Source organism: Brevibacillus sp. JNUCC-41, from assembly GCF_014844095.1.
GTDB lineage: Bacteria > Bacillota > Bacilli > Bacillales > DSM-1321 > Peribacillus > Peribacillus aracenensis.
The window spans coordinates 230,686-288,356 of the sequence record NZ_CP062163.1; the positions used below are offsets into that span (position 1 = coordinate 230,686).

Here is a 57,671-nt window from a genome sequence, read left to right on the forward strand (position 1 = left end):
ATTCGACGCTTGCATTAATGACGCCTTCCCGATCATATCCATACGCTTTTAATTCCGGATAATGTGTCGTTGCAATCACACGTGCTCCGCGCTTATACACTTCATCCAAAATGGAAATGGCCAAAGCAGCACCTTCCTGTGGATCAGTTCCCGCTCCAAGCTCATCGAATAAAACAAGGCTGTCAAAATCGACATGCTTAAGGATATCGACAATATTGACCATATGCGAGGAGAATGTACTTAAGCTTTGTTCAATCGACTGTTCATCGCCAATATCAGCATAAACGGAGGAAAACACAGCCGTTTCGGAACCATCCAGCGCAGGGATTTGCAGACCGGACTGGGCCATTAACGTACAGAGGCCAATCGTTTTCAGGGTAACCGTCTTACCACCTGTATTCGGACCGGTGATGACGATTGTCGTAAATTCATCACCAAGAAAAATATCATTGGCCACGACAACATCACTCGGAATGAGCGGGTGTTTCGCTTTGAATAATTTCACGCGCCCCTCATCATTCAGAATCGGCTTGGATCCTTTTATCGCTTTTGCATACTTTGCCTTGGCTACAAGGAAATCGATATGGGCAAGCACTTTGACATTATGAAGCAATTCAGGAGTGTACGCACCGACTTTTTCCGATAGTTCGACCAATATCCGTTCTATTTCCTGCGTTTCCTTCACTCGGGTTTCCTGCAGGGCATTATTCAGCTGAACGATTGCTTGTGGTTCAATGAACAACGTCTGTCCTGATGAGGATTGATCATGGATGATCCCGCCATACACACTCCGGTATTCCTGTTTTACCGGGATGACGAAACGGTCATTCCGGATGGTGATGATGGCATCGGATAACATTGTTGATGCATTGGAAGAACGGATCATGCTTTCTAGTTTTTCCCTGACGCGGCTTTCGTTCGTCCGAATTTGGTTTCTTAGGGTGCGAAGCTTGTCGCTGGCAGAATCCATCACTTCGCCATGTTCGCTTACTGCATACGTAATTTCCTGCTGCAAATCTATCAATGGATGAAGGGAATCGATATATTCGGCCAAAAGCGGAACATCAATTTCCTGCTCTGCAAGTTCTTCAAAGAAACGGCTTAGGATCCTGCCGGCACGAATCGTACTCGCAAGTTCCATCAATTCCATCGGTGAGAGCATTCCGCCAATCTGTGCCCTTTTTGCATGCGGACGGATATCAAAGATCCCGCCCAATGGCAAGTTACCTTTCAACCGGACGATTTTGGCTGACTCATCCGTTTCTTTCTGCCATCTCGACACCTCTTCAAAATCCGTGGAAGGCATCAATTGCTCTGCCTTCTCTTTTCCTATGGATGAGGATGCGTGTGAAATTAATTGTTCTTTTATTTTATGAAATTCCAATGTTTTTAAAGCTTTATTATGCATGGAGTTAAAGCTCCTCCTTATTTATGGGCAAATAGTTAATCATTTCTCTTTAAAAACGCCAATAATCCGTCCGTATCCCTTGCATTAAGAACCGTTGATTCTTTAATCCAGCCTTTTTTGGCTGATGAAACCCCAACAGGCATATGTTCAAGCATGTCGATGCTGTGGGCATCCGTATTGATCACGATCGGAACGCCTGCTTCCTGTGCCTTGCGCAGATGGGGAGGTGCCAAATCCAATCGGTTCGGGTTCGCATTCAATTCCAAGGCAGTATTCGTTTCACGGGCCAGTTCGATCAGCATCTCTATATCAACATCATATCCGGTTCGTCTGCCGATGATCCTTCCCGTTGGATGGGCAATGATATCTACATGCGGATTATTCAAAGCCGTTTTTAAGCGCTCCATGATCGTTTCCCGGGGCTGTGAAAAGCTTGAGTGAATCGATGCAATCACCAAATCCATCTCTGCAAGCAGCTCATCGTCATAATCAAGGGTCCCGTCAGGAAGTATATCCATTTCAATCCCTGAAAGAACGGTAAAGTCAGTGTATTTTTCATTTAGCTCATGGATGATACGTTTTTGTTCACGCAAACGTTCCGCGGTCAAGCCGTTCGCCACTTTCAGATATTGCGAATGATCAGTGATGGCCATATACCGATACCCTTTTGCACGGCATGCTTCAATCATTTCTTCAATCGTATGGGCACCATCACTCCATGTGGTATGCATATGCAGGTCACCTTTGATGGCCTCTAAAGATATGAGAGGTTCATTAGCATCATAATGCTCCACTTCCGTTCCGTCTTCACGCAGTTCTGGCGGAATGAAAGGAAGACCAAAATGATTATAAAATTGTTCTTCCGTTTCAAACGTCAATATATCACCGGTTTCAGCCACTTCCACCCCATATTCGCTGATTTTCTCGCCGCGGTCTTTAGCAAGCTGGCGCATCCGCACATTGTGATCCTTCGAACCTGTAAAATGATGGAGTGTCGTGATGAATTCCTGATCCTTCACGATTCGGAAATCGACAGAAATATCATATTCATAATCAAGCACGACCGATACTTTTGTATCACCTGCTGCAATCACCTGCTTTATTCCCGTTAATGCAAGCAATTGATCCTTAACTTCTTCGGGATGATCTGTCGAGATGATGAAATCGAGGTCCTTGATGGTTTCCCTCATACGCCGGATGCTGCCGGCCCTGGAAGAACGGATGATGTATTCCATGTTAGCGAGGGCCGTTTCAATATCATCCGCAATCGGCCTCATGAAAGCAAGGGGCAGCCGGTCGGGCCTTGAACCCGCCTCGGCAATTGCAGATAGGATCTTCTCTTCCGTCTTTTTGCCGAAACCGGCAAGCGCCGCGACCCTGCCTTCTTCACAGGCGATTTTAAGATCATTCACATCATTGACATGCAGCTCTTTATGAAGCTTGGCAATTTTCTTCCCGCCCAGACCTTGAAGCTGCAGAAGCGGAATCAATCCTTTTGGCACCTGCTCCTGCAGCTCTTCAAGCACGGTCGATTTCCCTTCATTCATATACTCTTCGATGACGGAGGCCGTTCCTTTCCCGATTCCATTTAAAGCGGTAAAGTCCTCGATGGCGGAAAGGCTCCGGTCATCCGTTTCCAAGGCGCCCGCTGCCTTTCGGAAAGCTGAAACCTTGAACGGGTTCTCTCCTTTTAGTTCCATATATATTGCAATCTTTTCTAATAGTTTAATGATATCTTTTTTATTAATTGTCATTTAATTCACCGCCAAAAAAATTAGTAGGGTGTCCATTGTTCACTTTCTTAAAGATACCTTTCTTGGAGGTAAAGTACAAGCAGTCAGGTTCTTAACTTTCGAATCAAATAGGGGGAGGTTACATCCTGCCACATAAAAGGGGCCTCCCCCGTTCAAAGTATGGGAATCCAGGACTTTGAGAAAGGGAGACAGGCCCTCTTATACTGACATTAAGATTGTTTTACACCCTGAAACCAAAGTTCCTTCACTTGCTCGGAAAGGAACGGCGTATGTTTCACGATCGATTCTGCCAGAAATGAGCCAGTTAATGGTTTCTGGATGGAATCCATTGGCAGCATGGCAGCTATATATAATATAATAAACATGATAAGATAAACTTCGAGAAAACCCAATATCCCTCCACCCCAGCGATTCAGCTGCTTTAATATCGGTAGGTGGGTGATGAAATTGAGCATGGATCCTATCATTTGCCAAAGGATCTTGGCAGCAAAGAAAATGATAGCAAAGGCAATTGCATTGTAATACGCCGTATCAAGCCCGACTGTATCGAAAAACATATTAAGGGTCGAGGAATCACCCATCGTTGGGAACGGAATCCACAATTTCAAATTGGGAGCAAGATCTCCGTAAAATACATAAGCGACGATGAAGGCTACAATGAACCCTGTCATATGAACCGCTTGTAAAATGAAGCCACGCTTTAAACCGATTAATAAACCGATTAAAAGAATGGCCAGAATTGCTAAATCAAGCATGTACTCAGTCCTTCTCTCTCTTTAATTCCAGTTGAAGCTGGTCTAGTTCATCTTTTAATTTAATATATTCGTGGATGGTATTCACGGCCGTTAGCACCGCTAGCTTGCTTGTATCCAAGTATGGATTTTTCATCCTGATCTCTCTCATTTTTTCGTCAACCATCGAAGCGACCAGGCGCATATGACTTGCGCTTTCTGTGCCGACGATTGTATATGGTTGTCCGTATATATCAACTGTTGTTTTATTTCGTTTATCGTCTGACAAAATGATGCCCCCAATCTAAACAATCCTAATTCTATCATATCATGAAGTTTTTCGTCACGAAAGAGAGTACATCGTCATTTCTCGCATAAAAATTTCAATAATTTGTCAAACGAAAGCGGATTTAGGAAGAAGATCACCTAATAAACAAAATGAAGATAGGAGCTAACCCATTATGTCCCATGTTGTTTTACTTATCAATCCTGAACAAATAAAAGCGATGAAGGCCCATTATTCTTCATCCTTGGCCGCCAAGCTGCCGCCTGGGAGCATCTTTTCCGCAAAACCGCCGCTATGTACGGTGACAGCCTATAAATCCGGTAAGGTCCTTTTTCAAGGTAAGAATGCCGAACTAGAAGCGGGAAAATGGCAAAAAGGCACCACTGCTGCGGCTCCAAAGAAAAAAACGGCATCCTCTGCATCGGTCAAGGCCCATCGATATTCGCCGCCTGCAAATATCGGAACCATGTCAGTGATCGGTTCCGATGAGGTCGGGACAGGAGACTATTTCGGCCCGATCACCGTCGTAGCCGTATATGCAAAAAAGGAGCAACTCTCACTATTGAAGGAGCTTGGTGTCCAGGATTCCAAAAATCTGAAAGATCCACAGATCATCGAAATTGCTAAACAGATTAAGGATGTAGTGCCCTTCAGCCTGCTCACATGCGACAACCCGAAATATAATGCGCTGCAGGCAAAGGGAATGTCACAAGGTAAAATGAAAGCACTCCTCCATAACCAAGCAATCAAGCATCTCATGCAAAAAATCCAGCCGGAACAAGCGGAAGCGGTCCTTATTGATCAATTCGCTCAACCAGAGGTATTTTTCAATTACCTCAAAGGCCAAGAACTATTCCAGGCTAATGCCACCTATCTATGTACAAAAGCGGAAGGCATTCATCTTGGAGTAGCAGCCGCATCCATCATTGCCCGATATGCATTCGTCAAACGCTTTGACTTGCTGAGTGAAAAAGCCGGATTCAAAATCCCTAAAGGTGCCGGATTTGCAGTCGATGAAGCAGCTGCAAGATTGATTCATGAAAAAGGAATCGATTCATTACACGAATTCACGAAAACCCACTTTGCCAACACAGAAAAAGCGAAGCGACTATTTCAACAGAAATATCATAAATAGAAGAAAGCGGCTGACCTTCCGGAATAGCCGCCTTTAACTTGTGAGTTTGTGACTCGTGAGTTTGCGCCATTTACTCGGGAGTTTACGCTGTTTACTCGGGAGTTTGCGCTGTTTACTCTTGAGTTTGCGCTGTTTACTCGTGAGTTTGTGCCATTTACTCGTGAGTTTACGCTGTTTACTCGTGAGTTTGCGCTGTTTACTCGTGAGTTCACGCCATTTACTCGTGAGTTTGCGCTGTTTACTCGTGAGTTTGCGCTGTTTACTCGTGAGTTTGCGCTGTTTACTCGTGAGTTCACGCTGTTTACTCGTAAAATCAAAATAGACAGCTCCCCATGTTTCAGGGAGCTGTCTTTTTGGTTTTATCCTCTTAGTTCTGCGCCAGCTTTTTCTTTAACGGCTTCAAGAACTTTATCGTGTGCTTTTGTAATGTCTTCGTCCGTTAGAGTACGTTCCGGGTCGAAGTATTTCAGTGAGTAGGCAATGGATTTCTTGCCTTCCTCCATTCTTTCACCTTCGTATAAGTCGAAGATGCTTACTTCTTTCAGCAGTTTGCCACCGGCTTCTTCAATAATATCCTGAATGTCCCCGGCTTTCGTAGCTTGATCCACAACGAGCGCGATATCGCGCGTGGTCGATGGATAGCGCGGAATGGTTTGGTACGCAATCGGAGCGACTTCGGCTTCGGCCAATGCTTTTAAGGAAAGTTCGAAAATGTATGTTTCTTTAATATCCAAGTCTTTTTGGACAGTTGGGTGCACTTGGCCGATAAAGCCAATCACTTCACCATTCAATAGTACTTCCGCTGTCCGTCCTGGATGCATGTCGTTGATTTTCGCTTGGCGATAACTGATTTGATCAGCTAATCCAAGTGTGTCGAATAATGCTTCGATCACGCCTTTGGCTACAAAGAAATCCACTGGTTTCTTTTCACCTTGCCATAGATGTGACTCCCATAGACCGGTGATTGCTCCAGCAATATGTTCTTTTTCTTCAGGCAGTTCTTGTTCGTCACGCTTAAAGAATACCGAACCGATTTCATACAGTGCCAGTGAATCAATTTGGCGGGCATTGTTATATTTCACGACTTCAAGCAATTGAGGCACGATGCTTAAACGCAGCTGGCTTCTTTCTTCACTCATTGGCATTGCTAATCGAATGGATTCTCTTGCTTCCAAAGCGAATTGGGACGCTTTTTCCTGGCTTGTCAGTGAATAGGTTACCGCTTGATAAAGGCCTGCGCCTTCAAGTGTACGGCGTGCTTTCCGCCGTTTAATTTGATAATCAGTCAATTGGCCTGGGACAGCAGCACCGATCGGCAGTGTAGCGGGAATATTATCATATCCATATAGACGTGCAGCCTCTTCGACTAAATCAGCTTCAATCGTAATATCGCCACGGCGCGTCGGAACGGTGATTGTGAATGTTTCATTGTCAAGTTCCACGCCAAATTGCAGACGCTTGAAGATCGATTCCACAACTGATGCGGTCATGTCTGTTCCAAGAAGTGTGTTGATTTTTTCAAGAGTGATGCTAATGACCGCAGGTTCCATTGTCAATTCATCAACTTCTGCTGCTCCTTGTAAGACTGTTCCGCCTGCATATTGTGCAATCAATTGTGCAGCACGTTCTCCAGCTTCACGTACACGGGCCGGGTCGACACCTTTTTCAAAGCGGGCACTAGCTTCACTGCGTAATCCATGGTCCTTTGAGGCTTTACGAACCACTGTACCTGCAAAATATGCACTTTCAATGATGATGTTCGTCGTATCATTTTTCACTTCGGAATCCGCTCCGCCCATCACACCAGCTATCGCTACTGGCTCGCTGCCATTTGTGATCACTAAATGGTCAGGTGTCAAAGTGCGTTCCGCTTCATCCAATGTTACGATTTTTTCAGCATCCTTCGCTCTGCGGATGACGATTTCCTTTGAACCAAAGCGGTCATAATCAAAGGCATGGAGCGGTTGGCCGTATTCAAGTAAAATGTAGTTCGTGATATCCACCACATTATTATGAGGTCGGATACCTGCAGACATCAACCTAGTCTGCATCCAAAGTGGTGAAGGTCCGACCTTGACATCCTTGATGATTTTAGCAATGTATATCGGGTTATCTTCTTTCGCTTCAACTTTGACACTGATATAATCAGTTGCTTTTTCAGCTGCCTCTTCTTTCTCGACAACCGGCCATTTCACTTCCCGGCCTAAAATGGCTGCCACTTCGTATGCAACACCAAGCATGCTCAATGCATCTGAACGGTTCGGAGTCAGCCCAAGTTCCAGCACTTCATCACTTAAACCAAGTTCCTCCAATGCATCTTTACCTACTTCCACATCATTAGGGAAGACGAAGATACCTGTAGCATAATCCTTGGAAACGAGCTTGGATTCGAAGCCCAATTCCTGAAGCGAGCAAATCATCCCGTGCGATTCCTCTCCACGAAGTTTCGCTTTCTTAATTTTGAAATTACCTGGAAGGACTGCGCCAACAGTAGCGACAGCGACTTTTTGGCCTTTATCGACATTCGGTGCTCCACAGATGATCTGAACGGGATTTTCGGCCCCGATATCAACTTGGCATTTATTCAATTTATCCGCATTTGGATGCTGTTCACGTTCAATGACATGCCCGATGACGACCCCTTTTAGCCCTTCACTTTTCTTTTCCACCCCTTCAACCTCAATGCCGCTTTTCGTGATTTTGTCAGCTAGCTCCGTCGCATTGATGCCTGAAAGGTCAACATAATCTTGTAACCATTTATATGACACAAACATGGTAGGTCCTCCTTTTTAAAATAAAAATTTATGCTTCATGATGGTTGAATTGTTTTAAGAATCGAACATCATTCGTATAGAAATGACGGATATCATCCACACCATACTTCAACATGGCAATCCGCTCCACGCCGATTCCAAATGCGAATCCAGAGTATTTCTTGGAATCGAAGCCAGCCATTTCAAGGACGTTCGGATGAACGATCCCGCCGCCAAGCACTTCGATCCAGCCTGTTTGTTTACATACGCTGCAGCCTTTACCACCACAGATTTTACAAGAAATATCCACTTCGACGGAAGGCTCCGTAAATGGGAAGAAACTTGGACGAAGTCGGATTTCACGGTCTTGCCCAAATACTTTTTTCGCAAATACATCAAGCGTCCCTTTCAGGTCGCTCATGCTGATGTTCTCATCGATGACCAAGCCCTCAATTTGCTGGAATTGATGGGAGTGTGTAGCGTCATCGTTATCACGGCGATATACTTTTCCTGGGCAAATGATTTTAACAGGTCCTTGACCTTTATGTTTTTCCATCGTTCTGGCTTGAACAGGTGAAGTGTGCGTACGCATCAGGATTTCGTCCGTTATGTAGAAGGAATCCTGCATATCACGTGCCGGATGGCTTTTCGGCAAGTTAAGTGCCTCGAAGTTGTAGTAGTCGCTTTCGACTTCAGGACCTTCCGCAACGGTATAGCCCATACCGATGAATAAGTCTTCGATTTCTTCCACGACACGTGTTAATGGATGTAGATTCCCCTTGTTAACCGGACGTCCAGGAAGTGTGACGTCAATCGTTTCAGTTGCCAGCTTTGCATTGACTGCCGCAGTTTCAAGTGCTTTTTGTTTCTCCTCGATCTTTGTTGCAATCGCTTCCCTTACATCATTGGCCAGTGCCCCAATTTTTGGGCGTTCTTCGGCAGATAATTTACCCATGCCGCGCAATACCTCAGTGATTGGCCCTTTTTTCCCTAAATAAGCAACTCGGACTTCATTCAGTTCTTTTAATTCGGAAGCGGCGGCAACTTTTTGCAACGCTTCTTCCTGCAGTTCTAGTAAACGTTCCTGCATCATGTCTTCCTCCTTTATTTTCCTTTTGTAAAAATGAACACAAAAAAACCCCAATCCCTAAAGGGACGAGGTTTATGTATCGCGGTACCACCCTTATTAGTGCACGAACAAAAAAACTTCTGCACTCACTTCATTAAAAAATAACGGCTCTTCACCGGAACATTTTTCAGACATCATGTCTTCCCAATGCCAACTCGAAAGGTGAATTCCCTTAAGCAGTGCCATAAAAATGCTTTCAGTCAAGGCATTTTTTCCCTGGATATGGTTAACTTAAGCTACTACTCTTTGTCATCGTTGTTTTCATTATAAAATTCTGTTTTATTATATTATAATTCTTCGGCCGTTTCAAATCGATTTTCGTAAATAGTACATTAAAATCCCGGCAGCGATCCCCACATTCAATGATTCGCTTTTTCCGTAGATGGGAATATAAAGGTTTTTAGTCGTTTTCTCCAGTAATCCCTTCGATACTCCTTGGCCTTCATTACCGACCAGAAGGGCAAATCGTGAAGACTTTTCCACTTCTTCGAATGGCGATGCGCCTTCTAATGCCGTGCCATATACCGGTGTGCCGCTTTCCTTCAGCTCATCGATGATTTCGGAAAGGTTCCCTTTAATGACAGGCATATGGAAGAGGCTCCCTTGCGTCGAACGGACCACTTTGGGATTATACAAGTCAGCACACCCTTCGCCAAGTATGACCGCATCGATTCCAGCTGCATCCGCTGTCCTGATCATCGTTCCAATATTCCCCGGATCTTGTACGGCATCGATCAACAATAATTTATCCGGATTGATGGACGCCATGCTCGTTGATTTCTGTTCACAAACCGCAGCAATTCCTTGAGGAGCTTCGGTATCACAAATCGCCTTCATAATATCATTTTTCACATAAATGAGTTCTGTGCCTTCCACCTTAAAATGGGCAGGCATTTCAGTTTCTTCATTGATGATCACTTCCAGGACGATTTCTTCTTTTAAGGCTTCTTCAACTAGGTGATAACCCTCGACTAAATATTTACCTGTTTTATCTCGTTCTTTTTTCGTCAAAAGTTTTTTCCATTGCTTAACTTGCGGGTTTTTTAAGGATTCAATATATTTCAAGGGTAAACGCTCCTTTAACTTCACACTGATTTTCCTATTATAACGCAATTCACATACATATTGCATGTGAGTTTGTGAAATGCTATGAATGTCAGTCATTATGTGTTAGAGGAGGAATAATTATGAATTTAAACTTACGTAATGCGATCATCCAAAATGTATCTGGAAATTCGCAAGAGCAGCTGGAAGACACGATTGTCGATGCCATACAAAATGGCGAGGAAAAAATGCTTCCTGGATTGGGAGTATTATTCGAGGTCATCTGGCAAAATTCATCTGAGCAGGAAAAACAGGAAATGATCACTGCTCTCGAATCAGGATTAAAAAAATAACAGCCTTCAGAGGCTGTTATTTTTTTGATTTCGCTTCGCAAGCCTTCAGTTCTTCGATGGAGACTTCTTCATCAAGCAGCAAGATGAATTTTTTTGCGCTCACTTCTTCAAGCATCGTTTTTGTCTCATCATAAGAGTAGCCGTATTTCGTGAAAAAGCTGCGTAAATCTCCAGATCCTTCATCTGTGAAGTAGTGGAAGATTCTTAAAAAAAGAGTGTCCTCCTTATCCTGATTGGCGATGATCAGGATATCCGTATGTTCATTTCCAAGCTGCACATGATTTTTTATATTAGCTGCTACTGTCATTTGGGTGCCAGATACGCCTTTAGCTTTTAAGTCTTGAATTGCAGCAAGTAGTTCCGGATTAGAGTCAAAAACACCATATACGTTTTTTTCCATGTTTCTTCCCCTCCTTGTTACTCTACTTAAAATAAAATACCTTTGTCATTATACCTTGCAGCTTTAACAATAAACAAGCAAATAGTCCATTGAGAATTCCTGACTAACCCTTTGCCTAAAGGTTTTTTAAAAAAAACAGCCTGGTTCAGTTTGCAGATAAAAGGGTTGGGAAAATATATCCTTCATCAAACGAACCAACTGAACCAAAGCAAGGAAAGCGAGTGCCAGAAAATCAACATCCCAATTTTACAAGCCATAAAGAAACTGCAGACAAACTCGATTTTCATCTAGTTTGTCTACAGTCTGAACAGCCTTGTGCAGGCAGTTATTTTGCGTATTACAGATTGTCGGTATTGATTCGATTTTTGATGTATTCATCCTGCAAGACTTCCTCTTGCTGCCTGCTGGCATTCGGGCTCATGGTCCGATCCAGTGATCCTTGAGCATCAAGGGCATTATCAGTATCGGAAGAAAACGGGTCTGGATGAGGGTCGCTTGCAAGTTGCCCTTCATGATTCCCTGTTTTTTTCTTCTTGAATTTTTCTGTGGAGTTCCCCCGGATTTCCCTTTGTTGAGCTCGTTTTGTATCGAGCTCTTCATTTTCAAAGATGTTCGCAGAATTCCCATGAAGTTCTTCGCTTCTTCCTGGCTGTGCTTCCACTTCCCCTGTTTGATAGGCATTCGCTGTTGTTTCAGGAAAAAGGTTCGGATCCGGATTGTTCACCACCCCTGTTTTAAGCGGATTCTCTAAAGGTTCGTCCGTATCCTCCATGCGATTGGAATCTATGCTCTCACTTGCTGAGACGGTTTCCGATTCATCTAACAGAATCAGGAACTTTCCTGCCTCCACTTCATTTATATAAGCGGTGGCTTCACTATCGGCAAGCCCTAACTCACCTAGCCGGTTCCTTATATCTTCAGAACCCTCATTCAGGAAAAAGTGTTTCATCTTATCAATGAAGGAATCCTCATTAGAATTAGTAACGACGTCGACATCCGGATCACGCTTTTGATTGACGAAATCCAAATCTTCTTTCTTATCTGCCATTACCGTTATTTCTCCTTCACGGACCCCCTTTTCCTTGAGGGATTGAATAGCCTGGATTATTTCTCTTTCCGTATTAAAAACACCATATAATGTTTTTCCCATGCATCTTCCTCCTCCTATTATTCCGAAATTTCTTCTTATGTGTATGTATACCCTGATGGGTGCCAATTAAACAAAAAGGTTGCCTTTCCTGGGCTCGTACTTTTAATAAGTCTTTAAAACCTAAAAGAAGCCTGCAGTTATAAAACTGCAGGCCACTTTTCTTCACTCTTAGAAGCGGTCGGTTCTACGTTCAGTTGCCTGTTTCTCATTTACGATCGAATCATCTGTACTATCAAGCTGGATGTCTTCCTTTTTAAGAGTATCCTGAACTTGTTCCGTTTCTTGTACAGCATGTTTCTTGATGACAATTTCATCTGTGACGACTGGTTTTTTCGAAACTTCCAATTTTTCTTCAACAACGGGAATCCGTAATGTTTCCCCATCTTCAATGCTTCCAGTTTCCAGATCCGGTTCACGCCCTGAAACTGATCTATGCTCGACTGTCACTTCTTCGTGTTCAACAGGGACATTAATCGTTTTATGCTGTTCACTGACTTCTTTGTTAATGACGACTTCACCAGTCTGTACTCTTTCTTTATCAATGTTCAGCTGTTCTTCCCGAAGTTTAAGCGTCCTTTCATCCTCTGGCAATTCACGTCCTTGTCCGTTGACTCCATAAACATCTGCTTTATTTAATGCATCTGTTCTTTCAGTGCCATTATAAAGTTGGTTGGTGGAATTTGTATCAAGCCGTGTAGCGGCAGTATCCATATTTCCGATCGTGAATTTATCTCTTGCCGTTCCAAGATGGCCTTCACCTTCTTCTACCAGAACCAAGACTTTTCCATTTTCCACATCAAAGACATGTTCAGCCGCTTCACTATTCGAAAGTCCTGCATTCGCCAATCTTGTCGAAAGGTCTGCCGTATCATCCGGCATGAAGAAACGTGCCACCTTGTCCATAAATGATTCGTCATTAGGAACATTCGTCATTGTATGAACATCCGTTTCGCGTTGAGTGTTCGTGAAATCCAATGTTTCTTCCTTGTCTGCGACGACCGTGATATCGTCCCCTTCAAAGCCCTTTGCCTTAAGTGCATTTATTGCCTGGATCACTTCTGCATTTGATTCATATACTCCATATACTGTTTTATTCATTTTACATTCCTCCTTAGGTTTTGTTGTTTCGTTTAGTGGATGCTATGTATAAACTCTACCCGCTATGAACCTAAGTAAACGAGGAATCAATATTTCATTTTTGTTATATCATTTACAATTCGTTCTCAGCACAGAACGCTTTTTCAATTGAAATCCAGCCTTTTCAAGGGTTTCCCCATTTATAAAAATGTAATGTTTAACCAAATAATGCTATTTCATTTTTCTTTTCTTCTATTATAAAGCCACAGCCTTTATTAGCAGGTCTGCAATATGCACCGCTTTCGTACATTCCCCCAAGTTTTCCCTCTCAATCCCCAATTGCATTTGTAATAGACAGCCCGGGTTTGCCGTGACAACAATATCGGCCTGTGTCGTTTTCGTGTGCTCCATTTTGGAGTCGAGAATATTCATGGACATCTCTGATTCAACAATATTATAAATCCCAGCGGAGCCGCAGCATCGATCGGCATCCTTCATTTCCTTGAAATCAATCCCTTCTATCGATTGAAGGAGAATTCGCGGAGCCAAGGAGGTGTTCATAACATTCCGTAAGTGACAGGAATCCTGAAAAGTGACCGATTGAGCCGGCAGTTTCAAGCGAACTTTTTCCTGAAAACGCAAATCAACAAGAATCTGACTTATATCTTTCAACTTATTTTTAAATGCGATTGCACGGTCATGCCATTCCGATTCGCCTTGGAGTAAATGGTCATAATCTATGAGAAAAGCTCCACAGCCGCCTGCATTCGTAATGATATAATCAACTTCCTCCGCTTCAAAAGCTTCTATATTACGCTTGGCCAGTTGCTTTGCACCTGCTTTTTCACCACTGTGCCCATGCAGCGCCCCGCAACATGCCTGGGATTTCGGAATCACGATTTCACATCCGGCCAGCTGAAGAAGCTTTAGTGTGGCCTTGTTCGTTTCCAAAAACATCGTATCCATCAAGCAGCCGGAAAAAAAAGCCACCTTTTTGAGCGGCGTTCCGATTGCAGGCAGCCCGGTTGGCCTATTTTTCATTTCTGATTTTTTCGGGACTTTCGGCAGCACCTTTTCCATGGTTGCCAAATTATTCGGAAGCATGTTGAGGACTCCCGTTTTTCGGGCCATGTATTGCAGACCTGATCTCTGATAGAAGCCAAGCAAACTCGTCATGGCCTGCATTCGCTCCTGATGCGGGAATAATCCACTAAAAACGGCATTACGGATCGTTTTTACAGGGTAACTGTGCTTTTTATTCTGATGGATGATATCCCTTGCTTCTTCAAGAAGATGCCCATATTTCACACCTGAAGGACACACAGGTTCACAAGCCCTGCAGCCGAGGCAAAGGCTCAATGAACGTTCTACATCTTCATCGGGCTCAATCACACCATCCGCCACCGCTTTCATAAGTGCAATCCGGCCCCTTGGTGAATGGGATTCCTTCAGCCCCGATTCGATGTATGTCGGGCAGTGGGGTAAGCAAAAGCCGCAGCGCATACAATTCAACAATTCATCTTCGTTCATTTTTTCAGCGAATTGCCTGGCGATGGTTTCCCTTTCTTGAACTGTCGTCATGAAGAAACCACCACCCTTTTCCTGGTTTCTTTGGCAAATACTTTGCCGGGATTCATGATGTTATTGGGATCGAAAGCTTGTTTAATCGCTCTCATGGCATCAATCCCTTCTTTCTTCAGCTTCCATTCAAGATAAGGGGCCTTCATCGCCCCTACACCATGTTCACCGGTAATCGTCCCGCCAAGGTCGATAGCCGCGGCAAAAATGTCGGCAAAAGCGAGCTCCACTCTCTCCATTTCGTCATGATCACGAGCGTCGGTAATGCACGTTGGATGCAGGTTCCCATCCCCAGCATGGCCGAAAGTGCAAATGTCCACGTTATGCTTGACAGCGATCTCATTAATCGCTTTAACCATCTTGGCAATTTCCGACCGTGGAACGGTGGCATCTTCCAAAATGGTCGTCGGCTTGAGGCGTGCCAGAGCAGAGAGGGCTGTCCGTCTTGCGGTTTTCAAGGCGGCAGCGTCAGATTCCGTTTCGGCAATTTCCACGGAAACCGCCTTTTCCTGTAGACAGATATCGGCCATCCTTTTCATATCGCGTTCCACTACTTCACTCGGACCATCTTGTTCAATCAGCAGGACGGCTTCCACATTGGTGGGCAAACCGATTTTCGCGAAGTCCTCAACCACGATCAACGTCGGCCGATCCAGAAATTCCAATGTAACAGGAATGATTTTATTTGAAATGATTTTGGCCACTGACTGGGCTGCGGCATCCAGATCTTGATATAAGGCAAGCATCGTCTTTGTCGTTTCAGGCATTGGGATCAGCTTTAAGACCGCTTCCGTAACGATTCCCAAGGTCCCTTCTGACCCGACAAAAAGTTTCGTTAAATCATATCCGGCTACATCTTTGGCAAGCTTGCCCCCTGTTCGAATGATGTCCCCATTCGGAAGGACCAATTCTAGCCCGATGACATAATCACGGGTGACTCCGTACTTTAATCCTCGCAGTCCACCAGAGTTCTCATTAATGTTTCCGCCAATAGTGGAGATTTTCATCGAACTGGGATCCGGCGGATAAAATAATCCCTTCTCTTCAACTGCTGAAATCAAGTCCAATGTGATAAGCCCAGGCTGTACGGTCGCCGTCAAGTTCTCCTCATCTACTTCAAGTAATGAATTCATTCGATTGAATAAAAGGACAAGCCCCCCCTCTGTCGGGCAAGTGCCTCCGCTTAAATTCGTCCCAGACCCGCGTGGAACGATCGGAACATGGTATTCGTTGCAAACTTTGACGATGGCTGCGACTTCAGCTGTGCAGCCCGGTTTAATGACAGCATCAGGCATCGCTTGAAACCCTGGTGTTGCATCATATGAATAGACTAGGCATTCCACTTTCGAGTCATCGAAATTCTCCTTACCGACGATGGTAAGAAGCAGCTGCTTAACCTGTTTTGTTAACATGTACATCCTCCTCATATAAACATAGGAAATTCGAGATTTTTTATATGATGTAAGTATAAGAAAGAAAACACTCAATCATCTATGTATGAACATATAGAATTTAGAGCTTTCCATAGAATTAATTTGTATGTTTATCCAATATACTTAATGCTAGATACATAGTGACTAAATCGTCTAGCTTCCTGGGATTCAGGCTGGTCAAATCTTCTATGCGCTTGAGCCTGTAATGGAGGGTATTGATATGGATATGCAGGGCTCTAGCCGTCTCCTTTAAGGATAAATCACATGCAAAATACATGGAAAGGGTTTTAAGCAGCTCTTCATTAGGAAGCAACTCCTGAATCGTCCGGGATAAATATTCCTGTCTTGTTTCAGCGGTAACTTCATCAAGCAGGACCTCAAGCTTCAAGTCCTCGTCAAATATGATCCCCGATGAAGGAAGCGCGATTTTCAAAGAACGTTCCGCTTTAAAAAACGCTGACCTGAAAGCGGATCCCGATGCACGCGAACTAACTCCTGCACACACTTTATAACCCGAGCTCTCTTCCAGCTTTTTTTGGAGTTTACTTAATTTCTTTAATTGCTGGATTTTTGAACCGATGAAATTGGCTATAGAAAGAATGACGAATTGATTCCTCCCCCATCGGACTGCAATGTCATTGGGGTGCTGCTGTCCCATGTATATCTGAAGCGTTCTCCACACATGAGGTTCAATGATTTCCTCAGTCTTAAATTCACCAAGGGTGATGATCCGGTCTGCATGAACATCGACCCCAAGCAACTTGGCCTTCTGAAGGAAAAGCTCATTGAACGTCTGCAGCTGATGCCATTCAAATACAAAGAATTCCATCAGACGTGATTGGGATTCTGCTTGTTCGATATGATAGCTTTCCTGAATGAACATCTCCGTCATCTTTTTTAAAAGTTCCGCATAGGGGGAAACATGTTTGGGGTCGCCTGTAATGCCAATCACACAAACTGCTTCCTGGTTGAAGAAAATAGGTAGATTTATACCTGCCTTCACGCCTTTCCAACTTCGTTCATCCTGTTTATTGATGATCAATTTCTCACGATTTTTGAAAGCGTGGATAGCTCCTTCATGATAACCTCCAATACGGCTATTATCAGTGCTGGCGATAATCGTTCCAGCATGATCAATAATGATGATTTCCTCATCAATCAGTTTCCTAACCTCATGAACCAATTTTCCTGCCACAGCTGTCAATTGCATGATATGTCCTCCTTTTTTGATTGGCCTTGAAAATATTTCGAGGCTCCCCTATGAAAAGGGAGCCTCATTCTACTTATGGAATCATCCAGGAAAGGACGCCATTTTGCAAGAAGGTAATCACACAAACTAGCAGCAATAAAAATAAACTATGTTTGAGCGTGAATCTCAATAATTCCGATTCCCTGCCCGCCAATCCAACGGCAGCACATGCAATCGCTATCGATTGGGGGGAAATCATCTTTCCGGTGACCCCTCCGGAAGAGTTCGCCCCAAGTGCCAAGACCGGCTCCATCCCCACTTTAAGTGCGGTCACTTTTTGCAGACTGCCAAATAAGAGGTTGGCTGATGTATCCGAGCCGGTAATGAACACACCCAGCCAGCCGAGAACCGGTGCGAAAAACGGAAATAAATCACCCGATTTTGCAAGGGTCATCCCTAATGTGGTCGACATGCCTGAAGCATTCGTTACATAGGCAAAAGCCACCACGGCAGAAATCATCAAGATTGGTTTTGCCAACTCTTTCATCGCCTCAACAAAGGTGCTATAAACGTCTTTTGCAGACATGTGTGCGATGAACTTCGTTACGAAGGCAGCCAGTAAAATCGCAGTCCCGGCCGCTCCGAGCAGTTCTATTTTATAGAAAGCGGCAATCGGCAATCCATCGCTTCCGATTATCGCATTATGCAGACCTGGGACTTCGATTTGGAAGGTTAATAGTTTCCCGATTTCATTGATTCCGCCAAGCCATGCATTGTTGCCTTCATAATGTCCGGAGAGCGCCGGTTTAATTGGGTTCATCCCCCAGATTGTTATGAAAAGCGTTAACAGAAGGAATGGTGACCAAGCATGGAAAATCTGCCATTTCGTGTATTTTGTTTCCGATTCGGCTGTAGTTAAAGGTTCGACAGCTGCAGCCGTTTCCTCGGATGCAAAGCGAAAGATCGTTTTAGGTTTCCAGAATTTCAGGAAAATCGCCAATGCAAATAGTGACACTAACGCGGAAAGGATGTCCGGTAATTCCGGCCCAAGAAAATTTGAACTTAAGTACTGTGTGATGGCAAAGGAAAATCCGGAAACCAATATTGCCGGCAAGACTTCAAGCGACCTTTTCCACCCAGTCATGATTAAAATGAGATATAGCGGAATGAAAGCCGAAAGGAATGGCAATTGGCGGCCGACCATTTTTGAAATCTCCATGGCGGCTATGCCAGTTGGGCCTTCCATGGCAATGATCGGTATTCCAACCGCCCCGAATGCTACCGGAGCGGTATTCGCGATCAAGCAAATCCCGGCTGCATATAGCGGGTTAAATCCAAGACCGACCAAAAGCGCGGCAGAAATGGCAACCGGTGCCCCAAATCCCGCGGCGCCTTCTAAAAAGGCCCCGAAAGAAAATGCCACCAATAGTGCCTGGAGGCGGCGGTCTTCCGTAAGCGAAAGCACCGAAGAACGAATGATATTGAATTGTCCGCTTTTAACAGTCATTTTGTACAAAAATACGGAAGTGATGATTATCCATCCGATTGGCAGCAGCCCATATACGGCTCCTTGTGAAGCGGACATCACTGCTTTTCCTGCAGGCATTCCATATATCAATACAGCCACTGCAAGAGCTACAAGCAACGTGGTTATACCTGCCATGTAACCTTTCATACGTTTGATGGTAAGCGCCCAGAAAAAGTAAAGAATTGGAATGAGTGCGGCAAGAGATGATAACACTAAATTATCGGTGATTGGCGTAAAGTTTTGTGTCCATGTCATTCATTTCGACTCCATTTTCTATAAATTTTTTAAAAAATTCAGAATTCAACCACTAATTGAAACCCCTTACATATTTGAAAATTCCAAGTCATCAGATGACTTGATGAGTACTCATTAAAATTAAATGATTAAAAATATAAAATCAAGATTTTTTTTATTTTTTGTTGATTTTTTTAACCTTCTGGAAGTGTCAAAGAACATTTGTGTTATATAATATTAACCAGAGAAACTCATAGAAAATAGAGGTGCTACTACTTGGCATATAAAAAAATAAAACCGAAAAAAATTTATGAAGAAGTCAGCGATGAACTTTATGAAATGATTCGGTCAGGCAGCCTGAAACCAGGTGAACAATTGGATTCCATTCAGCAGCTTGCGGAAAATTTCCAAGTCGGGCGTCCGGCGATCCGCGAAGCATTAAGTGCATTAAGTTCAATGGGTCTTATTGAAATAAAACAAGGTGAAGGAACATTCGTCAAAACCTTCGACCCCACCATCATGAACCATCCCTTGTCTGCCGCCCTTTTGATGGATCAAGACAATATCAAGCATTTACTGGAAGTCCGGAAAATACTTGAGTCCGGTACGGCAGAAGTGGCAGCGAAGATGAGAACGGAAGAGAACCTGATCGAACTCAAGGAAAGTCTTTTTAATATGGAAAAGGTATCCGACGATGAAGAACTCAGTGATAAAGCAGATATCGCCTTCCATGTTGCAGTGGCAAACGCATCACAAAATGAGCTGCTGATTACATTGATGAACCACGTTTCAGAATTAATGACGGAAAAGATGCGTGATATCCGCCGGATAGCGCTTTATTCCGAAGAGATGACACTTAAGCGGCTTTACCAGCAGCATGCCAGGATCCATGATGCAATCGTGGCACAGGATGAAGACGAAGCCCGCAGTGCCATGCTGTTTCACCTTCAAAGCGTCGAGGAAGCATTAGATCGGGTCATCCAAAAAAATCAGCAAACGCATAGTTGATCTTCCTTAAAATTTCAAAAATACCCTATACAAAAAAGGATTAAATTGATATATTATTTTGAAAACGATTACTTCATTTAAAAAATCTTGGAAATTGGTATATTCTCATAAACCATTTCCTTTTTCCATTTCCTGGTCATCAGATGACCTGTTAACCTATTTGAAAAAGGAGGAGTTCAAATTGAAAGTTACTCTCTTTGCAACATGTTTAGTGGATTTGCTTCAATCCAATGTCGGCAAAGCGACAGTGGAGCTACTCGAGAGATTAGGCTGTGAAATCGATTTCCCGGAGTCCCAGATATGCTGCGGACAGCCCGCATATAATAGCGGGTATACGAAGGAATCGAAGGAAGCCATGAAAAAGATGATTAAAACGTTCGCGGATGCTGAATACATCGTCACCCCTTCCGGTTCCTGCGCAGCGATGTTCAAAGAATATCCGGTCCTATTCAAAGGCGATGCCCAATGGGAAAAGAGTGCGGAATCATTAGCGGCAAAAACATATGAATTGACCCAATTCATCGTGGATGTCCTAAAAGTGACCGATGTCGGGGCGACCTTTAAGGGAAAGGCCACTTATCATACTTCATGCCATATGACACGGCTGCTTAAGGTGAAGGAAGCACCTGCCATTTTGTTAAGCCATGTCAGGGGGCTGGAAATGACACCACTTCCCGATGCCCAAAACTGCTGCGGGTTCGGGGGGACCTTTTCGGTTAAGATGGGTGACATTTCCGGACAAATGGTCGAGGAGAAAGTCTGCAATATTGAAGCTACCGAAGCCGATTTCTTAATTGGCGGGGATGCCGGATGTTTGATGAATATCGGCGGACGGATCCAAAGGAAGGGGCAACCGGTGAAAGTACTTCATATTGCGGAAGTCCTGAACAGTATTTAAAGAAAGCGAGGAGGGAAAAACTAATGGCTATGAAAACCAGTTCTGCCAAGTTTAAAGACCGGGTGGATGAAGGAATACATAATGATTTTATGCGATTGGCCGTATCAAGTGCCCAAGAACGATTACACGGGCGGCGACTGACTGCCGTTGATGAATTGGGAAGCTGGGAGGATTGGCGTTCCCTTGGGGAAGAAATCCGGCAGCATGTGCTTAGTAACCTTGATTTCTATTTGCACCAGCTTGCAGAAAACGTTTCGAAAAGGGGCGGTCATGTCTTCTTTGCTGAAACCGCTGAAGAAGCAAGCGGCTACATTAAGGATGTCATTGTAAAAAAGAACGCCAAAAAGGTCGTGAAATCCAAATCGATGGTCACGGAAGAGATCAATTTGAATGCAACTCTTGAAGCAGTTGGACTCGATGTCGTTGAAACGGACCTTGGTGAATATATATTACAAGTGGATGATCATGACCCACCTTCCCATATCGTCGCACCTGCTCTCCATAAAAATAAGGAGCAGATTAGGGATGTTTTTAAAGAAAAGCTTGCATATACGCAAACCGAAAAACCGGAAGAGCTTACCGCCCATGTGCGGGGCATTCTGCGGAAAGATTTCTTAAGCGCCGATGTGGGCATTACCGGCTGTAATTTTGCCATTGCGGAAACGGGCTCGATCGGTTTGGTGACGAATGAAGGAAATGCCGATTTGGTCACTGCCCTCCCGAAAACGCAAATCACCGTGATGGGAATGGAACGGCTTGTGCCTACATTCGATGAATTCGAAGTCCTTGTCAGCTTATTGACAAGAAGCGCTGTCGGCCAAAGGTTGACCAGCTACATCACCGCACTTACCGGGCCGCGTGATGAAGGCGATGTAGACGGACCCGAGGAATTTCACCTTGTAATCGTAGACAATGGACGCTCCTCCATTTTAGGAACTGAGTTTCAATCCGTTCTTCAATGCATCCGCTGTGCTGCCTGTATAAATGTCTGCCCGGTTTACCGCCAGGTCGGCGGTCATTCATATGGTTCAATATATCCGGGACCAATCGGTGCTGTGCTATCACCCTTACTCGGGGGATATGATGATTTCAAGGAGCTGCCATATGCCTCCACTCTTTGTGCAGCCTGTACAGATGCCTGCCCGGTTAAGATTCCTCTCCATGACTTACTGAGGAAGCATCGTGAGGTCATCGTTGAAAAGGAAAAAATGGCGCCATTTTCAGAAAAGATGGCCATGAAAGCCTTCGGAATCGGTGCGGCCTCGCCTATGCTTTATAAGTTCGGCTCCAAAATGGCCCCATCCGCGATGTCTCCTTTTAAAACAGGGGATATCATCTCGAAAGGTCCGGGACCACTCAAAACTTGGACAGAAAGCCGCGAATTCCCTGCTCCAGGGAAAGAGAGCTTTCGGGACTGGTTCAAAAATCGGGAAAAAGGAGGGAAACCATCATGATTGGAACCATCCATAATGAAGGGACATTTTTAAACAATATAGCCAAAAATCTTGGAAGGGCTCCTATTACGGAAGGCATCTCCGTTCCTGAATGGAAGCATGCACCCCAAAAAGAGGTTTTGAAACATGCGACACCAACTGACCTTGTCGCGGAATTGAAGGAGCAATGTAAACGGGTGCATACTCAGTTTCACGTTACCGACTCCAAGCAAGTGATGCATTGTTTAAAACAGGTGATCGAGGAACTTGGTAACGGACCCGTGATCATCCCTAAGGACGATCGATTTTCCGACTATGGATTGGAGGGTATCTTGCAGGAAAAAGATGTCCATATATGGGATCACCAAGCCGGGAAAGAAAATGTCGAAAAAGCGGAAAGTGCTAACATCGGAATCACATTCAGTGAGATGACACTAGCAGAATCAGCTACCGTCGTCTTGTTCAGCGACAAGGACCATGGCCGGTCCATCAGCTTCCTTCCTTCCTGCCATGTATCCATCATTCCAAAAAGCACCATCGTTCCACGAATGACACAGGCTGCAGCGGCCATCCGTTCAAAAGTTACCCGGGGCGAAGTCGTTCCTTCCTGCATCAACTTCATAACGGGGCCGAGCAATTCGGCTGATATCGAAATGGACCTTGTCGTCGGCGTCCATGGTCCCATCAAAGCGGTCTATATAATCGTCGAAGATAAATAGAAATAAAGAAAATGGAGAGGACCTGATTAGGCCTCTCCATTTTTAACTTTCTATATTACTCGTAAATGATCCGATCAACCGCTTCACGATCGAGGCGTTTGATCACTTCGACAATGAGCTTAACTGCATTCTCATAATCATCCCGGTGAAGCATTGCTGCGTGTGAATGAATGTAGCGTGTGGCAATCGTGATAGCCAGTGCAGGAACTCCATTAGCCGTTAAATGGATGGAGCCGGCATCCGTCCCGCCGCCAGGAATCGATTCATATTGATAAGGAATATTCATTTCATCAGCCGTGTCGGTGACGAAATCGCGTAATCCCTTATGTGCCACCATCGATGAATCATAGATGACGATTTGCGGGCCTTCCCCCATCTTACTCATCGCTTCTTTTTCGGAAACCCCCGGTGTATCGCCAGCAATGCCAACATCGACGGCAAAACCGATATCCGGCTGAATTTTGAATGTGGATGTTTTGGAGCCACGCAGGCCGACCTCTTCTTGCACAGCGCCAATTCCATAAACTACATTAGGATGGTCGCTGTCTTTCAGCTGTTTAAGCACATCAATGGCGATTGCACAGCCAATTCGATTGTCCCAGGCTTTGGCGAGCAGCATCTTTTCATTATTCATGACCGTGAATTCAAAATATGGCACAACCATATCCCCTGGCTTGACGCCCCATTCCTTAACCTCTTCTTTGCTGGATGCACCGATATCAATAAACATACCCTTAATATCAACCGGTTTCTTCCGCGCCTCCGCTGACAGGATGTGCGGCGGCTTGGAACCGATAATTCCAGTTAGATCACCTTTACTTGTAACGATCGTCACGCGCTGGGCCAGCATTACTTGTGACCACCAACCCCCTACCGGCTGAAAACGCAAAAATCCTTTATCATCAATTTGGGTGATCATGAAACCGACCTCGTCCATATGCCCGGTAACGATGATTTTCGGTCCGTTTTCATCACCCGTTTTCTTGGCAATCAAACTTCCCAGGCCATCTGTCGATATTTCATCCGCAAATGGTGTTATGTATTCGGTCATCACTTTTCTTACTTCACTTTCATTTCCTGCGATGCCTTTAGCATCCGTTAAGTCAGCAAGCATCCTTAACGTTTCATCCAATTTAGCCATTCCCACGCCTCCCTATAATTTACATTACGAGAATAATTATACAGAAAACCGATTGCATTAACAATCAGTAGCCTTGCTTTTGCCTTTCGTAATTCACTTCATTTTTGCTTACATATGCTTTTTCCACATCCACTGCTGAAAATCCAAGCAACTCACCTAAATGTAAATACGCAGCAAAAACCTTTTGGAAAGATGACTCTGTCAAATGTTTGCGAAATTCACTGATGTAGCCGTAAATAGATGTAAATTGACCCGTCAAATCCTCCTGATCCACCTTGAGGGCGGATGGAACTTCCGGTACAAACCCCCGCTCGATTCCTAGTGACAAAATGAAATGAATGCCATCCACGTATTCAGCCAAAATCGTTTCTTTATCAGAGGGGCCTTTAAGACTCCAGAATTTAAAACATCTTGTTTCATTGGCAAGCTCTCCAAGCTCCACCAAAAGAGCAAGTATCTTCCGTTCCACTAAATCTTCAGCACCCAAATCATGCTTTGATTGTATATGCTCATCCAAAGCTGCCTGCATTTCCATTAATTTACCTATGTTCAATTTCATCACTTCTTTCTATCGACTTCCCTTAAATTATATCAAATAAATGAAACTTATTAAAAACCCATACGTAAATGAAGGGTATCACTCTGTTTAAGGAGGCAGCGCCATGGTATTGATCATGCGGTTCATTCTTTTAGCCATCATCATTTTCTTAATATATACAGTCATCAAATACCTATTTAATCCGAAAAGAAAATTAGAACTGGCACATGAACAGAAAAAGTTCTTTCTGCTCGATGATACAGCCAATATACGAAAGAATTTTTTATTGACGTACAACGGGGTGATGTTTGAAGGGGAAAAGTATTTAGGGACGACGGAACGCTCCTTCGAGGTCATCTCCATCTTCATATGGCCTAAAAAAGTGGCCGGCCTGAAAGGCTTGAAGCGAAATGACTTCTTAAAAATCGAGGCAGCCATAAAAAAACAATATCCAGATGCCGTTATTGATTGGAAGAGCCCAGTTAAGGAATTTTTACAGGAATGAAAAAAATTAAACGTAATGAAGAGCCTTGAGAAAAATGGACTCAAGGCTCTATTTTAATCATTTGAACGAAAAAATTCCTTCCAAGGGACGACCGTTTGCTTCTCCCTCAATAAATATATCAATAAGGTTAAGGATAATAAAATGATGACAATCAACGTTGGGCTGAAATCTGCAATATAGTGGCCAAAAACCGTGTATACGAATGCGACAGGGAGATTGGTCATGAAGGACAGATAAAAATAATTTTTCAGTCCTTTATTGGATTCCAATAAGCAAAGCGAAAGTAAGTAAAAGTGTATGAACGGGATTAGCCTCAGTACTGCAATTTGCCGGCTATTCAGCTTTCGATTTCCAAACAGCTTATTCTTAAGCCGCAGCAGCCTATCCTTTGTTTTCGGAAATTTGCCTATCACGAAATAAAAGGCCATACTGGACAACGTCAAACCGATTACCGAATAGATGGTTCCAAAGGCTGCCCCGAATAATACTCCGCCAGACATGCAAACCACAATGACGGGAATGAATAAAAATTGCCTTAATAAATGAAAAGTGATAAAAATCAACGGTGCAAACACGCTTCCAGATTGAACGTAGCTCATCACAAGTGTCAGTTTATCATTCATGCTCTCCCTCCAGCTACTCTTTGCTGCTTCTACAAGCATATACAATATACGGGCTACATATTACAATTGAATGAATATCTTGATCAATATGGCCATCTGAAGAATCATCAATAGGGGCAGGCCCCACTTAAAAGCGGCATGCTTCGTCTTATGGCGGAATTGCTTCATCCCCAAAAAGCACCCAGTCCCTCCGCCTATGACCGCCCACAACCAAAGTGTCCTTTCGCTGATCCGGTACTCCCCATTACGCGCTTTCCTCTTGTCGATTCCCATTAAGGCAAATCCGATTATGTTCGTGATGATCATATAAGCAGCAATGAACCATACTCCCTGCATTCCCATTCCCTCCTTTAAATATGTAAAAAGCCACCCTCTTGAAAAGAGAGTGGCTGTATCAGTCAGACTTATTTGTCTAATTGTTGTTTAGCAGCAGTTGCTAATTGAGCAAATGCTTGTTCGTCAGCAACAGCAAGATCAGCAAGCATTTTGCGGTTCACTTCGATACCAGCAAGCTTTAGACCATGCATTAAACGGCTGTAAGAAAGACCGTTGATGCGTGCTGCAGCGTTGATACGAGTGATCCAAAGTTTGCGGAAATCACGTTTCTTTTGACGACGGTCACGGAAAGCATAGTTTCCTGACTTCATTACTTGTTGGTTAGCTACTTTGAAAAGAATATGTTTCGCGCCATAGTAACCTTTAGCTAATTTTATTACCTTTTTACGACGTTTGCGAGTAACAGTACCGCCTTTTACACGTGGCATGTTATTTCCCTCCTATTTAACTCGATAAATCGAACTTATTTAATGTTGTCTAGCATATGACGAATACGTTTGAAGTCACCTTTGCTTACAAGGCTAGCTTTGCGAAGCTTACGCTTTTGCTTAGTAGATTTGTTAGCAAATAAATGGCTTGTGTAAGCGTTAGAACGCTTAAGTTTGCCGGATCCAGTCTTTTTGAAACGTTTAGCAGATCCGCGGTGAGTTTTCATTTTAGGCATAAGGTATTCCTCCTCATTACAAATTACTTTACAATTACTTTTCGTTTTTCGGTGCTAAGATAATGAACATGCTGCGCCCGTCCATTTTTGGGTGTTGCTCGATTGTAGCCACTTCTTTACATGCTTCAGAAAAACGAACGAGTACACGTTGACCAATTTCCTTATGCGTAATGGCACGTCCTTTGAATCGGATAGAAGCTTTTACTTTATCGCCTTTTTCAAGGAATTTAATTCCGTTGCGAAGCTTCGTATTGAAATCATGTTCTTCAATCGTCGGGCTCAAACGAACCTCTTTCAGACTGATGACTTTTTGATTTTTACGTGCTTCCTTGTCTTTCTTTTGCTGCTCGAAGCGGTGTTTTCCGTAGTCCATGATCCGGGCTACCGGAGGCTTTGCATTTGCAGCAACTAAAACTAGATCAAGATTTACACGAGCGGCAATTTCCAATGCTTCGAATTTCGTTTTAATTCCAAGTTGTTCTCCGTTTTGGTCAATAAGACGAACTTCACGGGCTCGGATGCCCTCGTTTACCATCGCGTCTTTACTAATAGTTAGCCACCTCCAAAGATATTGGCGAATACGAATATTTGAATAAATTCGGTCACGCTCACAACTCGCTTACAGGATATAATCATAATAAAAAAGTGTGGATGCATGCTGCACCCACACTGATAGACTCATTCAGAAAGATCCAAATAATCAAATCATGACCTGTTAACTGCATTGTTTGCGTCAACCAGGTGAGAAGCGGGTGCTTCTTCTTTTCATCAAACACGTATTCAATTCACTTTAGAAATATATCATAAACACTGATGACTTGTCAAATGCTAAATTTTATTCGTTTTTCACAACAAAATTAATATTATCAGACATTCAGTTATTTGACAATACGTTTTTTAAAGTAATTTGGACAAAAAATATTCATCATGATACTTTCCATCAAAAAACAGTGATTCCCGCTTTATTCCTTCCTTTTCAAAACCCATCTTTCGATATAAGGAAAGCGCAGGGGCGTTGTTTGCGATCACGGACAATTCCAAGCGCCGTATTTCTTTTGTCCGTGCATGCTCCTCCATTTTCTGAAATAGCTTCGTACCGATGCCTTTTCCTCTGTCCTGTTCGTTGATGCCGATGACGATTTTGGCTGAATGCCTCGTTCGGCCCATTTGATTGCCCAATAAGATTAGGTAACCCATCAACTCATGCCCGCTGGCAGCAACGAGGAAAACGGAAAGGGGATTTTTTTCGATTTGCTCCATTTGCTTTTCCATTTGTTCCCCCGTCGCTTTTCTTTCCCCAGGGTTGAACAGCATATACCCGGAATCTTCAACATGATTGAACAAAGCAGCCAAGTTACCCGCGTCTTTCCTTGAAGCCTTTCTGATCTCCATTTATCCCCATTCCCCCTTTGGTTACAGTCCATACTGATCGAAGCCATCAAATGCTAGGAGTTTTCTTTCGCCTTTTTCTTTTTCTCGATGGTGTCCCAGGAAAATAGGACTATCCAAAAAAGCAGGACCGGGACAATGGCATATTGTCGATAATCATCCAATAACAATAAGATGATAATGACAAGGAATGTCGGTCCGAATAGATAAGAAAATTTCTTTTTCATGCTGACCCTCCTTTTCATTGCTGTACATATTTTCACATGATGGTATCATTTTATCATGCCATAATTATAAAGAGGGACACAACTATATGTGCCCCTCTTTGTGCTTTTAACGGCTCACTTCCGCCTTAATCGCTGAAACGAAATCTTCAAAAGCGATTGTTTCGGATTTTTGTTCACCGTATTTACGTACATTCACACTGCCTTCTTTGACTTCATTGTCTCCAACAACGAGCATGTACGGGATTTTTTGCATTTGCGCTTCACGGATTTTGTAACCGATTTTCTCGTCACGTGTATCCAGGTCGACACGAATGCCTTGCGCTTTAAGTTTTTCCTGTACTTCTTTCGCATAATCCAAGTGCACTTCAGGTGAGACCGGGATCACTTGTGCTTGGATAGGTGCAAGCCAAGTCGGGAATGCCCCCTTATATTCTTCGATCAAGTAAGCGACAAAACGTTCCATTGTGGAAACGACGCCGCGGTGAATAACGACCGGACGGTGCTGCTTGCCGTCCTCACCGACGTAATTAAGATCGAAACGTTCAGGAAGCAAGAAATCAAGCTGAACAGTGGAAAGCGTTTCATCTTTCCCTAAGGCAGTACGCACCTGAACATCAAGCTTAGGACCATAGAATGCCGCTTCACCTTCCGCTTCAAAGTAATCCAGGCCAAGTTCATCCATGGCGACTTTTAACATGCTTTGTGCTTTTTCCCACATGTCATCATCATCGAAGTATTTTTCTGTATCCTGAGGATCGCGATAAGACAGTCGGAATGAATAATCCTTGATATCGAAATCTTTATATACTTCCAGAACCAAGTTCACAACGCGCTTGAACTCTTCTTTGATTTGGTCGGGACGGACGAAAATGTGCGCATCATTCAATGTCATTCCACGTACACGCTGAAGGCCTGAAAGGGCACCTGACATTTCATAACGGTGCATCAAGCCTAGCTCGGCAATCCGAATTGGCAGTTCGCGATAGCTGTGGATACTGTTTTTATAGACCATCATGTGATGCGGACAGTTCATAGGACGCAGGACAAGCTGTTCGTTTTCCATCTCCATGGCAGGGAACATGCCGTCCTGGTAATGATCCCAGTGTCCAGATGTTTTATAAAGGTCCACGCTTCCCATTACAGGTGTGTAGACATGGTCATAACCCAAACGTTCTTCCTTGTCCACGATGTATCTTTCGATTGTCCGACGGATGGTCGCGCCTTTTGGCAACCACATTGGCAACCCTTGTCCCACTTTTTGTGAGCTCATGAACAAGTTCAATTCTTTGCCGATTTTACGATGGTCACGTTCTTTGGCTTCTTCAAGGAAACGCAGGTGTTCGGCCAAATCTTCTTTTTTATAGAAAGCCGTACCGTAAATGCGTTGAAGCATTTTGTTTTTGCTATCGCCTCTCCAGTATGCTCCAGCGATGCTCAATAGCTTGAACTCTTTGATTTTCCCCGTTGATGGAACATGAATTCCACGACAAAGGTCAAAGAATTCACCCTGCTCATAAAGCGTTACCTGCTGATCGGCAGGAATCGCATCGATCAACTCCAACTTGTACTCATCGCCGATTTCTTTAAAACGGGAAATCGCTTCATCACGACTCACTTCGATGCGGGAAATTTCCAAGTTTTCGTTGACGATTTTCTTCATTTCTTTTTCAATCAATGGAAGGTCTTCAGGAGTCAATGATTCCTCCAGATCCATATCATAGTAAAAGCCGCCCTCGATGACTGGACCCACTCCGAATTTAGCGTTTTTGTACAAACGTTTGATCGCTTGTGCCATCAAGTGTGCTGTACTGTGACGCAATACTTCAAGAGCATCCGCTGCGTCCTGTGTGACGATTTCGATTGTACCATCTTGTTCAATCGGACGTTTCAAATCATATAATTCACCATTGAATTTTCCGGCAATGGATTTTTTCCTTAAACCAGGACTGATGGATGCAGCGATGTCTTCAGTTGTTGTCCCTTTGGCAAACTCCTTAACCGCTCCGTCAGGAAAAGATATTTTCAGTAATTCTGACATTTTAGTTTCACTCCTTCTTATTGTTCGGACAAATTACAGGTTTTGATTCCATTACAACACAAAAAAGCCCGCCCCTGTATAAAACAGGGACGAGCTTAGTAATAAATATCATTAACCCGCGGTTCCACCCTCGTTCCAGCTTGCCTTTCACGGCAAAATGGCACTTGTAACTTGGTAACGGCAGCTTCCCGTCAGCTCATATTCGCAGAATGCCTGCTTTCCGAGCCGAAGTTTAAAGGTGGTAAGTGTTCCATGCGAATAGGAAGCTTACAGCCTGTTGGCTCCCCTCTCTGATAATCGGCGACTAGAATACCCTTGTCCTCATCATAACTTTTAGTTTTTTAATAGTATGTAGGAAATTATAATTTGTTATACGGTGAAAATCAAGGTTAATTTTCTTTTTTCCACGAAAGATCATTCAAATGCATCGAAAATGACGAAAGTGGCAGGATGGTTGCCCGTTCTTCGAAAATCCTTGAAATGGTCTGGATCAGCCCTTCTTCCTTATCATCAGTATAGATGCACAAGTTTTCAGGAGCAATCGATAAAAGCGGGGCAAGTATCACCGTATCGAGAAAAAGTGAACTTTTGGCAAGAAGCCTCCTGTCGATCATACTATTGATTTTCGGCCGGTCGAGTTTGCTGAATTTCTGATCATAGAAATGAAAACCATCCCGGTTGACGAGGTGAAGCTTTCTTAATTTCGACTCCTGCCCATGAAGGCAATCACGGAGCGTGGCAATGAAATTTTGATAGTCCTGCTCCAGCTTGTATTCATCAATCGCCTTAACGACATACTTTTCCAAAGTGTGCTGAAATGATTTTAAACGGAAGGTCGTAAAAGAATCGAATGAAAAAGATACCTTTCCAGCCAAGATGCTTTGAAGTCCTTCCTCAATCAATCGTTTCTCCGTATTGAATGCTCCATCTTGATCCCTGGCTCTTTCCGCCTCGATGATCGATGATGCAATTTCAATGATGGCTTCAATTTCTTCCCGTTCCCTATAAAAAAATTTACCGACTATTATTTGCTCCAGAACAGGAATCGTCTTTTCTTCCAATAAAAAAGAATGAAATGCATCACGAAGCAAAATTAGCCATTTATCACCTGAAGACTTCGTCATATCCATATGCATGCCTTGTTGCGGAAGAAATCGAATGTATGCTTGAAATTCTGCCCCCAGTGGATGGACAGAAACGAAATTCAGTAATTTCATTGCCTCTGAATCGTTTTGAAACGAAATTTGCACTACGACATCCCCCCTTCCCCCTTGCCTGTTTGTTCATGTATATGGGGATGGGGACGTGTTTAGAAGTAGGATGAGTCTTGTAAAAGAAAAAAGTGACCTCCATTAAGAGACCACTTTCCTTCATCTTCTCCGATTCACGCCATCCAGCTTGACCGGCTCCGCTAAATATTGAATTCTTTCCATTATCCTGGCCGCCTTCACTTCTTCCTTCTCACCGCGCTGTGAAAAGGTTAGGTGGTTCTCCAGGCCATTCAGGTCAAAATTCGAAGTGAAAAACGTCGGCAGGTTTTCCAGCATCCTAAATTGCAAAATCGGACCAAAAACCTCATCGCGTCCCCAGCTCGTCATGGACTCCGCTCCAATATCATCCAGCATGAGGACAGGGGCCGTTTTCACCATCTCAATTTTTTCATTGACCGTATTATCACCGATCGATCCTTTAAGTTCCCGCAAGTAGTCAGGGACATAGACAATAAGGGAGGAAATTTGCCTTTCTGCAAGTTCATTGGCAATCGCACCTAATAAGTACGTTTTCCCAACACCGAATTTCCCATATATATATAAGCCTTTTTGCATTTTACCTGGCTCATATTCCATAATGAACGACATCGCCTTACTTAAAACGTCCAAGCGTTTGTTATCATTATCCGTTTGGGTAAAGTCCTCAATGGTCGCCTTTAAAATATCCTTCGGTACATACAGGCTGTGGATCAATTTTTCCCGTTTCCGCTTTTCATCCTCTGCCAACTTCCGCGGACAGATTTCATAATTCAGGTTCAGGGCCTTCCCTTGAATCACCAATTTGGGATAATACCCTTGCATCATATTGATGCAGCCATTCAAGCTTGGACATTTATCACATTTATTGCTTTGTGAAGTGAACTCATAAAGCTTCCCCAAATTTTTATCAATCATTTCCTTCGTGACCGTCGAACTGTTGGCATTCAAAAATAACCGCACTTGTTCGTCTTCAAAAATCTCCTGTTTCAGCTTTTCATAACGCTGTTGAAATTGGTTTGTATTGGCCAATTTATTAAGGGATCTATTAATCTTTTCCATCGTTCATTTCACCTCCTGCTTTCCACTGCTTCCATTTCTCCTGAAGCTCGCGTTTCTGGGCATTCAATTCAGGCTGATCTGCATTCTGCTCCTGCTGTGCTTCTTCTTTTTTCTCAAGCCACTCCGGAACCGCTTCTTCCCGTATCGCCTTTTTCCGGCCGCCCTTCGCAGCATTCCTGCTTCCTTGAGCCCAGTCCTGATATTTCCTATGTTCATTTTTAGCCAGTTCCATCGCCTCGACGACCGTAGAGACCTTCAGCCGTGCCCAATGGCCTGCCAGCTTTTCCACATAGCCCTTCGTGAACTTCATATCCGTTTTGAGCATGACGTATTCAATCAAGACATTGACGACACCCGGATTCAGCTTTTGATTGATCATCACTCCCTCAACCACTTTCAGATCACCGCTTGATGGCTCTGCACCTCCAGACAATTGCATCAGCCGCTCCCTCGGGGAAATCGTCTCCAAATGACGGATTAACTCTTGTTCCTGTGTTTTCGGTTCTTCTTTTTGTGTCCGTTCACGAATCGGCTGCACCCGATTGACTAGGGAAGGCATATCTGCCTGCCGTTCGATCTGATACCAGTCCCTTGCCGCCTTTCTGAGCACTTCCTCATCGATTTCATCATCCAATGAAACGGCATCCATTACTAGTTTTTGCATTTCCAGCGGATCAATGCCATATAAAAAAGCAAGTTTGGCAATCGTACTTTTTATTTTCGGAGTAAAGGCCTTTTTCGGTACGATCGAGGATTTCATCCCGGCAAGTAAAAGGTCAAAATCAAATAAGTCGTCAAACCCCGATGGCTCGACGCCTTCCGTCCGATCGATGAATTGCTGCTCAGGCATCGGTTTCCATTCGTTTTTCGCTTCATCGGTTACATATAAAGAGTCCAAATGATCTGATGAGAATACTTCCGCAAAAGATTTAGTCACACCTTCATATTGATCGGTTAAGATATGATCATCACAAAAGAATCTCTTTAACCGGTTGAATTGCGCTTTGCCGATTTTTTTGTATAAGTAAATATTCAGCATTCCATCCGTGAAAAACTGCTGGGGTGAAAGCGGCGGGTTTAACTCATAGATGAATTCCTTCGTTTCATTTTTCGATTTCTTATATACATTCAACAGACCAATTCCTTCAAGTAAAAGGCGTGCTTCGTAAATATCACCTAACTTAAGGCCGATGGTATTCATTAATTGATAATGTGAGGAGATTTCCGACCATAGCCTGTTTTCCTCCAGCTCACTCCATAACGTCATATATAGGCTAATGCAGATAGGTCCAATAAGAGGTTGATATAGTCGGGTAAGTATTTTCCGATCATAATCATGAAGCAGCCCCGCAGATGAGACCAAATATGAATCCGCTGGGAGCAATTCTTGCCAATGCATTGACATCTCCATTCAAACCTTTCAAAAGATGTAGTGAAAAAAGAGCCAAAGTGAATCTTCAGCTCTACTTTCTTTCTTTATTTATTAAATCTTTCAATTCATCGATAAAGACATTGATATCTTTAAATTGTCGATAGACGGATGCGAACCTTACATAGGCAACCTCATCGACTTCCGCCAGCTTGTCCATTACCATTTCGCCGACATTGTCGCTTTTCACTTCCGATATGCCCTGGTTGCGCAGTTCTTTTTCTACATAACTGGTAATTTGCTCTAGTTCCTTCAAGGGAACCGGGCGTTTTTCGCAAGCCCTGATTAAGCCACGCAGGATTTTATCACGACTGAACTCTTCCCGTGTCCCGCCCTTTTTCACTACAATAAGCGGTGTTTCCTCCACCTTTTCAAATGTCGTGAATCGAAAACCACATGCCTCGCATTCACGGCGTCGTCGAATCGATTTACTTTCATCGACTGGCCTGGAATCGAGCACTCTTGTTCCGTTATATTGACATGATGGGCATTTCATCATTATCAGCTCCGTATTTTATGTAGGACTCCCCTATCTAAATGTTCCCCAAGGATTTACTTCTCTATCTTAATCTTATATTAAAAGGAACGGCCAGTACAAGTAAAAAGTGTAACTTCCAGCAGCAGGCACTTTTGTTCCGCCCTTGGAGCACCTTTGTCAAGGTCTTTGTGCTATAAGGCAATCCATAGCTATAATGTGAAGCAGGCTGCCGATTCATTGCATTAAAAAAGAGATGCACCCATGGCATCTCTGTGTATACGTGTTTTTTATAGGGCACTTATATTGGCTTTTTTCATTTGTACAGGACCTAAACCACGTGGTAATTCTATGTTTTCACGTGTTTGCGCATTCAAAGCTTCTGCAATATAATCTGCCGCAATATTCGGATCCAAGTTACCGCATGTATAGACATCGATGCTCGCATAGCCGTGTTCTGGAAAACTGTGAATCGTTAAGTGTGATTCAGAAATGATGACAACCCCGCTGACTCCTTGTGGAGCAAATTTGTGAAAGGCAACTTCCCGTACCTCTGCACCTGATTTCAAAGCAGCATCAACAAAAATCTTTTCAATTAAATCGATATTGTTCAGTTTTTCAAAGTCACAACCCCAAAGTTCTGAAATGACATGTCTACCCATTGTTTCCATAGTGTAAGCTGTTTCCATATTAAGCTTCCCCCTTACCATGATTTAAAAATAAGTTCTGATAACTACCACGGGGGAAAGTTAGTCCAAAGAGGTCCTAACCCTTTAAGTAGCCATCATGCAAACCGCTTTTGAAGAAGTTCACGATTCATAGTATATATTGTTTGAATTTTTTTTGCAACTCCAAATTAAAATTTTGGAAAGATAAACTTTATATGCAATAGGGCTATAGCTAAGGTACCAATGTAAGGGAAATTCTGTTTTCCGGGTTTATTCAGCGCCTTAAAATAGCCAGGAATTGATGGGTCACTGCATTAAAAATAGCCTGCTAAAAAATTTTAGCAGGCTCAGACTATAAGCAAACCCCAATCAAGTTTGTCTATTCTTTTAATATTTGGCCGTTGATTTCCACTTCAGGCACTCGCTTTCCGCGGGCGGTCCGGGAGCCTCCTCGGCGCCATTGCGCCTGCGGGGTCTCCCTTGGACGCGCTTTTCCCGCAGGAATCTCACCTTACGTTCCAATCAACTTTGATTTAACAGTAAGATCTCCTTTTACCTACAGTCTATTTAAGAAAGGAGCCAAGAAGATTAAGGACAGTTCAACTGAACCTTAGAATAGCTGCTATGTGAAAGATGAACGAACAAAACAAGTTTGCCTATTCGTTTCATGCGGCATCAAACCGCAATGGATTTGTTTTGGGGACAATGATAACAACCGTAAATACGTATGCTAGTCATATCTTATAGCCTCTAGTTTTACAAGTGATTGAGAAAGTTGGAAAACCAGGAGCAGTAGCCGCATGTAAAAGAAAACATGATATGCGTGGGGTGACTATTCTCTATAACTGCTCCAAATCCAAAAAAGGTTTCGGATTGTGGCCATTTTGAAACCTTTTTGTCTACAAACTGAGCCTGCTAAAAAATTTTAGCAGGCTCGATTTCTTTTCATTATTTTACTGATAGTTCGACTTCGGAAGTTTTTTTCAACTCGGATCCCACCAATTTCACAAGGTCCACTACCCGGTTGGAGTAACCCCACTCATTATCATACCATGCAAGGACTTTCACTTTCCTGTCCCCAATCATCATCGTCGTCAAACCATCGATGATTGCAGAGTGAGGATTCGTTTTGAAATCACTGGAAACTAAAGGTTCCATCGTGAATTCCATAATTCCTTTGAGTTCATTTTCTGAAGCATCGATGAAGGCTTGGTTCACTTCATCAATCGTGACATCACGGTTTAAATCCACAACAAGATCGACTAGAGATACGTTAGGTGTCGGTACGCGGATCGCCATTCCATGAAGCTTGCCTTTTAATTGCGGCAACACTAGCGAGATGGCTTTTGCAGCTCCTGTGGTCGTAGGAATCATGCTTTCCGCAGCGGCACGGGCACGTCTTAAGTCTTTATGCGGGTTATCGATATTATTTTGATCATTTGTATAAGAATGTATCGTCGTCATTAAACCGTTGTTTATGCCGAATTTTTCATCAAGCACTTTTGCAACCGGTCCAAGACAGTTGGTTGTACAAGATGCATTGGATATGACGAAATGCTTGTCAATTTCCAGCACTTCCTCATTTACACCCATTACAATGGTAACGTCTTCATTTTTACCCGGCGCTGATAAAATAACTCTTTTTGCCCCTGCATCTAAATGAAGAGCCGCTTTAGAACGATCATTGAATTTGCCCGTAGCTTCAATTACAATATCTATGTCCAACTCTTTCCAAGGCAATAGCTTTGGATCGCGGTTATTTATTAGTTTTACTCGGCGGCCATTCACTACTAGTGAATCATCTTCCGCTATAATGATACCGTCGAATTTACCATGTATCGTATCATATTTTAGTAAGTGTGCTAAAGTTTCAGCTGGATAGCTTGCATTAATGGCAACAATGTCCAAACTCTCATCTAATATGGCCTTTCGGAAAACCATTCTTCCAATTCTCCCAAACCCGTTAATCGCTATTCTTGAATTCATTGTTCGGACCCTCCAGAAAATATTAGTGTTATACTTATTACCTTCCACATGTAATTAGTATAACATAATTAAGAGGAATTGTGCTAATAAAAATGCGGATTGTGTTTATTTTTTCAACACAAAAAGAAGAAACCTGGTGGTTTCTTCTTTTTTATCATAATTATATGACATGCCATTCGCGAAGTAAGGACTTCACTTGCCTTTTCGTCTCATTAATATCCCCATTATTGTCGACTACGGCATCCGCTAAAGCCTTTTTATCGGCCAAAGGCATTTGCGAATTGATCCTGGCTAGTGCCTCCGTCTCCGAAAGACCATTCCTGTTCATTAATCGCTGCAATTGAACTTGCTCATCCACATAGATCAAAAGCGTCTTTTCCACCATGAATGTCAGCTTACTTTCGAATAGGAGCGGAATATCCATGAACACCGTTTCTTCCCCTGATGATAGTGCCTCTTCCGTTTTGAGGCGCATCCATTTCCTGACGGCAGGGTGCACGATGCCATTCAATAGCAATCTCTTTTCCTGATCATTAAATATGATCGACCCGAGCTTTTCGCGATCTATACCCCCATCCGGCAATAAGATATCTTCACCAAATGCCTTCACAACTTGATGATAGGCTTCTTCACCCGGCTCAACGACGGCACGGGAAGCCAGATCTGCATCGACAATCGTGAATCCGAGTTCCTGTAAATAAAGGCTGACGGTGCTTTTCCCACTGGCGATGCCCCCGGTGATTCCAATGATTTGTCCCATAAGCTCCCCCTTTTAACCATGTATCATAACTTGAATATACCGATGATAATCAACAGTACACCTGGAAGAAAAGTCAATTGCTGTACAACTTTATTATTTGAAAGCAATTTCCCGCTTTGAATCCCGCTCCAAATGAAAATTGAACTCATAATAGCGATGCACCCTGCAAGGATAATCGGTGAAATGCCGATCATAGCCGCGCCAACTCCGGCCCCGAACGCATCCAGCGAAAGTGCAAATCCCAGAACAAGCGCTTCAACACCCGTAATCGTACCTGATTTATCAAAATCGGCATTCAATGGTTTTTGTAAAATATTAATGACTACCCCAAGTGATTTAATTTCAAAATTAAAGATGATCTTTTCATGATATCTATCATCTTTCAAATCTTTTTCAGGCTTAAAATACTGGTATACCATCCAGGCACCAAGGAAAATGAGGATGATGCCACCCGTTTTTTCAGCCGCCCCGACCGATATGAGCTGACTGATGAATTGTCCGATGACCATCGCAATACCTAAACTCAATGCAGAACAAAACGAGATGACCGCTATTGACCTTAAGGGGATTTTCATCTTCCGCATACCGAATGTCATACCTACGCCAAATCCGTCAATACTAACTGCAAAAGCAAGAAAAATAATTTGTAGCCACATCGGAATAATACTCCTTCCCTACTCGTTGCTACCCTAGTATATGGATGGAGCCCATCCGATGTGTTTGAAAAAACATTCCCTATTTTAACGGCTGGCATGACGGGCAAATATGTGTGCCACGTCCTGCAACGACCAGTTTTTCAAGTGGCGTGCCGCATGTTTTGCAGTTCTCGCCTTTTCGTCCATAAACATTAAGTTCCAACTGAAACATGCCGATTTGCCCTTGGGAATTAATGTATGAACGAATCGTACTCCCGCCTTTTTCCACAGCTTCACCTAACGTCGCGATGATTTCTGCATGCAACGTTTTGATTTCCTGCAACGAGAGTGAAGAAGCGATTCTCTCCGGATGGATACCGGAACGGAATAACGACTCGTCTACATATATATTCCCAATCCCGACGACAACCGTTTGATCAAGGAGAACGGGTTTGATTTTCCTGTTGGTTCTTGCCAACTTGCTACTTAGCCCCTCGACAGTAAAATCTTCAGACAACGGTTCAGGCCCTAAATGCAACAGTGGCAGCCGCTCAAGTTCTTCCCCTTTGGCAAATAGATGCATCGTTCCGAATTTCCGGACATCCCTGTACCTGAGTTCACTACCATCCGTGAAAGTGAAGATCACATGGGTATGCTTATCATACGGCTCTTCTTTTGGATGCACGCCGTATTTTCCTTCCATTCTTAAATGCGAAACCAACGAATAATCATCCAAGGTGAAAATGAGGAACTTGCCCCGACGACCTATTCCCGTAATCGTCTGTCCCCTTAAAGCATCCTGAAACTGTTCGACAGGTTCAGGCGCTTTTATGATCTTTGGCCAGAAGACTGACACTTCCTTGATTTTTTTTCCGAGCACGAGCTGCTCTAACGTTCTTCTGACTGTTTCCACTTCTGGAAGTTCTGGCATTGCAATCACCTATCTTTTATTATTTGGCATCAAACCATGTTGGCCCAAAAGCATAATCCACTTTAAGAGGCACGTTCATTTCAATGGCATTTTCCATTTCCTCCGGAACGATCACTTTAAGGATTTCGAGTTCCTCGGGAGGCGTTTCAAAAATCAATTCATCATGCACCTGAAGAAGCATTCTCGTTTTAAGACCTTCCCGTTTCAGGCGCTTATTCATGTTTATCATGGCTAGCTTGATGATATCTGCGGCACTGCCTTGAATCGGCGTGTTCATCGCTGTCCGTTCGGCAAAGCTCCTGATGTTGAAATTCCTGCTTGTTATCTCAGGTATATAGCGCCTTCTTTGCATCAGAGTCGTGCTATATCCTTTTTGACGGGCCTCATGTATGCTTTCTTCCATATATTCCTGAACACCAGGAAAGCTTCTTAAATACTTCTCGATGAACTCTCCCGCTTCTTTTCTCGTGATGCCGAGACTTTGCGATAGCCCGTAGTCACTTATACCATAAACGATTCCGAAATTGACCGCTTTGGCATGGCGCCTCATGTTCGCCGTGACTTGCTCTGCCGGTACGTGGAATACATCCATGGCTGTCCTTGTATGGATGTCCATCCCGGCCTGGAATGCTTCCACCAATCCGCTGTCATTGGCGATATGCGCCAGGACGCGTAACTCGATCTGTGAGTAATCGGCAGCAAAAATGATCCAATCCTTTTCGGAAGGAATGAAGGCTTGCCTGATTTTCCTGCCTTCTTCCAACCTGATCGGGATATTCTGCAGATTGGGATCTGTAGAACTTAAACGGCCGGTCTGGGTCAACGCTTGGTTGAACCGGGTGTGCACCTTGTCCGTTTTGCCATTGACCACTTTAAGCAGCCCTTCAATATAAGTTGATTGCAACTTGCCAAGCTGGCGATACAGCAATATCTCCTTAACGATATCATGCTTGTTCTCCAGTTTTTCCAGCACATCGGCTGAAGTCGAATATCCCGTTTTGGTTTTCTTCATGACTGGAAGCTCCAGCTTTTCAAACAGGATGGCTCCGAGCTGTTTAGGTGAATTGATATTGAACGCCTCTCCAGCCAAATCAAAAATTCGGGCTTCGATGTTTCTTAAGCGAATGGCTAACTCCTGTCCCATGTTTTTCAATCGGCCTATATCCACCTTGATTCCCTGCCATTCCATATTGGCCAGAATGATCGACAGTGGCAGCTCCAGTTCCGTAAATAGGTGAAATTGCTCGAATTCTTGCAGCTTATCGATCATCGGTTCTTTCAGAGAGAGGATCGCCTTCGATTTTCTGGCGATATGCTCCCTCAATTCCGCTTCCTCAGGTATTTTGCGTTTTGCACCTTTTCCATAAAAAACATCATCTGTTTCAAGGCGGGTCGTACCTTGAGTTTTCGTAATTTCTGCCACTTCGTCCACTGACTCTGCGGGATTCAGGATATAGGATGCCAAAAATACATCAAAATCGATGCCTTTTATTTCGACTCCCCGATGACGCAGTGCCACAACCGTACGCTTCGCATCGAAAACCGTTTTCTTTTTTGTTTCATCCTCTGCCCAGGATTTAAATGCCCCGGAACTCAGAGCATCATCCCCATTGAAGTAAAAATTACCTTGTTCATTACTGATGGCGATTCCCCTTATATCGGCATGATGATAATTATCTTCTAAAATCTCAACATATAGGGCACTTTCATCCGCAAACATTGCTTCTGTCATTTCGGACGTGTGCACTTCTATCTTCTCCTGTTCAAGCGGTGCACTTTCCGTTACATCCAATTTATCGAGCAAAGTCGAAAACCCAAGCTCCTTATAGAATGAGATGACTCGATCCTGATCCATGCCAGTGTACTCGGTCTCGTTTACGGAAACTTCAAGCGGCGCTTCCCTCGTTATCGTAGCCAGCTCTTTGCTCAATAGGGCCAGGTCTCTATGTTCTTCTATTTTCTCTTTCAATTTTTGTCCACTTACCTCATCAATCGACTGCAGAAGGTTTTCAACCGTTTCGAATTGATGCAATAATTTAAGGGCAGTCTTTTCACCTACACCCGGAATACCGGGAATATTGTCGGAAGCATCTCCCATCAACCCTTTTAAATCAATGATTTGCAAAGGGGACAGGCCGTATTTTTCATGTATATGCTTTGGAGTGTATTCCTCAATTTCAGTAATCCCCTTTTTCGTGATGGAAACCGTCGTACTAGGGGAGGATAATTGCGTTAAATCCTTATCACCTGAAATGACCTTCACTTCAAAACCATCTTTTTCCGCTTGTAAGGACAGCGTACCGATAATATCATCGGCTTCGTAGTTCTCCAGTTCATACCTTTTTATTTGAAAACAATCAAGCAGTTCGCGAATGAAAGGGAATTGCTCCGACAGTTCTGGGGGCGTTTTTTGACGCCCGCCCTTATATTCTTTAAATGATGCATGTCTGAATGTCGTTTTACCCGCATCGAATGCCACAAGTATGTGCGTAGGCTTTTCTTCTTCAAGAATGCGATTGAGCATCATGGTGAATCCGTACACGGAATTCGTATGGACCCCCTTATCATTATTCAAGAGCGGAAGCGCAAAAAACGCACGGTACGCAATGCTGTTTCCATCTATAAGTACTAACTTTTTATCCAAATCCGTCTTCCTCCAGTCATACAGGTTTATGTAGTTATAGCTTCTATATAAAAACGCAAAAAGCCGTTCATTTTCTTTCTCTATTCTACCATGAGTAGAAGCGGAAAGAAAAATGACGGCATCAAGGTTATTTAGTATTTCCCATTAACAGGCTGGCATAAGGGGAATCCGAAGGCAGAACGATGACCGTTTGATCACCAATCGTTTTTTTGTAGGATTCAAGGGTCCGGTATAGTTTATAGAATTCGGGGTCTTTGGAAAACGACTTATTATAGATTTTCGCTGCTTCCCCTTCACCTTCAGCCCTGATCACTTCTGCATCAGCCTCTGCAGTAGAGAGCAATTCTTTCACTTTCCGATCAGTATCCGCAATGATACGGTTTTTCTTCGCATCACCTTTGGATAAGTATTCTTGCGCTTTCGATTCCCGCTCGGAAATCATCCTCTTGAAGACGGATGCTTCGTTTTCGGAGGGCAAGTCAGTCCGCTTTATCCGGACATCCGTCAAGCTGATTCCATAACTGTCCTTTTGCAGCAGATCGTTGACTTTTTCGGTTATGCGGTCGTTTAAACTTCCCCTTGATGACTTCTCATCATTGATGATCTCGTCATAATTCAGCTGGCCAAGCTCAGAACGAACTGCCGAATAGATGAACTCTTCCATTTTCGTTTCGGCATTCTCTAGTGTCCTTGCATTTGTAATCAATTTCTTCGGATCTTCTATTCTCCAAACTGCATAGTTATCGATCAGCATCCGCTTTTTATCTTTCGTATTGATTTCCGCTTCGGAAACATCAGAAGTCATCTGATACTTCGGCAAGGTCATGATACTCTGTATGAATGGCACCTTAGCCTTCAATCCCGGTGTCTTATCGATCCTTACCACCTCACCGAATTGTCGGACGACTTTGTATTCGCCCTCTTTGACGATATAGACATTGGTGAGGATGATTAGCAGCAACGCGATAAAAATAATCAGGAAAATGCCGATTCTCACATAGCCCCTCCAATGAAAATCCCCTTTTTTCAACTCAGAGAAATCTATTATTTTTCCGCTCATTGTTTAGTGCCCCCTTCCCCTGTCGCTTTTTCTTCCGATGCATTCGCTTTGTTCGTTTCTTCTTCAGGTATAGCGGCTTCATCGGAGGCAGGAGTTTTTTTCGTTTCCTCCTTTTCAAGCGAGCGAAGCGGCAAGTACTTCATGGTGTTTCCATCATCATTCATAATATAAATCTCTGCATTCGGCATTACTTCCTCAAGGGTTTCAATAATAAGGCGGTCCTTCGTAATCCCCTTATTGCCCTTATACTCACTAAGTAATTTTTCAAAGACCGCTACATCCCCGCGGGCTGCTTCCGTACGGGCAGCTTTATCCCCATTAGCCTGTGAAATGAGGGCATCTTTTTCCCCTTCCGCTTCATTCATACGTTTATTTTCATATTTATCCGCTTCGTTGATTTTCGTATTCGCCGTTTCCCGGGCATCCGTTACATTGGTAAATGCTTTCCGCACTTCTTCATTCGGTAACTCCACGTCCTGGAGTTTAACCGCAGATATGGAAATCCCGACATCATATTTCTCCATTAGCTGTGATAATAAATCGCGTACATCCGCTTCGATTTGCGCTTTACCGGATGTAAGGGCATCATCGATTTTCGTGCTGCCGATAATGCTCCGTAATGCAGCTGAAGTCGTATCGTATAATATTTTTTCTGGATCCTCTGCATTGTATAGATATTTTGGAGGGTCGGTGATTTTCCACTGGACCACCAGGTCGGCCAGCACAATATTTTCATCACCCGTAATCATTTTAGTCTCGCTCGGGTAATCCTTCACCTCTCCATCCTCTTCCTTATATCCAAATTTAAGACTGAATGTTTCTTTGGATAATTTCTCGACGGATTGAATGGGCCAAGGCAGTTTAAAGTGAAGCCCTGGTTCCGTTATCGTTTGCTCCACTTTACCAAACGTCATGATGACAGCTTGATCGGATTCATCAACCGTGTACCAGGTCGATATCGCAACTACACCTAAAATTAAAATAAGAAAGACAAGTCCTGTGATCGTATATATCCTTTTTAAGCTAACGATATGTATCACCCCTTCTTTGCAGTTATATCTTATTTACGCAAGGAAGGGCCTAAAGTTTCATAAAAATCAAATATTTTTCCAGGAAAATAGGATAGAGGAATCGTTCCTGGGGAATATAGACAAAATTAAAAGACAGAGACTATGTCTCTGTCAATGTTTAACTCCTTGGATGAGGGGTTATAACCATTGTACCCCTGCATTATGAAGTCCGTTTTAAGGAATTGTAAAGGACATGTAAATAAGAAACCCGCTACATTCCTTTTAAGCTTTTATTTAATGTGACTGTAAAAGTCGTCCCGGTTCCAGGTGTGCTTTCCACATTGATTTTACCTTTATGGACTTCTATTATATGCTTGACGATTGCCAGTCCAATGCCCGTTCCTCCTGAATCGCGGCTCCTCGCCTTATCGATCCGGTAAAATCGTTCAAAGATCCTCGGCAGTTCTTTTTCTTCAATGCCTATTCCGCTGTCTTGCACTGCTATATCGACCGTCTGTTCATTTTCAATGATATCAACGGTGACCCTGCCGCCATTTGGTGTATAGGTCAATGCGTTCGTAATCAAATTGATGAAAACCTGCTTGATCCTGTCAGATTCCCCTTCAATGAATACTGGTTCCGGTGATGTTTTAATTTCAAGGGATACATCTTTATCTTTCAGCTTGCCTATAAGCATCTCTTGTATTTCACCAAGCACTTTCGTAATATCCACGACCCCTGCGTTTAAAACGAACTCCTGTTGCTCCATTTTGGATAAATTCAGAAGCTCCTGAATGAGTTCCTGCAGCCGATCACTTTCTTTCAGGATAATCGATAAAAAGTGTTTTAAGGTCTTTTCGTCCTTTAAGGCGCCATCCAACAATGTTTCAGAAAATCCTTTTATAGAAGTGATCGGGGTTCTCAATTCATGGGACACATTAGCCACGAAATCCTTCCGCATCTGCTCGAGCCTTTTCAATTCGGTGATATCATGGAAAATGAGGAGGATCCCCTTCCATTCATCATGATTCCCGATAATGGGAGCCCCATAAATCTCAAAATGCTTACGTTCTATGGCAAGAGGTATTTTCACCTGCCGTTTAATCGTCTTTTCCGTTCGAAAGATTTCTTCGATGATGGCTATGACTTCCTGATCTTTAATGACCGAATAATATTCCTGAAACAAAAACGTAGCGGAGTTCACACGAAAGCTTTTCTTGAATTCCCGGTTGATTAATGTAGTATACCCTTTACTGTCTATCAGCAAGACACCACTACCGATGTTTTCAACAAGTGTTTCCAAACGATCCTGATTCATTTCCCTCGCTATCTCTGTTTCCTGAAGATTCCTCGCCAATATGTTCAAGGAAGTTGTCAGCATTCCCGTTTCGTCGGAATGTCGCCCGAATGTCCTGGTTCCATAATTCCCTTTTGCCAGTTCAATGGCCGCCATCGTCGCCTCCTCGATTGGACGCGTATAATATGAAGTGATTTTGCTCGCAAGCATGAGAATGATGATCAAGGCAACCCCTAAACAAATGATCAATATTTGCCACATTTGTTTATTCACTTGATTGATGGCCTCGATTTCATTGCTATGTACGACAAAGCCTTCAATCTTTCCATCCTTTTCAATCGTCTTCCAATAATAATGGAGGTCCGATTCGCCTTCGACCACTTCATACCCTTCCCCTTGCTTAAGCCCTTTTTGCAAAGTTATTTTACGAAGGACATTGGCATGGCCTTTAAATATTTCATTGGATGATGTCGAATCGTATAATATTTCCCCATTCGTGGAGAGAATGGTTAAATTCGAATCTAAAAGGGGTGTCAGTTTTGCCGTCTTCCCTTTTTCCAAAAAGGAGTCAATCCCGCCATGCTCCTGAATATATGTAGAAATGAAAAATGTTTCGTTCTTTATACGGTCATTGAACGTTTTAATATAATAGCTTTTAAACAAGTGTCCTAATAAAAAGCCCACGGCCATCAGGACGACCATCACCAGTGTGATGAGGGTAAATAAGAGCTTTTTACGATAGGTCGTCATTCTTTTTTAGGCTCCTCAAGCTTATACCCCAAGCCCCTTATCGTTTTAATATATAAAGGTTTTTTTGTATCTTTTTCTATTTTTTCTCGAAGATGGCTAATATGGACATCGACGATTCGTGAGTCTCCCGCGAAATCATAATTCCAAACCGCACTGAGCAGTTGATCCCTAGTCAGCACTCTTCCTTTATTCTTCGCCAGATATAAAAGTAATTCAAATTCCTTTGGAGTCAATTCTAATTGCTGTTCATCAAAGAATGCTTCGTAACGTTCCGGAAACACTTTCAATTCCCCTAATTTCAAGAGGCCATCTTCCAGATCCTGACTTGAATCACTGCCGTTAGCTTGTAACTGGGATCTTCTTAAAATAGCTTTAATCCGGGCCACTACCTCCCTAGGACTGAATGGCTTAGTCAAATAATCATCCGCCCCTAGTTCAAGTCCCAGCACCTTGTCAAATTCATCGTCCTTAGCTGTCAGCATCAAGATCGGTATATTGATTTTTTGCTGGCGAAGCTGCTTACATACTTCAAGCCCGTCCATTTTAGGCAGCATCAAATCCAATACCACTAAATCAGGGCGTATATCCACGGCAGCCTCCAGCCCTTGTTCTCCATCCAAAGCTGTGATCACCGAATAGCCTGCTTGTTCTAAATTGTACTGAAGTAAGGTAACTATTGATTGTTCATCATCCACTACGAGAATTTTCTTTGACATTAGATCCTCCTGAATTATGTATTACCCAAAAGACCAATTTCTTGGTCTACTCATCCAATTCCATTATAAAGAATATTATATGAAATTTACACATAAAAAAAACGGAAAGTTAGTTATTCCTTATCTTCAGCAGGGAGTTCATAAATTTCCATGACTTTTAAAGCGAAAAAAACTGTCCGGAATCGGAAAAAGACCATGGCCTTTTCTTCCTATATCCGAACAGTCTGATCATGATCACTTATTGAAGGACTTGCATTACTGCTTTAACTGATTCAACTGATTTTGAAAGTGCCGCTTTTTCGTCTTCAGTCAATTCCAGTTCGATGATTTGTTCAATGCCCTTTGCACCCAGAACAGTCGGCACTCCAAGATAGATACCTTCAAATCCATATTCACCTTCAAGATAAGCGATGGACGGAAGGACGCGACGTTGGTCTTTAAGGATCGCTTCAGCCATTTCCACTAAAGATGCTGCTGGTGCATAATAGGCGCTTCCGTTTCCTAGAAGGTTGACGATTTCCCCGCCGCCAGTTCGGGTACGAGCCACGATTGCTTCTAGACGATCTTGAGGGATCAATGTTTCCAAAGGAATCCCTCCTGCATAAGAGTAACGTACCAATGGAACCATATCATCTCCGTGTCCGCCAAGTACGAAGCCAGTTACATCTTTAACCGATAAGTTTAATTCTTGAGCTACGAAAGTACGGAAACGAGCTGTATCAAGCACACCTGATTGTCCGATAACGCGTTCTTTAGGGAAACCTGATTCTTTGTAAACAGTGTAAGTCATTGCATCTACAGGGTTAGTCAAAACGATGATGGTTGTGTTAGGGGAATATTTAACGACTTCTTTTGTTACTGATATCATAACTTTTTGGTTAGTTTGAACTAAGTCGTCACGGCTCATGCCGGGTTTGCGGGCAATTCCGGCAGTGATGATCACTACGTCGGAATCAGCAGTTTCTGCATAGTCGGATGTACCGATGATGTTAGCATCGAAACCTAGGACAGGTCCTGCTTCCGCCATATCAAGGGCTTTACCTTTAGTAGGGTTTTCAGCTTGCGGGATATCAACTAAAACGATATCGCCTAGTTCTTTTTGAGCGGCTAAGAATGCTGCTGTAGCACCAGTGAATCCAGCACCTACAACTGTGATTTTTTTACGTTTAGACATGTTATTTCCTCCTTAAAATATATGAATACTTTTGGAATACTTTTAACATCCTCATGAAATATAAGCTTCCTGGAAAAGCAGCCCATTCAGGCACTTTTCCAGAAAGCATGTAATGAATTATTTAAGGTTTTTGATAAGCTCGTCTGCGAACTCAGAACATTTAACTTCCGTTGCACCTTCCATTAGGCGGGCAAAGTCGTATGTAACAACTTTAGAAGCGATTGTTTGTTCCACTGATTTAGTGATGCTGTCTGCAGCTTCGTTCCAGCCAAGGTGCTCAAGTAAAAGAACGCCTGAAAGAAGAACTGAAGATGGGTTAACTTTATCAAGACCAGCATATTTAGGAGCCGTTCCGTGAGTTGCTTCGAAGATGGCATGTCCAGTTTCGTAGTTGATGTTTGCTCCTGGAGCGATACCGATTCCGCCAACTTGTGCAGCTAATGCATCAGAAATGTAATCTCCGTTCAAGTTCATTGTTGCAACAACATCAAACTCTTTAGGACGAGTCAGGATTTGTTGTAAGAAGATATCAGCAATTGAATCTTTAACGATGATTTTGCCTTCAGCTTCAGCAGCAGATTGTGCTTTGTTAGCAGCTTCAGTGCCTTCAGCTTCTTTAATTTTGTCATATTGGTTCCATGTGAACACTTTATCGGCGAATTCTTGTTCTGCAACTTCATAACCCCAAGTTTTGAATGCACCTTCAGTGAATTTCATGATGTTACCTTTATGAACAAGCGTTAATGACTTACGGCCTTCTTTGATCGCATAGTTAAGTGCAGAGCGAACAAGACGTTTCGTACCTTCTTCGGAAATCGGTTTAATTCCGATTCCTGAAGTTTCAGGGAAACGAATTTTTTGAACACCGAATTCATTTTGCAGGAATTCGATTAATTTTTTAGCTTCGTCAGAACCTTTTGCATATTCGATACCAGCATAGATATCTTCAGTGTTTTCACGGAAGATGACCATATCAGTGTCTTCTGGACGTTTAACTGGTGAAGGTACACCTTCAAAGTAACGTACTGGACGAAGACATACGAATAAGTCCAATACTTGACGCAATGCAACGTTCAATGAGCGGATACCGCCACCGATTGGAGTTGTAAGAGGTCCTTTAATAGCGATTAGATATTCGTTAATGACATCAAGAGTTTCTTGTGGAAGCCATTCGCCCGTTTGGTCAAATGCTTTTTGTCCAGCTAAAACTTCTTTCCATTCGATTTTCTTTTCGCCATTGTAAGCTTTTTCAACTGCTGCGTCTAAAACGCGGGATGCTGCAGCCCAGATATCAGGACCGATTCCGTCTCCCTCAATATAAGGAACGATTGGATTGTTTGGTACGTTAAGAGCACCGTTAGTAACTGTGATTTTTTGGCTTTGTGTCATGTCTCTTACCTCCGATTCAAATTCAAAGGTTAGATGGCCTGCCATTTAATGGGGCAGAACCACTAACCTTTTTTACTCACATCTATTAATTTACTACAAATTCGATGAAATAAAAAATGATTTTTCGAAAAAACTTTTAATTAGCGGTTTTCAATCGGTACGTATTTTTGCATACCTGGCCCAACATACTCTGCACGCGGACGGATAAGGCGGTTGTTTGAATATTGCTCAAGGATGTGAGCGATCCAGCCTGAAGCACGGCTTACAGCAAAGATTGGTGTAAATAGGTCATGCTCGATACCTAAACTGTGGTATACGGAAGCAGAATAGAAATCCACGTTCGGCGGAAGATTTTTTTGACCGGTTACGATTTCATGAATTTTGATGGACATATCATAATATTGCGGTTGTCCAGTAAGTTCAGTCAGTTTTTGTGACATTTCTTTAAGGTGCTTAGCACGAGGGTCACCTTTACGGTATACACGATGGCCAAAGCCCATGATTTTTTCTTTATTGGCTAATTTTTCGTTGATATATGGCTCAACGTTTTCAACTGAACCAATTTCTGTAAGCATTTTCATGACTTGTTCGTTAGCTCCGCCGTGAAGAGGGCCTTTTAAAGCGCCGATGGCAGAAGTTACGCCAGAATAGATATCAGATAATGTAGCCACACAAACACGTGCAGTGAATGTAGAAGCGTTTAATTCATGGTCAGCATGAAGAACCAATGCTTTGTTGAATGCTTCTTCTTCGATTGCCGTTGGTTCGTTACCGCTTAACATATATAAGAAGTTAGCAGCAAAGCTTAAATCTGTACGTGGAGCAACAGCTTCTTTCCCTTGACGGATGCGAGCGAAAGTTGTTACCAATGTAGGGATTTTTGCTTGGATGCGGATTGCTTTACGATAGTTAGCATCTTCACTCATTACATCTGCTTCTTCATCATAAAGACCCAGAAGAGATACTGCAGTGCGAAGAGCTCCCATTGGATGTACTTTATCGATTGGGTATGTTTTGAAGTGATTAACCACTTCAGCTGGAATTTCAGCATTTTCAGCAAGTTGTTGAGTTAATTCTTCTAATTGGCTTTTGTTCGGAAGAGCTCCGTGCCATAAAAGATAGATTACTTCCTCGAATGTTGCGTTAGAAGCTAAATCATCGATGTCATAACCTACATACGTTAATGTGTCATCGATGATGGAGCTTACTGATGAAGTTGTAGCTACCACACCTTCAAGACCTTTTGTTGCTGTCATACTAAATCTCTCCTTTTCCTAAATATTCCCCTATGCCCTTGCTATTAGCGTATAAATATAGCGCTTCCAAGAAATTAGCTATTGTAAACAACCATCTATTTTTTAGCAGAAGACATACATCTTGTATTGGAAGCGTTCACAGAATAGGACCCCAACAATAGTAAAATGTACGATAATCTTTTAAACGAAATTCTAAAAATAATGCTTGTAGCTATTCCTAGTGAGCGCTTGCTCAATAACTACATCTTTTTTTAAGATTCCTCAAAAATATCAAAGATATTCTGAATCCCAATTTTAATAAATCAGAGCAGTTACAACATTATTATAAACAATAAACACTTTTTTGGGAATGAAAAGCACTTAAAATGTGAAAAAATTATTATTTTATTAGAAAAATTAGCTACATATTCTCTTGCTTTTTTTTATGCGATCCAAAACGCTTTTTTTGAAAATTCGCCCCAAAGCAGAATAAACGAAACATTAAATAGAAAATTTCCATCTCCACAACTGACGGATTTTTCTCCCCTCTGCCACTCGCTTCATTTAAAAAAATTGAAGATCTGCATGCATAAATAAGCAATTCCCGCCCCGATTAATGGACCGACAGCCACCCCTTTGAATAAAGCGACTGCAAGAATCGTCCCAAAAACAAGAGCTGTGGTAATGTGCGGATCATGTGATAAAAGCGTAATCCCATTTTTCGCTATGAGTGCAACCGCTATTCCAGATGCAAGCGCAATCCAGGCATAAGGAGATTTTATTGCGTCTCCGAGTTCCTTGAAACCTATCGCCCCGTTTGCTATGGGTATTAGTACCGAAATCGTAATGATCGTAACGCCCAGGTTGATTCCTTTGGCTTCGAGGTATGGAAACACTTTAGCGTCAAGGCCGATCAGTTTCATGCTTAAAAGAAAACCCGCAGCCATGATGAGTGAGGTGTTTTTCCCAAACCAACCGATTGCAGCAAGCAGAATTAAAAATACGACAGGACCGTTGATCATTCTCCCTTCACCTTCTTCCTTCTGTTTTTGTTATTTTAACATAACAAACTCCCGTATTTCCTGGGAGAAAAATGATTTATGGAACGATGCATCGGCGAAAAAAATTTAAGCCGTAAGATGAAAGAATCTTTCCTTTCTTTTCCATCATCGTTACAATTATAATACAAACTTTATGATTGAAGGAGGATATGACTTGAATCCGGTTTATATGTATCGTTTCATTCGCTCTTTACTGGTCATCGGAGGGATAATTTTAGGCGGAATTGCCTTGTTTTATTTATCTAAATATACATATCCATTCATCATTGCCATGATAATCGCTTTCTTGATGAATCCCCTGGTCACTTTCTTCGAAAAGAAAGGAAGGCTGCCACGGGGGTTGGCTGTATTCGTTTCCCTTTTACTCATTTTCCTTTTATTTGCGGGCCTCATCACATTACTGGTCACCGAGATCATTTCAGGGACCAATTACCTGGCCGGTGTCATCCCGAAACATATTGAAACCATCGTGGATTATATAGAAACATACATCGCGTCCACCGTCATCCCTTTTTATAATCAAATAGCAGCCATGTTCAATAATTTGGATACCGAACAGCAGGACACAGTCCTCAAGAATATCCAAAATATCGGTGAATCCATCACTACCGGAGTAAGCGGCTTCATTCAAGCTTTCTTGAAGAACATCCCCACAATCATCGGATGGTTTCCAACTACAGCAACGGCACTCCTTTTTACCCTGCTGGGCACTTTCTTCATCAGCAAAGATTGGGATACCTTTAACCGCATGACCGGAAAGGTATTGCCTGATAAGATTTTTGCGGGTGCCAAGCGTTTATTCAGGGACTTAAAACGGGCTTTGTTCGGGTTTATCCGTGCACAATTCACACTTGTTTCATTGACGACCGTCACGATTTTAATCGGATTTCTCATTTTGGGGGTGAATTATTCAATTACCATTGCCCTGATATGCGGACTGGTCGACATCATCCCCTATTTAGGGACAGGTACGGTTTTCATTCCTTGGATCATCTTTGAATTCATTGCCGGGAATACAAGTCTTGCAATCGGTTTGTCCGTTCTTTACATAATCGTCGTTGTCCAGCGTCAGTTAATAGAGCCAAAAGTACTTTCTTCCAGTATTGGTTTGGATCCGCTTGCCACTCTCATCGCCTTGTTCATCGGCTTCAAATTGATCGGTTTCCTAGGTCTGATCGCAGGACCTGTCGTACTTGTCATATTCAATACACTCCAGCGTGCCAATGTCTTCAAGGCCATATGGATCTTCATTATCGGCGATACGAAGAAAACGACTTAAGATACTCCAGACATCTATTAGCATTCACCATTTCCATTTAAAAATCCGCCTCGGGTACAAGGCGGATTTTTGGTTTTAAGCTAAAATTATTTTGACGTCTCGAATTGTTCTGTTTCAGTAGAACCTGCAAGCGCTGTTGTGGATGATGTTCCACCAGAAACGACTTGTGCCACTTCATCAAAGTAACCAGTTCCCACTTCACGCTGATGACGTGTTGCCGTATAGCCGTCTGGCTCACTAGCGAACTCCGCTTGTTGAAGTTCTGAGTATGCAGCCATGCCGCGGTCTTTATAGCCAAGAGCAAGGTTGAACATGCTATGATTCAATGAGTGGAAGCCTGCAAGAGTAACGAATTGGAATTTATAACCCAATTTACCCAATTCCACCTGATAATTTGCAATCTCTTCATCACTTAATTTCGCTTTCCAGTTAAATGATGGGGAACAATTGTATGCTAGCAGTTTGCCCGGGAACTCTGCATGGATTGCTTCGGCAAAGCGGCGAGCATCCGCTAGATTAGGTTCAGAAGTCTCACACCAGATAAGGTCGGCATACGGCGCATAAGCCAGGCCTCTTGCAATTGCTTGGTCAAGACCTGCATTCGTGCGATAGAATCCTTCTGGAGTCCTTTCGCCAGTGATGAATGGTGCATCGACCGGATCGATATCATCGGTGATCAAATCTGCAGCATCAGCATCGGTACGGGCAATCAAGATAGTCGGTGTACCCATTACGTCGGCTGCCAATCGGGCGGAAACTAAATTACGTACTGCCGTTTGTGTTGGGAGAAGCACTTTACCGCCTAGGTGACCGCATTTTTTCTCGGAAGAAAGCTGGTCTTCAAAATGAACGCCTGCCGCTCCAGCTTCGATCATGCCTTTCATTAATTCGAAGACGTTAAGGGAACCGCCAAAGCCTGCTTCAGCATCCGCCACGATTGGAGCGAACCAATCGATATCATCTTTTCCTTCAGCAAAGCTGATTTGGTCTGCACGCTGAAGTGTCTGATTAATGCGTTTAACTACTTGCGGCACGGAGTTGGCTGGATATAAACTTTGGTCAGGGTACATTTGCCCTGCGATGTTAGCATCTGCCGCCACTTGCCAACCGCTTAAGTAAATTGCTTTTAAACCAGCTTTCACCTGCTGCATGGCTTGGTTACCAGTCAACGCCCCTAATGCATTGATGAAATCTTCCGTATTCAATAGATTCCATAGTTTTTCAGAACCACGGCGTGCCAATGTCTGTTCAATATCGATGGAACCTCTTAGTTTAATAACTTCTTCGGCCGTATAAGGACGCTTAACACCAGTCCACCGTGAGTCATTTTCCCAGCTTTGTTGTAATTTTTGCGCTCTCTCATTCATCATCATTATTTCCTCCTAATTCATCTTTTGTATTTTGAATATTAAGATAATTTTTCGTATGCCGCATTCGTTAAGAAATCTGCAAAGTCGTCCGCTTCAATCAATTGTTCAAATAGTTTAGTAGACTCTTCAAACTTTCCTGATTTGAAAGTTTCTTCCCCTACTTCCGATTTAATGACCGCCAATTCTTCTTCTTTGATTTGATGGAATAATTCCTCGGTTATTTTCCTGCCATCTTCGAGAATGCCTTTTGGATGACGAATCCATTGCCAAACTTGAGCCCTTGAAATTTCAGCGGTGGCAGCATCTTCCATTAAGTTATTGATGGGTGCCGCACCTCTGCCGCTTAACCAGGAGGCGATATATTGGATGCCTACGTTAATATTCGTCCTTAATCCTGCCTCTGTGATCGTTCCTTCCGGTACAGCCAGCAACTCTTGAGCTGTTACATGGACATCTTCCCGTTTTCGGAAAATTTGATTCGGTTTTGGGACGAGCAGGTCAAAAACCTCTTTTGCCGTGCTTACCATACCTGGATGGGCAACCCATGTTCCATCATGACCGTCTCTTGCTTCGCGTTCTTTATCCGCCTTTACTTTCGCAAAAGCCTCATCGTTCTTTACCGGATCATTTTTCACAGGAATTTGCGCCGCCATCCCGCCGATTGCAGGAGCATTACGAGTGTGGCATGTTTTGATTGCCAGTAAGGAATACGCCCTCATGTTCGGGACGGTCATCGTGACCTGCTGCCGGTCTGGGAAGATGACATCATCCGAGTGACGGAATTTCTTCAGGAAACTAAAGATATAATCCCAGCGGCCACAGTTCAGGCCTGCCGAATGTTCTTTCAGCTCGTACAGAATTTCGTCCATTTCGAATGCAGCAAGAATCGTTTCTATCAAGACCGTTGCCTTGATGGTTCCTTGCGAAATTCTTAAATCGTTCTGTGCATATACGAATATGTCATTCCATAATCTTGCTTCTAGATGGCTTTCCATTTTTGGTAAGTAAAAGTATGGACCGCTTTGTTTTTCGACCAATGCTTTTGCGTTGTGGTAAAAGTACAGTCCGAAATCAAAAATGCTAGCTGATATAGGCTGTCCATCCAATAGGACATGTTTTTCCTCCAAATGCCAGCCGCGTGGCCTTACCTTCAGGACAGCTGTTCTTTCATTTAATTCATACACTTTGCCATTTGGATTTTTAAATGAAATGGTTCCGCGAATTGCATCCCGCAGATTCAATTGGCCATCGATGCAATTCTCCCAAGTAGGTGAATTGGCATCTTCAAAGTCCGCCATGAATACATTGGCACCTGAGTTCATGGCATTGATGATCATTTTGCGATCAACAGGCCCTGTGATTTCAACCCTGCGGTCCTGTAAATCATTCGGGAGGGGTGCAATCGTCCAATCACTTTCGCGAATATGCTTCGTTTCTTCAAGGAAATCAGGAAGCTTACCTTGATTCAGTTCTTTCTGAACGCTTTTCCGCCGTTCTAGAAGTTCTTTCCTTCTTCCACTGAAATGCCGTTCAATTCTTTCAATGAATTGAAGAGCTTCCTTTGTAAGTATTTGTTCATATCCTGGCTTAATGTAGCCTGTAATTTGTAAGCCTTTTGCTTCCGTAATCATGTTGCCTCTCCACATCCTTTCCAAATCCCCTATGTTATAATACAGTTGTTTTATTTCTTGATTGTATTATATAACACGTTGTATAAATTTGTCACCAGTTTTTTCTAAAAAATCTAAAAAAAGATTTTTAAGCATGGAAAAGCCTGATTTACCAATGTTTCCAAAGGATTAATCTTTAAAATTCCTGTTATTATACACTTTTTCAATCTCGTGGAATTCATCATTTAATGATGAAACAGGCAAAATCCGACTAACCATGTAATTCTCATTTCATTGTTAATCAAAAAAAGCATCCTATAAAAAACTTGGATGCTTTTTTTGACCTTTTTTCCAGACCAAAAAAGGCTGCCTAAAAGCTTTAGCCTTTAGACAGCCTTATATTATTTATGCTGAATGATGGTAACTTTCCCTTTATTCATCCTGTTCATGATAAACCGGATAACAATCGGTTTGAGGAGTTTCCTGGTTGGCGGAAGCACAAGGATCAATCCCATGATATCCGAGATGAGCCCAGGGGACAGCAACAGTGCAGCTCCGATAAAGATACAGATTCCATCAATGATTTCATTGCCTGGCATCATTCCGTAACGGATCTGTTCCTGTGCCTTTTTCCATGTTTCCATCCCTTGCCGTTTAGCCAAATAGGCCCCGATCAAACCTGTGGCTACAATCAGGAACAGCGTTGGCCAAAAACCAATCAGATTGCCTGACAGCAAAAGGACAATAATTTCAACGACCGGCATCGCAATGATAAACATTAAAAAATATTTCATCTACATTCCTCCTGCACAGCCCATTTCTGGTGCGGTACATCCATCTTACCTCATTTGCACGGAATCAGCCAAAATTTCGTTTACAAAACGTTGGCATGCCCATCGTAAATGACTCCGCGACCTGCATCGACTGTTATTCTTTGACCATCCTTGAAAACCTTGGTCGCGTCCTCCGCCCCAACGATGACCGGTATGCCCAATGTAACTCCTACAACAGCTGCATGGCTTGTCAAACCGCCTTCTTCCGTAATCAATGCCGCACACTTTTCAATCGCCGGCATCATTTCACGGTCCGAACCGATCGTAACCAATACAGAGCCTTCCGTCACTTTTTCCAAAGCTTCCTTGGCATTCTTAGCTACAACCACTTCACCTTTCGCTGATTTCC

The 57,671-nt window shown here is 43.1% G+C and carries 55 protein-coding genes and 2 other annotated features (2 of these 57 only partly in view); of the genes, 9 read left to right on the forward strand and 46 right to left on the reverse strand.

Annotated features, from left to right (window positions below; all coding sequences use genetic code 11):
* From JNUCC41_RS01130 to zapA, 4 genes are all read right to left on the reverse strand, one after another.
* Positions 1 to 1,408 carry the 5' portion of an endonuclease MutS2 gene (locus tag JNUCC41_RS01130; RefSeq protein WP_192206003.1) on the reverse strand. Its footprint begins 947 nt before the window's first position, so only the first 1,408 of its 2,355 coding nucleotides appear in the window; the start codon lies at positions 1,406 to 1,408; the stop codon falls past the left edge of the window.
* A gap of 35 nt (positions 1,409 to 1,443) precedes the next feature.
* Positions 1,444 to 3,162 carry a DNA polymerase/3'-5' exonuclease PolX gene (gene polX, locus JNUCC41_RS01135; RefSeq protein ID WP_192206004.1) on the reverse strand — a complete coding sequence of 573 codons (1,719 nt, stop codon included), beginning with the start codon at positions 3,160 to 3,162 and terminating at the stop codon, positions 1,444 to 1,446.
* 209 nt (positions 3,163 to 3,371) lie between these two features.
* Positions 3,372 to 3,917, reverse strand: coding sequence for a CvpA family protein (locus JNUCC41_RS01140; RefSeq protein ID WP_192206005.1), 546 nt, complete (start codon positions 3,915 to 3,917; stop codon positions 3,372 to 3,374).
* Positions 3,918 to 3,921: 4 nt separating this feature from the next.
* A complete protein-coding gene (zapA, locus tag JNUCC41_RS01145) occupies positions 3,922 to 4,182 on the reverse strand; it encodes a cell division protein ZapA (protein WP_048678967.1) in 261 nt (86 codons plus the stop codon).
* Positions 4,183 to 4,354: 172 nt separating this feature from the next.
* On the opposite strand from zapA, the gene rnhC reads away from it, so the two are divergent.
* The gene (rnhC, locus tag JNUCC41_RS01150) at positions 4,355 to 5,314 is read left to right on the forward strand and encodes a ribonuclease HIII (protein WP_192206006.1); all 960 of its coding nucleotides are present in this window, start codon (positions 4,355 to 4,357) and stop codon (positions 5,312 to 5,314) included.
* Between the two features lie 48 nt (positions 5,315 to 5,362).
* Positions 5,363 to 5,791: a hypothetical protein gene (locus JNUCC41_RS01155; RefSeq protein ID WP_192206007.1), complete on the forward strand. Its 429-nt coding sequence runs from the start codon at positions 5,363 to 5,365 to the stop codon at positions 5,789 to 5,791.
* On the opposite strand, the gene pheT is transcribed toward JNUCC41_RS01155, so the two are convergent.
* The 3 genes from pheT to JNUCC41_RS01170 form a co-directional block, all read right to left on the reverse strand.
* Positions 5,674 to 8,088: a phenylalanine--tRNA ligase subunit beta gene (gene pheT / locus JNUCC41_RS01160; protein ID WP_192206008.1), complete on the reverse strand. Its 2,415-nt coding sequence runs from the start codon at positions 8,086 to 8,088 to the stop codon at positions 5,674 to 5,676. The genes JNUCC41_RS01155 and pheT overlap by 118 nt on opposite strands.
* 28 nt (positions 8,089 to 8,116) lie before the next feature.
* Complete coding sequence (gene pheS, locus JNUCC41_RS01165) at positions 8,117 to 9,157, reverse strand: phenylalanine--tRNA ligase subunit alpha (protein ID WP_098370018.1); 1,041 nt, start codon at positions 9,155 to 9,157, stop codon at positions 8,117 to 8,119.
* 58 nt (positions 9,158 to 9,215) lie between these two features.
* Positions 9,216 to 9,458, reverse strand: a binding site (T-box leader).
* A gap of 44 nt (positions 9,459 to 9,502) precedes the next feature.
* Complete coding sequence (locus JNUCC41_RS01170; RefSeq protein WP_192206009.1) at positions 9,503 to 10,261, reverse strand: TrmH family RNA methyltransferase; 759 nt, start codon at positions 10,259 to 10,261, stop codon at positions 9,503 to 9,505.
* A gap of 122 nt (positions 10,262 to 10,383) precedes the next feature.
* On the opposite strand from JNUCC41_RS01170, the gene sspI reads away from it, so the two are divergent.
* The gene (gene sspI / locus JNUCC41_RS01175; RefSeq protein WP_076364828.1) at positions 10,384 to 10,593 is read left to right on the forward strand and encodes a small acid-soluble spore protein SspI; all 210 of its coding nucleotides are present in this window, start codon (positions 10,384 to 10,386) and stop codon (positions 10,591 to 10,593) included.
* A 16-nt stretch (positions 10,594 to 10,609) separates the two neighbouring features.
* Here the strand turns inward: sspI and JNUCC41_RS01180 are convergent, their stop codons facing one another.
* From JNUCC41_RS01180 to JNUCC41_RS01210, 7 genes are all read right to left on the reverse strand, one after another.
* Complete coding sequence (locus JNUCC41_RS01180) at positions 10,610 to 10,993, reverse strand: general stress protein (RefSeq protein ID WP_192206010.1); 384 nt, start codon at positions 10,991 to 10,993, stop codon at positions 10,610 to 10,612.
* Between the two features lie 337 nt (positions 10,994 to 11,330).
* Positions 11,331 to 12,143, reverse strand: a complete 813-nt coding sequence (locus tag JNUCC41_RS01185) for a YflT domain-containing protein (protein WP_192206011.1) — start codon at positions 12,141 to 12,143, stop codon at positions 11,331 to 11,333.
* A 168-nt stretch (positions 12,144 to 12,311) separates the two neighbouring features.
* Entirely contained in the window at positions 12,312 to 13,241 is a 930-nt protein-coding gene (locus JNUCC41_RS01190) for a YsnF/AvaK domain-containing protein (RefSeq protein ID WP_192206012.1), read from the reverse strand.
* A gap of 234 nt (positions 13,242 to 13,475) precedes the next feature.
* Positions 13,476 to 14,801: a (Fe-S)-binding protein gene (locus tag JNUCC41_RS01195; RefSeq protein ID WP_192206013.1), complete on the reverse strand. Its 1,326-nt coding sequence runs from the start codon at positions 14,799 to 14,801 to the stop codon at positions 13,476 to 13,478.
* The gene (gene glcD / locus JNUCC41_RS01200; protein ID WP_192206014.1) at positions 14,798 to 16,210 is read right to left on the reverse strand and encodes a glycolate oxidase subunit GlcD; all 1,413 of its coding nucleotides are present in this window, start codon (positions 16,208 to 16,210) and stop codon (positions 14,798 to 14,800) included. The genes JNUCC41_RS01195 and glcD overlap by 4 nt, the downstream gene beginning before the upstream one ends.
* Positions 16,211 to 16,328: 118 nt before the next feature.
* The gene (locus JNUCC41_RS01205) at positions 16,329 to 17,441 is read right to left on the reverse strand and encodes a PucR family transcriptional regulator (protein ID WP_192206015.1); all 1,113 of its coding nucleotides are present in this window, start codon (positions 17,439 to 17,441) and stop codon (positions 16,329 to 16,331) included.
* A 73-nt stretch (positions 17,442 to 17,514) separates the two neighbouring features.
* Positions 17,515 to 19,203: an L-lactate permease gene (locus tag JNUCC41_RS01210; protein WP_192206016.1), complete on the reverse strand. Its 1,689-nt coding sequence runs from the start codon at positions 19,201 to 19,203 to the stop codon at positions 17,515 to 17,517.
* A 255-nt stretch (positions 19,204 to 19,458) separates the two neighbouring features.
* Here JNUCC41_RS01210 and JNUCC41_RS01215 point away from each other — a divergent pair, with 255 nt between their 5' ends.
* The 4 genes from JNUCC41_RS01215 (at position 19,459) to JNUCC41_RS01230 (ending at position 23,240) form a co-directional block, all read left to right on the forward strand.
* Positions 19,459 to 20,190, forward strand: coding sequence for a FadR/GntR family transcriptional regulator (locus JNUCC41_RS01215; protein ID WP_192206017.1), 732 nt, complete (start codon positions 19,459 to 19,461; stop codon positions 20,188 to 20,190).
* A gap of 181 nt (positions 20,191 to 20,371) precedes the next feature.
* The gene (locus JNUCC41_RS01220) at positions 20,372 to 21,088 is read left to right on the forward strand and encodes a (Fe-S)-binding protein (protein ID WP_192206018.1); all 717 of its coding nucleotides are present in this window, start codon (positions 20,372 to 20,374) and stop codon (positions 21,086 to 21,088) included.
* 23 nt (positions 21,089 to 21,111) lie between these two features.
* The gene (locus JNUCC41_RS01225) at positions 21,112 to 22,542 is read left to right on the forward strand and encodes a LutB/LldF family L-lactate oxidation iron-sulfur protein (protein WP_098370007.1); all 1,431 of its coding nucleotides are present in this window, start codon (positions 21,112 to 21,114) and stop codon (positions 22,540 to 22,542) included.
* Entirely contained in the window at positions 22,536 to 23,240 is a 705-nt protein-coding gene (locus tag JNUCC41_RS01230) for a LutC/YkgG family protein (RefSeq protein WP_192207992.1), read from the forward strand. Before JNUCC41_RS01225 ends, JNUCC41_RS01230 begins: the two co-directional genes overlap by 7 nt.
* 55 nt (positions 23,241 to 23,295) lie before the next feature.
* Here the strand turns inward: JNUCC41_RS01230 and JNUCC41_RS01235 are convergent, their stop codons facing one another.
* Entirely contained in the window at positions 23,296 to 24,381 is a 1,086-nt protein-coding gene (locus JNUCC41_RS01235; protein WP_192206019.1) for a M42 family metallopeptidase, read from the reverse strand.
* Positions 24,382 to 24,445: 64 nt separating this feature from the next.
* Positions 24,446 to 24,934: a dUTP diphosphatase gene (locus tag JNUCC41_RS01240; protein WP_192206020.1), complete on the reverse strand. Its 489-nt coding sequence runs from the start codon at positions 24,932 to 24,934 to the stop codon at positions 24,446 to 24,448.
* Positions 24,935 to 25,043: 109 nt separating this feature from the next.
* Between JNUCC41_RS01240 and JNUCC41_RS01245 the strand changes: the two genes are divergently transcribed.
* Positions 25,044 to 25,424, forward strand: a complete 381-nt coding sequence (locus tag JNUCC41_RS01245) for a sigma-w pathway protein ysdB (RefSeq protein ID WP_192206021.1) — start codon at positions 25,044 to 25,046, stop codon at positions 25,422 to 25,424.
* Positions 25,425 to 25,477: 53 nt separating this feature from the next.
* On the opposite strand, the gene JNUCC41_RS01250 is transcribed toward JNUCC41_RS01245, so the two are convergent.
* From JNUCC41_RS01250 to JNUCC41_RS01375, 26 genes are all read right to left on the reverse strand, one after another.
* Positions 25,478 to 26,047 (reverse strand): TVP38/TMEM64 family protein, encoded by a 570-nt coding sequence (locus tag JNUCC41_RS01250; RefSeq protein WP_192206022.1) that lies wholly within the window; start codon positions 26,045 to 26,047, stop codon positions 25,478 to 25,480.
* 60 nt (positions 26,048 to 26,107) lie between these two features.
* Positions 26,108 to 26,383: a DUF1294 domain-containing protein gene (locus JNUCC41_RS01255; protein WP_228467484.1), complete on the reverse strand. Its 276-nt coding sequence runs from the start codon at positions 26,381 to 26,383 to the stop codon at positions 26,108 to 26,110.
* A gap of 68 nt (positions 26,384 to 26,451) precedes the next feature.
* Complete coding sequence (gene rplT / locus JNUCC41_RS01260) at positions 26,452 to 26,811, reverse strand: 50S ribosomal protein L20 (RefSeq protein ID WP_034309067.1); 360 nt, start codon at positions 26,809 to 26,811, stop codon at positions 26,452 to 26,454.
* A gap of 35 nt (positions 26,812 to 26,846) precedes the next feature.
* Entirely contained in the window at positions 26,847 to 27,047 is a 201-nt protein-coding gene (rpmI, locus tag JNUCC41_RS01265; protein WP_034309070.1) for a 50S ribosomal protein L35, read from the reverse strand.
* A 34-nt stretch (positions 27,048 to 27,081) separates the two neighbouring features.
* Positions 27,082 to 27,582 carry a translation initiation factor IF-3 gene (infC, locus tag JNUCC41_RS01270; RefSeq protein ID WP_034309072.1) on the reverse strand — a complete coding sequence of 167 codons (501 nt, stop codon included), beginning with the start codon at positions 27,580 to 27,582 and terminating at the stop codon, positions 27,082 to 27,084.
* A 98-nt stretch (positions 27,583 to 27,680) separates the two neighbouring features.
* Positions 27,681 to 27,817, reverse strand: a sequence feature (ribosomal protein L20 leader region).
* Between the two features lie 127 nt (positions 27,818 to 27,944).
* Positions 27,945 to 28,439 (reverse strand): GNAT family N-acetyltransferase, encoded by a 495-nt coding sequence (locus tag JNUCC41_RS01275; protein WP_192206024.1) that lies wholly within the window; start codon positions 28,437 to 28,439, stop codon positions 27,945 to 27,947.
* A 53-nt stretch (positions 28,440 to 28,492) separates the two neighbouring features.
* A complete protein-coding gene (locus JNUCC41_RS01280; RefSeq protein ID WP_179085987.1) occupies positions 28,493 to 28,663 on the reverse strand; it encodes a hypothetical protein in 171 nt (56 codons plus the stop codon).
* A 106-nt stretch (positions 28,664 to 28,769) separates the two neighbouring features.
* Positions 28,770 to 30,701 (reverse strand): threonine--tRNA ligase, encoded by a 1,932-nt coding sequence (gene thrS, locus JNUCC41_RS01285; protein ID WP_192206025.1) that lies wholly within the window; start codon positions 30,699 to 30,701, stop codon positions 28,770 to 28,772.
* Between the two features lie 389 nt (positions 30,702 to 31,090).
* Complete coding sequence (ytxC, locus tag JNUCC41_RS01290) at positions 31,091 to 31,951, reverse strand: sporulation protein YtxC (RefSeq protein WP_192206026.1); 861 nt, start codon at positions 31,949 to 31,951, stop codon at positions 31,091 to 31,093.
* Positions 31,952 to 32,071: 120 nt separating this feature from the next.
* A complete protein-coding gene (dnaI, locus tag JNUCC41_RS01295; protein ID WP_192206027.1) occupies positions 32,072 to 33,010 on the reverse strand; it encodes a primosomal protein DnaI in 939 nt (312 codons plus the stop codon).
* A complete protein-coding gene (locus JNUCC41_RS01300) occupies positions 32,997 to 34,409 on the reverse strand; it encodes a replication initiation and membrane attachment family protein (protein ID WP_228467485.1) in 1,413 nt (470 codons plus the stop codon). Before JNUCC41_RS01300 ends, dnaI begins: the two co-directional genes overlap by 14 nt.
* A gap of 64 nt (positions 34,410 to 34,473) precedes the next feature.
* On the reverse strand, positions 34,474 to 34,935 hold the full coding sequence (nrdR, locus tag JNUCC41_RS01305; RefSeq protein ID WP_057911467.1) for a transcriptional regulator NrdR: 462 nt from the start codon (positions 34,933 to 34,935) through the stop codon (positions 34,474 to 34,476).
* 269 nt (positions 34,936 to 35,204) lie between these two features.
* Positions 35,205 to 35,585, reverse strand: a complete 381-nt coding sequence (gene speD / locus JNUCC41_RS01310) for an adenosylmethionine decarboxylase (protein WP_034311443.1) — start codon at positions 35,583 to 35,585, stop codon at positions 35,205 to 35,207.
* Between the two features lie 945 nt (positions 35,586 to 36,530).
* Positions 36,531 to 37,568 (reverse strand): glyceraldehyde-3-phosphate dehydrogenase, encoded by a 1,038-nt coding sequence (locus JNUCC41_RS01315; RefSeq protein ID WP_192206029.1) that lies wholly within the window; start codon positions 37,566 to 37,568, stop codon positions 36,531 to 36,533.
* Between the two features lie 160 nt (positions 37,569 to 37,728).
* Positions 37,729 to 38,328, reverse strand: coding sequence for a dephospho-CoA kinase (gene coaE, locus JNUCC41_RS01320; protein ID WP_192206030.1), 600 nt, complete (start codon positions 38,326 to 38,328; stop codon positions 37,729 to 37,731).
* A gap of 23 nt (positions 38,329 to 38,351) precedes the next feature.
* Positions 38,352 to 38,984 (reverse strand): sporulation membrane protein YtaF, encoded by a 633-nt coding sequence (gene ytaF / locus JNUCC41_RS01325; RefSeq protein WP_192206031.1) that lies wholly within the window; start codon positions 38,982 to 38,984, stop codon positions 38,352 to 38,354.
* A 79-nt stretch (positions 38,985 to 39,063) separates the two neighbouring features.
* Positions 39,064 to 39,894, reverse strand: a complete 831-nt coding sequence (gene mutM, locus JNUCC41_RS01330; RefSeq protein WP_192206032.1) for a DNA-formamidopyrimidine glycosylase — start codon at positions 39,892 to 39,894, stop codon at positions 39,064 to 39,066.
* A 19-nt stretch (positions 39,895 to 39,913) separates the two neighbouring features.
* Positions 39,914 to 42,538: a DNA polymerase I gene (gene polA / locus JNUCC41_RS01335; RefSeq protein WP_192206033.1), complete on the reverse strand. Its 2,625-nt coding sequence runs from the start codon at positions 42,536 to 42,538 to the stop codon at positions 39,914 to 39,916.
* A 127-nt stretch (positions 42,539 to 42,665) separates the two neighbouring features.
* On the reverse strand, positions 42,666 to 43,598 hold the full coding sequence (gene hflC / locus JNUCC41_RS01340; protein ID WP_076364772.1) for a protease modulator HflC: 933 nt from the start codon (positions 43,596 to 43,598) through the stop codon (positions 42,666 to 42,668).
* Entirely contained in the window at positions 43,595 to 44,629 is a 1,035-nt protein-coding gene (hflK, locus tag JNUCC41_RS01345; protein WP_192207993.1) for an FtsH protease activity modulator HflK, read from the reverse strand. Before hflK ends, hflC begins: the two co-directional genes overlap by 4 nt.
* Before the next feature lie 250 nt (positions 44,630 to 44,879).
* Positions 44,880 to 46,655: a two-component system histidine kinase PnpS gene (pnpS, locus tag JNUCC41_RS01350; RefSeq protein WP_192206034.1), complete on the reverse strand. Its 1,776-nt coding sequence runs from the start codon at positions 46,653 to 46,655 to the stop codon at positions 44,880 to 44,882.
* Positions 46,652 to 47,371, reverse strand: a complete 720-nt coding sequence (locus JNUCC41_RS01355; RefSeq protein WP_192206035.1) for a response regulator transcription factor — start codon at positions 47,369 to 47,371, stop codon at positions 46,652 to 46,654. The genes pnpS and JNUCC41_RS01355 overlap by 4 nt, the downstream gene beginning before the upstream one ends.
* Before the next feature lie 238 nt (positions 47,372 to 47,609).
* The gene (mdh, locus tag JNUCC41_RS01360) at positions 47,610 to 48,545 is read right to left on the reverse strand and encodes a malate dehydrogenase (protein ID WP_192206036.1); all 936 of its coding nucleotides are present in this window, start codon (positions 48,543 to 48,545) and stop codon (positions 47,610 to 47,612) included.
* A gap of 117 nt (positions 48,546 to 48,662) precedes the next feature.
* Positions 48,663 to 49,979: an NADP-dependent isocitrate dehydrogenase gene (icd, locus tag JNUCC41_RS01365; RefSeq protein ID WP_260285396.1), complete on the reverse strand. Its 1,317-nt coding sequence runs from the start codon at positions 49,977 to 49,979 to the stop codon at positions 48,663 to 48,665.
* Positions 49,980 to 50,074: 95 nt separating this feature from the next.
* Positions 50,075 to 51,190: a citrate synthase gene (gene citZ / locus JNUCC41_RS01370; RefSeq protein WP_192206038.1), complete on the reverse strand. Its 1,116-nt coding sequence runs from the start codon at positions 51,188 to 51,190 to the stop codon at positions 50,075 to 50,077.
* 539 nt (positions 51,191 to 51,729) lie between these two features.
* Positions 51,730 to 52,191 (reverse strand): DUF441 domain-containing protein, encoded by a 462-nt coding sequence (locus JNUCC41_RS01375; protein ID WP_034309113.1) that lies wholly within the window; start codon positions 52,189 to 52,191, stop codon positions 51,730 to 51,732.
* Positions 52,192 to 52,384: 193 nt separating this feature from the next.
* Between JNUCC41_RS01375 and ytvI the strand changes: the two genes are divergently transcribed.
* Positions 52,385 to 53,509 (forward strand): sporulation integral membrane protein YtvI, encoded by a 1,125-nt coding sequence (gene ytvI / locus JNUCC41_RS01380; protein WP_192206039.1) that lies wholly within the window; start codon positions 52,385 to 52,387, stop codon positions 53,507 to 53,509.
* A gap of 86 nt (positions 53,510 to 53,595) precedes the next feature.
* On the opposite strand, the gene aceA is transcribed toward ytvI, so the two are convergent.
* The 4 genes from aceA to pyk all read right to left on the reverse strand — a co-directional run.
* On the reverse strand, positions 53,596 to 54,879 hold the full coding sequence (gene aceA / locus JNUCC41_RS01385) for an isocitrate lyase (protein WP_192206040.1): 1,284 nt from the start codon (positions 54,877 to 54,879) through the stop codon (positions 53,596 to 53,598).
* 38 nt (positions 54,880 to 54,917) lie between these two features.
* Entirely contained in the window at positions 54,918 to 56,510 is a 1,593-nt protein-coding gene (aceB, locus tag JNUCC41_RS01390) for a malate synthase A (RefSeq protein WP_192206041.1), read from the reverse strand.
* Between the two features lie 380 nt (positions 56,511 to 56,890).
* Positions 56,891 to 57,283 (reverse strand): FxsA family protein, encoded by a 393-nt coding sequence (locus JNUCC41_RS01395; RefSeq protein WP_192206042.1) that lies wholly within the window; start codon positions 57,281 to 57,283, stop codon positions 56,891 to 56,893.
* Between the two features lie 80 nt (positions 57,284 to 57,363).
* Positions 57,364 to 57,671, reverse strand: partial view of a pyruvate kinase gene (gene pyk, locus JNUCC41_RS01400; protein WP_192206043.1) — the 3' end only. 1,453 nt of this gene lie beyond the right edge of the window; only the last 308 of its 1,761 coding nucleotides appear in the window; its start codon lies beyond the right edge, outside the window; the stop codon is at positions 57,364 to 57,366.

What these genes read in the sequence shown, in the direction of transcription:
- JNUCC41_RS01300 (WP_228467485.1), bottom strand. Translation starts at nt 34,409, where the DNA reads ATGCATTGGCAAGAATTGCTCCCAGCGGATTCATATTTGGTCTCATCT.
- speD (WP_034311443.1), bottom strand. Translation starts at nt 35,585, where the DNA reads ATGGAAACAATGGGTAGACATGTCATTTCAGAACTTTGGGGTTGTGAC.
- dnaI (WP_192206027.1), bottom strand. Translation starts at nt 33,010, where the DNA reads ATGGAAAAGATTAATAGATCCCTTAATAAATTGGCCAATACAAACCAA.
- sspI (WP_076364828.1), top strand. Translation starts at nt 10,384, where the DNA reads ATGAATTTAAACTTACGTAATGCGATCATCCAAAATGTATCTGGAAAT.
- pheT (WP_192206008.1), bottom strand. Translation starts at nt 8,088, where the DNA reads ATGTTTGTGTCATATAAATGGTTACAAGATTATGTTGACCTTTCAGGC.
- thrS (WP_192206025.1), bottom strand. Translation starts at nt 30,701, where the DNA reads ATGTCAGAATTACTGAAAATATCTTTTCCTGACGGAGCGGTTAAGGAG.
- JNUCC41_RS01205 (WP_192206015.1), bottom strand. Translation starts at nt 17,441, where the DNA reads ATGCAATTGACAGCTGTGGCAGGAAAATTGGTTCATGAGGTTAGGAAA.
- citZ (WP_192206038.1), bottom strand. Translation starts at nt 51,190, where the DNA reads ATGACAGCAACAAAAGGTCTTGAAGGTGTGGTAGCTACAACTTCATCA.
- JNUCC41_RS01315 (WP_192206029.1), bottom strand. Translation starts at nt 37,568, where the DNA reads ATGAATTCAAGAATAGCGATTAACGGGTTTGGGAGAATTGGAAGAATG.
- JNUCC41_RS01195 (WP_192206013.1), bottom strand. Translation starts at nt 14,801, where the DNA reads ATGACGACAGTTCAAGAAAGGGAAACCATCGCCAGGCAATTCGCTGAA.
- mdh (WP_192206036.1), bottom strand. Translation starts at nt 48,545, where the DNA reads ATGTCTAAACGTAAAAAAATCACAGTTGTAGGTGCTGGATTCACTGGT.
- JNUCC41_RS01185 (WP_192206011.1), bottom strand. Translation starts at nt 12,143, where the DNA reads ATGGGAAAAACATTATATGGTGTTTTTAATACGGAAAGAGAAATAATC.
- JNUCC41_RS01140 (WP_192206005.1), bottom strand. Translation starts at nt 3,917, where the DNA reads ATGCTTGATTTAGCAATTCTGGCCATTCTTTTAATCGGTTTATTAATC.
- rplT (WP_034309067.1), bottom strand. Translation starts at nt 26,811, where the DNA reads ATGCCACGTGTAAAAGGCGGTACTGTTACTCGCAAACGTCGTAAAAAG.
- JNUCC41_RS01395 (WP_192206042.1), bottom strand. Translation starts at nt 57,283, where the DNA reads ATGAAATATTTTTTAATGTTTATCATTGCGATGCCGGTCGTTGAAATT.
- ytaF (WP_192206031.1), bottom strand. Translation starts at nt 38,984, where the DNA reads ATGTGGCTACAAATTATTTTTCTTGCTTTTGCAGTTAGTATTGACGGA.
- pnpS (WP_192206034.1), bottom strand. Translation starts at nt 46,655, where the DNA reads ATGACGACCTATCGTAAAAAGCTCTTATTTACCCTCATCACACTGGTG.
- rnhC (WP_192206006.1), top strand. Translation starts at nt 4,355, where the DNA reads ATGTCCCATGTTGTTTTACTTATCAATCCTGAACAAATAAAAGCGATG.
- JNUCC41_RS01245 (WP_192206021.1), top strand. Translation starts at nt 25,044, where the DNA reads ATGGTATTGATCATGCGGTTCATTCTTTTAGCCATCATCATTTTCTTA.
- JNUCC41_RS01235 (WP_192206019.1), bottom strand. Translation starts at nt 24,381, where the DNA reads ATGGCTAAATTGGATGAAACGTTAAGGATGCTTGCTGACTTAACGGAT.
- rpmI (WP_034309070.1), bottom strand. Translation starts at nt 27,047, where the DNA reads ATGCCTAAAATGAAAACTCACCGCGGATCTGCTAAACGTTTCAAAAAG.
- pheS (WP_098370018.1), bottom strand. Translation starts at nt 9,157, where the DNA reads ATGCAGGAACGTTTACTAGAACTGCAGGAAGAAGCGTTGCAAAAAGTT.
- glcD (WP_192206014.1), bottom strand. Translation starts at nt 16,210, where the DNA reads ATGTTAACAAAACAGGTTAAGCAGCTGCTTCTTACCATCGTCGGTAAG.
- aceA (WP_192206040.1), bottom strand. Translation starts at nt 54,879, where the DNA reads ATGATGAATGAGAGAGCGCAAAAATTACAACAAAGCTGGGAAAATGAC.
- JNUCC41_RS01210 (WP_192206016.1), bottom strand. Translation starts at nt 19,203, where the DNA reads ATGACATGGACACAAAACTTTACGCCAATCACCGATAATTTAGTGTTA.
- JNUCC41_RS01280 (WP_179085987.1), bottom strand. Translation starts at nt 28,663, where the DNA reads ATGAAAAAGAAATTTTCTTATCTATTCGGACCGACATTCCTTGTCATT.
- hflC (WP_076364772.1), bottom strand. Translation starts at nt 43,598, where the DNA reads ATGAGCGGAAAAATAATAGATTTCTCTGAGTTGAAAAAAGGGGATTTT.
- JNUCC41_RS01275 (WP_192206024.1), bottom strand. Translation starts at nt 28,439, where the DNA reads ATGGAGATCAGAAAGGCTTCAAGGAAAGACGCGGGTAACTTGGCTGCT.
- JNUCC41_RS01250 (WP_192206022.1), bottom strand. Translation starts at nt 26,047, where the DNA reads ATGAATGATAAACTGACACTTGTGATGAGCTACGTTCAATCTGGAAGC.
- coaE (WP_192206030.1), bottom strand. Translation starts at nt 38,328, where the DNA reads ATGGGACAAATCATTGGAATCACCGGGGGCATCGCCAGTGGGAAAAGC.
- aceB (WP_192206041.1), bottom strand. Translation starts at nt 56,510, where the DNA reads ATGATTACGGAAGCAAAAGGCTTACAAATTACAGGCTACATTAAGCCA.
- JNUCC41_RS01255 (WP_228467484.1), bottom strand. Translation starts at nt 26,383, where the DNA reads ATGCAGGGAGTATGGTTCATTGCTGCTTATATGATCATCACGAACATA.
- JNUCC41_RS01180 (WP_192206010.1), bottom strand. Translation starts at nt 10,993, where the DNA reads ATGGAAAAAAACGTATATGGTGTTTTTGACTCTAATCCGGAACTACTT.
- JNUCC41_RS01355 (WP_192206035.1), bottom strand. Translation starts at nt 47,371, where the DNA reads ATGTCAAAGAAAATTCTCGTAGTGGATGATGAACAATCAATAGTTACC.
- icd (WP_260285396.1), bottom strand. Translation starts at nt 49,979, where the DNA reads ATGGCAGGCCATCTAACCTTTGAATTTGAATCGGAGGTAAGAGACATG.
- polX (WP_192206004.1), bottom strand. Translation starts at nt 3,162, where the DNA reads ATGACAATTAATAAAAAAGATATCATTAAACTATTAGAAAAGATTGCA.
- JNUCC41_RS01375 (WP_034309113.1), bottom strand. Translation starts at nt 52,191, where the DNA reads ATGATCAACGGTCCTGTCGTATTTTTAATTCTGCTTGCTGCAATCGGT.
- nrdR (WP_057911467.1), bottom strand. Translation starts at nt 34,935, where the DNA reads ATGAAATGCCCATCATGTCAATATAACGGAACAAGAGTGCTCGATTCC.
- JNUCC41_RS01190 (WP_192206012.1), bottom strand. Translation starts at nt 13,241, where the DNA reads ATGAATAAAACAGTATATGGAGTATATGAATCAAATGCAGAAGTGATC.
- infC (WP_034309072.1), bottom strand. Translation starts at nt 27,582, where the DNA reads ATGGTAAACGAGGGCATCCGAGCCCGTGAAGTTCGTCTTATTGACCAA.
- mutM (WP_192206032.1), bottom strand. Translation starts at nt 39,894, where the DNA reads ATGCCAGAACTTCCAGAAGTGGAAACAGTCAGAAGAACGTTAGAGCAG.
- JNUCC41_RS01225 (WP_098370007.1), top strand. Translation starts at nt 21,112, where the DNA reads ATGGCTATGAAAACCAGTTCTGCCAAGTTTAAAGACCGGGTGGATGAA.